Source organism: Actinoallomurus soli (assembly GCF_024055715.1).
In the GTDB taxonomy this organism is placed as follows: domain Bacteria; phylum Actinomycetota; class Actinomycetes; order Streptosporangiales; family Streptosporangiaceae; genus Actinoallomurus; species Actinoallomurus soli.
The window spans coordinates 1-56,342 of record NZ_JAMXMV010000034.1; the positions used below are offsets into that span (position 1 = coordinate 1).

Consider the following 56,342-nt stretch of genomic DNA (forward strand, 5'->3'; position numbering starts at 1 on the left):
CCGCGCGCCCGCTCGCCTCGGCGCCCACCGCCCTGCTCCTTCGACCGGGTCCGGCACTCGATGGACCGGCTCGTCGGGTCGGCCTCGGGTCAGCCGTTCCAGACCTGGAGGCTGGAGATCTGGCCGGCGGGCCAGCCGGTGTTCGCCGTGACGTTGACCCGGATGTACCGCTGGGTGGTCGCGGTGATCGGGATGGTCACCGTGTTGTTGCTCGCGGGGTCGAAGGTGTAGGCGGCGGACGACTTCACGGTGGTGAAGTCACTCCCGTTCGTACTGCCGAGGATGGACAGCGTCTCGGTGCGCGCGCCCCAGGACGCCGGCAGCTGCAGGACGATCCGGCTCGCGGTCTGCGCGGAGCCGAGGTCGACCTGGACCCACTGCGGGAAGGCGTTGTTGGCGCTCTCCCAGTAGGTGCTCTGGTCGCCGTCGGTGACGTTGCCCGACGGGTAGACGTCGTTGTGGCTGGACTCGCTGGTGGGCCTGCCCGCCGCGAGGTCGGTGGACGTCGTGCCCGTGCCCGTGCCGGTCAGTGCGACGGTCGTCGGACTGCCGGCCGCGTCACTGTTGATCGTCAGCGTGCCGGTACGGGTGCCGGACGCCGTCGGCCGGAAGCTCACGTTGGCGGTGCAGGACGCGCCGGCCGACAGCGAGCTGCCGCAGTTGTTCGTCATCGAGTAGTCACCGGTGGCCACGACGGACGACAGCGCGGCCGCCGCCGAGCCGGTGTTGGTGATCGTCACGGCCTTCGCCGCGCTGGTCGTGCCGACCGCCTGGCTGCCGAAGCTCAGCGACGTCGGGCTGGCGCTGAGCGTCGCGGAACCGCCGGACGATCCCCCGCTCGGGTAGACCTCGAACTCGGAGGCCTGCGCGGCGTTCCAGCCGGAGTTGGCGGTGACGTTGATGCGGACGTACCGGGCGTCCGTGGCCGGCACCGGGATGTTCACCACGTTCGTCGGCGAGGTGAAGGTGTACGTCGCGGAGCCGACGGCCGTGCCGAAGCTGGAGCCGTTCGTGCTGGTCTGCACCGACAGCGTCTGCGTGCGGGTGCCCCAGGCGGAGGACGGAGGCAGCTTCAGCGTCACCTTGCCGATGCTGTAGACGGCGCCGAGGTCGACCTGCAGCCACTGCGGCCACGAGCCGTTCGCGCTCTCCCAGTAGGTGTTCGCGTCGCCGTCGGTCGCGGTCGAGGCGGTCTGCGTGCCGTTCACCTCGCTGCTGGCCGTGGCCGTCTTCCCCCGGGCGAGGTTGGTGTCGGTGCCGATGCCGCTGCCGGTCAGGGCGATCGTGGTCGGGCTGTTGTTGGCGTTACTGGTAACGGTGACGTTGCCCGTACGGGTGCCGGACGCGGACGGGGTGAACTTCACGGTCACGGTGCAGGACGCGCCGACCGCCAGGGTCGAGCAGGTGTTGGTCTGGCTGTAGTCGCCGCTCGCGCTGACGCCGGACACGGTCGCCGACGTCGTGCCCGTGTTGGTGACCGTGACGGCCTGCGTCGCCGACGACTGGCCGACGAGCGTGCCGGGGAAGGTCAGGCTCCCCGGGTTCGGGCTGAGGATCGGCCCGGGTGCGACGCCCGTGCCGGACAGCGGGACGGTGTTGGTGATGCCGGACGCGGAGATGCTCAGGTCGCCCGTGCGCGAGCCTGTTGCGGTCGGGCTGAACTTCACGCTGACCGTGCAGGACGCGCCGGCCGCGATCGAGCCGCCGCAGGTGTTGGTCTGGCTGAAGTCGCCGCTCGTGGAGATCGAGCCGACCGGGGCCGCGGCGGTGCCGCTGTTGGAGACGGTGACGTTCTGCGCGGCGCTGGTCGATCCGGTCGCCACGCTGCCGAAGCCGAGCGCGGTCGGGCTGATCGAGATCAGCGATCCGTTGTCCGGCAGGTACGGCGGGAAGGCCGGGTTCGTGATGTTCTGGCACCCCGTCGAGCCGAAGACGCCGGAGTTGCCGCCGCCGTCGGTCAGCGTGAAGCCGACGCCGCAGTTGTAGATCGGCGCGGGCGCCTGCGTCCCGGTGGCGGTGCTGTTGGTGATCTTGGCCGAGCCGCCGACCTGCTCCTGCACGACCCAGGTGCCGGTGTTCTGGATCGTCGCGTTGTTGATGGAGACGTTCGTGATGCTGGACCCCGAGACGAACTGGATCGCCTCGAACGGACTCTGCTGGATGAGGACGTTGTCGACGTTGACCTGCCCGGTCATCGCCGCGTCACGTGCGTCGAACCACAGCGCGCCGACGCCGAAGTTCCAATGCGGGTCGAGGCTGCCCGAGCGGATGATCGTGTTGCGCAGCACGTCGGTACGGCCCAGCGGCGTGGAGGTGAAGCGCTGCGCGACATGGATGCCGCCGCCCTGGGTGAGGCCGGCGTCGATGACCCGGTTGTCGGCGACCGTGTTGTCGTGGCCGCCGTAAATGGCGATGCCGTTGGCGAGAATCGGATATTGGACGGTGTCGTGGTCGAACGAGTCGTTCGCGTCGGCGTTGGTGTCGGACCAGGTCGCCAGGCCGTCGTCACCGGTGTTGCGCACGTCGCTGTTCGTGACCTTCGAGGAGGTGACGCCGTCGTGGAAGTTGACGCCGTCCGCCGTCGTGTCGCGGATCCGCATGCCGTTGAAGACGAGGCCCGTCATGGGCCCGTCCATCCAGGCGCCGACCTTCTCGTGCTCGATCCAGATCCGGTCGACGGTGGAGTTGCTCAGCGCGCCGCCGATGCCGTTGACCTGTGCGCCGTCGTTGCGCTCCTGGACGTCGCCGAAGATGGCGAAGTCGGCGAGGTGGACGTTGGCGGTGCCGTTCGGCGCCCAGCCGCCGTAGAAGCCGGGAGCCGCGCCGACGATCGTCGAGTGCCACATGCCGGCGCCCTTGATCGTGACGTTGTCCAGGACCAGATGCCCCGGGATCTTGAATGTTCCCTCGGGGATCCAGACGGTGCCACCGGCACCGGCCGCGGAGATCGCCGCGTTGAACGCCGCGGTCGAGTCGGCGCTGCCGGTCGGGTCGGCGCCCTTGCTGGTCACCGAGACCGAGCCGGACGGCTGCGACAGGGCGCCCGAGACGTTCTCGAAGTCGGCGAAGTCGATCGTGTAGGAGGAGGCGTTGTCACCCGCGTCGACCTGCAGCCGGAACTTCGTGCCCGCCGGGTAGGTGGTCGAGAAGAGACGGTGGGTCTCGTCGTAGAAGTGGTGCGGGTTGCTCCCCGGCGTGTTGGTGAACGGGTAGTCCCCGTAGTACCAGCTGTAGGCGTTGGTGAGCGTGAAGTCGCTCTGCTTCGTGCCGTTGACGTAGAAGGACAGCGGGGCCGTGTAGACCGAGCCGTTCGAGCTGTCCGGGATGCTGTAGCGGAAGACGATCGAGTTCGTGGCGACCGGGGTGGTGAACTCGACGTACTTGCCGCTGCCCTGCAGGGTCACGGCCTTGCGGTAGGAGGCCTCGGCGGGCAGCGTGTTGTAGGCGGAACTGGGGCCGATGACCGTGCCGTTCGTCGTGGCGTTCTCCGCCTGGACCTCGACGTACGGCAGTGTCGCGCCGACACCGCCGCTCGCCGCCGCGTCGGCGGGCCCGGCCGACAGCAGGACGAGGCCGACGGCGACGAGCAGGCCGCTGAGGAGAGCGCCGAGACGGGTTCGGCGTCTCGCGTACTGATCGGTCATGTACTGCTCACTCTCGGTGAGGCCCCGTGCGGTCACGGACCCCTGGAAGACCCGCTCGCGCGCACGCCGGCGAGCGGGAGGAACCGGATCGAGGGCCGAGACGGGCGGGGCGGGCGGGGGGGTGGAGCGTGTTACAGGGAAGGTAACTCCCCCGACACCCCAGCGCAATATCCGAACAAATCGATGCAACTTCGTATTCGGACTTCTGCAAAATCTCACGATGCCGACGCTGAAAGACCGTGGGTTGACGGCCGTCACCGGTGGTCACGACGATGACCACGTCGCGTGCGCCGGCACCGGTGGGCGGCATCACGCGGCGTCCGCAGAGAGGGGACTTCCGTATGGGGCGGCCAGGGGGCGAGCGGCCGACGCTGGAGAGCGTCGCGGCCCGGGCGGGCGTGTCGCGGGCGACGGTGTCCCGCGTGGTGAACGGCCTGTCCGTGACACGGGCGAGCGAGGAGTCGGTGCGACGGGCCATCGAGGAGCTGGGCTACGTTCCCAACCATGCCGCGCGAACGCTGGTGACCCGGCGCACCGATCTGTTCGCGCTCGTGGTGCCCGAGCCGACGACCCGCGTGTTCTCCGCCGACCGGTTCTTCGCAGGGGTCGTCCAGGGCATCAGCCAGGAGCTGGAGGCCGCCGACAAGCAACTGGTGCTGATGCTGGCCGGATCGGCCGCGAGCCACGACCGGATCGAACGCTCGGTGGCCGCCCGCCACGTCGACGGCGTGATGCTCGCGTCCCTGCACGGCGCCGACCCGCTTCCGGCGGTCCTGGCCCGGATCGGGATCCCCGTCGTGTGCAACGAACGCCCTCTCGGCTCGGTCTCCGTGCCGTGCGTCGGTGTCGACAACCTCGGTGGCGCGGTGGCCGCGGTGCGTCACCTGCTCGGTACGGGGCGGCGCCGGATCGTCACGATCGCCGGCCCGCCGGACATGGTCGCGGGGATCGACCGGCTGGCCGGCTACCGGGAGGCCCTGCGCGCGGAGGGGCTGCGGCCCGTCGTCGAGGTCGGCGACTTCACGCCCGGCTCCGGCGCGGAGGCGATGCGGCGGCTCCTCGCAGCCGAACCGGAGCTCGACGCGGTCTTCGCCGCGTCGGACCTGATGGCCGGCGGCGCGCTCGAGACCCTGCGCCGGGCGGGCCGGCGGGTGCCGGACGACGTCGCGGTCATCGGATTCGACGACGTCGACCTCGCGCGGGACACCGACCCCCCGTTGACGACCATCCGGCAGCCGATCACCGAGATCGGCCGCCGGATGGCGCGCCAGCTGCTCAGCCTGGTGGACGGGGCGGAGATCGATCCGGTCGTCACCCTGCCCACCGAGCTGGTCGTCCGCGAGTCGGCCTAGATTCAGCTGCCGAAGACCTGGAACTCCCAGAGCGAGTAGCCGTACGGAGTCCCCCGCTGGGTTCCGTACATCCGCACATAGCGGCCGGATCCGGAGACGCTCACGTCCTGCACCCCTCCGGTGCCGCTGCCGGTCGAGTACACGGTGGTCCAGTTCGTGCCGTCGCCGGACGTCTGGATCTGGAACGCCTTGCCGTAGGCGGCCTCCCAGTTCAGCACGACGTGGCTGAGCTGGTGCACGGCACCCAGGTCGACCTGGAGCCACTGCGGGTCGCTGAACGCGCTCGACCAGCGCGACGAGGTGTTGCCGTCGGTGGCGTTCGCCGCGGCGGTGCCCGAAGCCTCGGTCGAGGAGGCGGTCGTCGGCCTGCCCTGGGACAGGTTCGTCCCGGTCCCGCCACCACCCGGCGCCTTGTTGTAGACGGCCACGTAGTCGACGTTGAGCTGCCCGCCGGACACGGTCGCGGAGTTCGGACCGCCGCCGAACGCGTCGGGGAAGCCGCCGCCCATCGCGAGGTCGAAGATGATGAAGAACGGGTGGTCGACGGCGTTCGCCCAGGTCGCGGCGTCCACGCGGTTCGCGCTCAGCGTGAAGTAGTTGCTGCCGTCGAGGTACCAGCGGATCTGCTCCGGCGAGACGGACCGGTCGATCTGCACGGCGTAGGTGTGGTACCCGGTCTGGCAGCCGGGGCACGCGTGCTCGCCGCTGCCGATGCCGGTGGACTCGTTGCACGGCCCGCCGGGGTTGGTGCCGCAGTGCAGCGTGCCGAAGACCGAGCTGCGGCCGTTGACGTCCTCCAGGATGTCGACCTCGCCCGACGTCGGCCACGAGGTGCCGGTGCGCAGCGTCGAGCCGAGCATCCAGAAGGCCGGCCAGTACCCGGCACCGTTCGCCGTGGTGACGTTCGGCTGCTGGATCGAGGCCTGCATCATCACGACGCCGCCCGGGGGCGCGCCGAACGTCGCGGCCTGCGTCTCGACCCGGCCGGACGTCCAGCCCGCGCGCGGGTCCGAGCCCGAGTGCAGGGCCTTGAGGACGAGGTGCCCGGCGCCGTCCTGGTAGACGTTCGCCGTGCTGTTGGTCATCGTCTCGATCTCACCGGTGCCGAAGCTGCTGCCCGGCCCGGTGTCGTACTTCCAGGTCCCGGTGTTGAGGCCGGTGCCGCTCGCGCCGGTGAAGTCGTCGCTCCAGGTCGTGGTGAAGCCGGCGGGCGGCGCGGGTACGGCGGCGGGCGCGGCCGTGCCCGCTCCGGCCGGTGCCGCGCTCGCTCCGGCGGGAGCGGCGGCGGCCCCCGGGGTGATCAGGCCGGCGGCGAGGACGAGCGCCCCGGCGGCGGCCCTGAGCCGGCCCTTCCACGAGGCGCGGCCGGTGGCCGGCGGCCGCTCGCGATGGCGTCTCGCGTGCCGTTCGAGATGCATGTGTGCTCCTTCACCGGGGTCGTACGGCGCGGGCCGTACGACCCCGTTGGTGGGCGGGGGTCACCGTGGTGGTGCGGGGAGCGGTTCGGTCACCAGCCGACGGCGACGAGCAGGTACTGCGGGTCGCCGTGGGAGATGAACGAGGACTGGCCGGCGTAGTCGTCGTAGGGGAAGCCGTAGGCCAGGTGGTTGATCGCGTGGTCGTGCCAGAACTTGGCGTAGTAGTTGGCCGGAGCCGCCTTGTAGTACTGCGTCGGGTCGGACCACTGCGACTGCGGCAGCTGCGCGACGTGGCGGTTCAGCGCCGCGCACATGCCGGCGTTGTTCGCCAGTGAGCCCGCGCAGCCGGTGATGTTCGAGGTGCTCTCGTTGACGCCGACCGACTGGGCGTAGCTCGTGAAGTAGTTCGCGTACTGGCCGCCGGCCCGGAACGCGCTGTCACTGCCCGGAGCGGGGATGTAGTACGGAGCCTGGACCGTGGCCAGGTGCTTGAACTCGGTCGGCACCTCGTCCTGGAACCGCTGGAAGGTCGCCGCCCGGTCCTCGGCGAACGTCGCCTGGTCCTCTCCCACCTGCGTGTCGTACCCGTCCTTGGCGTGCAGGCGCATCGCCAGCTTCAGGCCGAATCCGTCGACGCGCGTGGTGTTGCCGTTGAACACCGCCGGGCCGATGGTGAACTCGATGAAGTCGCGGTACTGGCTGGTCGGCGAGCCGAGGTAGAAGTACATCCGGCCGGCGGAGTTCGCGGGCATGTCGATGTACGGCTGCTCGGCGATCGAGTGCGTCTGGCCGTTCCAGCTCCAGTACACCTGGCTGTCGGGGTACTTGCCGTTGGTCCGGTTCAGGATCTTGAACATCAGGACGTTCTGGGCGGCGGGGATGCCGCTGGTGTCGCCCCAGAAGGAGTCCGGCGGCGGGGTCGTGGTGGTCCCGCTGTAGACGGCGAACTCCCACAGCGAGTAGCCGTACTGGGTGCCGCGGGCCGTCCCGTACATCCGGATGTAGCGTCCGGTGCCGTTGACGCTCAGCGTCTGGGTGCCGCCGGTGCCGGTCGTGGTGCTGTAGATCGTGGTCCAGCCGGCGGAGGGGTTGTCGGACACCTGGATCTGGAACGCCTTCCCGTACGCCGCCTCCCAGGTGAGCACCACCTGGCAGATCTGCTGCGACGAGCCGAGGTCGATCTGCAGCCACTGCGGGTCGCTGAACGCGCTGGACCAGCGCGTCCCGGTGCTGCCGTCCACGGCGGCCGAGGCGGGGGTGCCGGAGTTCTCGGTGGAGGAGGCGGTCGTCGGGCGGTTCAGCGCCACGTTGCCGCCGCCGCAGGCGGCCGCCCTGGCCGGCCCGGAGGTGGCGGCGACGAGGCAGCCGACGAGGAGTGCCATCGCGGTGCACACGGTCACCAGGACGTGCAGCGGCGTGCGGCGCGATGCCGCGGAGCGGGGGTCGAAGTGCATGCGGCTCCCTTTCGTGCGGAGGGAGAAGACGCGGGACCGGCGGGGGCGGGCCCGAACGGTGCCGCGACGGGGCGGGGGTCACGGTACGCCGGATGCCGTCGGATACCGGCGGGAAACCTTACTGAGAGCGCTCTCAGAGAGAAGGTGGCCCCGTTTCCCGCGCGAGTCAAGAGAGTCAGGATGTAACATTTCGGTAACATGGTCGCGCCTGGAAGACTCGGCGCGCCGGACGTATGCGCTGGCCAGGGGATTTGTTGTCCGCCCCACCATTGGACCCGGGAAACTTCGGCGAAATCCTCCCGACGCCGAGACGGAACCGAGGGGTGGCCCACCCCGATGTGGCCGAGCGACCGCCGGAACGTGCTCGCCCAGACCATCCGTGTCAGTGGTGAAAGCTCATCGCGTTCTCGCGGCCGTAGATCGGCTCCGCCTGAGCGTCGAGTTCCGGCAGCAGGCCGCGCAGGTCCTCGACCAGCCGGTCGGCCAGGTCGCGGGAGAACCCATTGCGGCAGACGATCCGCAGCACCGCCAGGTCCTCGCGGTTCGCCGGGAACGTGTAGGCGGGAACGAGCCAGCCGAACTCCCGCAGCCGCCGGGACACGTCGAAGACGTTGAAGCGGGTGATGTCGTCGGCGGTCGTGAACGCGAAGACCGGCAATTGGTCTCCGCGGGTCAGCAGCCGGAAACAGCCGAGTCCCTCGATCTGGTCGGCAAGGGACGTCGCCACTTCCCGGGTGGCCCCCTGCACCGCGGCGAAGCCCTCGTGGCCGAGCCGCAGGAAGTTGTAGTACTGCGCGATCACCTGAGAGCCGGGCCGGGAGAAGTTGAGAGTGAATGTCGGCACGTCACCGCCCAGGTAGTTCACCCGCTCGACCAGATCGTCGGGCAACGCCTGCCGATCCCGCCACAACACCCACCCGACGCCCGGATAGACCAGCCCGTACTTGTGTCCCGAGGTGTTGATCGAAGCGACCCGTGACAGCCGGAAGTCCCACTCGAGCTCCGGCTCCAGGAAGGGCGCGATCATGCCGCCGCCCGCCGCGTCAACGTGCACGGGCACCTGCAGGCCGGTGCGCGCCTGCAGCCCGTCGAGCGCCTCGCAGATCTCGGCGACCGGCTCGTAGCTGCCGTCCATCGTCGACCCGAGGATGGTGACGACGCCGATCGTGTTCTCGTCGCACGCCTCGGCGGCCTGCTCCGGGCCGAGGTGGAACCGCTCACCCTCCATGGGCACAAGGCGTGCCTCCACCTCGAAGTAGTTGCAGAACTTCTGCCAGCACACCTGGGCGTTGACGCCCATCACCAGGTTCGGGCGGGTGCCGTGGGAGTAGCGCTCGGCGTTGCGGTGGATCCAGCGGCGCTTGAGCGCCATCGCGCCGAGCATGCACGCCTCGCTGGACCCGATGGTGGAGGTGCCGACGCGAGCGTCGGGATCCGGGGCGTTCCACAGATGGCTCAGTATCGAGACGCACCGCTCTTCCAGCTGGGCGGTCGCGGGGTACTCGTCCCTGTCGATCAGGTTCCGGTCGGCGGTGTCGCCCATGAGGGCGTGCCCCTCCGGCTCCATCCAGGTGGTCACGAAGGTGGCCAGGTTGAGCCGCGGATTCCCGTCGAGCATCAACTCGTCGCGGATCAGCCGAGCCGCCGTCGCCGGCGCCATCGGCCTCTCGGGCAGCCGGTGCCGGGGCAGGACCGCCGTGACACCGGAAACCGGATCGGCCTCCCCGAACAGGGGGTTCACCCATATGGACGCCTGCCGGGTCTTCCCGTCACTCTGTGACGCCACCTTCGCTCCTCCCCCGCACCCACCGCGAGCCAGTCTCGCAGGCGGTCGCCCTAGGCCGGGCAGGCGGCGGCTAAAGGCCACTTATGAACGGTTCCACGACGGGGGAAGCGAGACGTCCGCCCACGTCGCAGCCCTCGCCCGGGTGGGGCCTGGCGTCCGTCGCGATTCCCGGAACCGGGAGAATGGAAAGGCAGCAGGCCGAAATCAGCCCGTGACAGGGCGGGAGGCGACTCCTTCGATGATCATCGAGCTCGCGAACGCCGACACCCGTAAGATCCAGGCCGCGCTCACCACCACCCGGCACAGGATGGGCGGCGTGGCCACCGGCAAGGTCCTGACGTTGGTCATCGTCACGAATGAGGCGGCCCAGTACGACGCGGTGCGCGCGTCGACCCAGGCGGCCCGTGAGAACCCGTGCCGGATCCTGGGTGTCATCCCGCGCGACACCGCGGAGGAGGCCCGGCTCGACGCCGAGGTGCGCCTGGGCGAGACGGGCCCGGGTGAGACCGTACTGCTGCGCTTGTACGGCGAGGTCGCCGAGCACGCCGACTCGGTCGTGCTGCCCTTGCTCGTGCCTGACACGCCGGTCGTCATCTGGTGGCCGGGCACACCGCCCGAGCGGCCGAGCGGCGACCCGCTCGGAGCCATGGCCCAGCGCCGGGTCACCGACGCGGCCAGCGGCCTGGATCCGCTGGACACGCTCAGGCGGCTCGCGGAGGCGTACTCCCCCGGCGACACCGACCTCGCCTGGACGCGCATCACACCGTGGCGGTCGCTGCTGGCGGCGATACTCGACCGGCCGCCCGACACCGACATCACGGCCGCCGAGGTCAAGGCAGAACCCAACAATCCGAGCGCCGAGCTGCTCGGCGGCTGGCTCGCCGCACGCCTGTCCGTGCCCTGCGAGGTGCGCTCGACTTGCGGGCCCGGCATCACCGCCGTACGGCTGTCCACCAGGTTCGGTCAGATCGCGGTGACCCGCCCGGACGGCAGGGTCGCGACCCTGTCCCGGCCCGATCAACCGGACCGCCAGGTCGCGCTGCACCGGCGTCCGACCGCCGAACTGATCGCCGAGGAACTCCGCCATCTCGACCCCGACAACGCGTATAAGGAGGCGGTGACCCGGTGCGCGAAGGGCGAGTGCGGCCCCGATCGCATGACCTTCTGAGGCCGGGCGGTGAGGCCGGGCGGTGAGGCCGGGCGGTGAGGCCGGGCGGTGAGGCCGGGCGGTGAGGCCCGCCGGACCGGCGGACCTCACCTGACGAGACCGGTGTCACCCGAGGGCGAACTTCTGCGCGGCGGAGCCGTTGCAGTCATAGATCTGCAGCCGCGTGCCGTTCGCCGTGGAACCGCTCGGCGAGTCGAGGCAGCGGCCGGACTGCGGATTGCGCAGCGAACCGTCCGCCTGCTGCTGCCAGACCTGACCGCCCACGCCGTTGCAGTCCCACAACTCGACCTGCGTGCCGTTCGCGGTCCCGTTGCCGTTGATGTCGAGGCAGCGGCCGAGGGTGCGCAGAGCACCGTTGGACAGGTGCACCCAGTGCTGGTCCTCGGCGTACGACTGGCAGTCCCAGAGGTTGACCGCCGTGCCGTTGGCGCCCGTGTCGTCGCCGAGGACGTCGGCGCACTTGCCGCCCGGCCCGACGATCGCGCCGCCGCCGTTCACCGCGAACTTCTGCGCCGCGGAGCCGTTGCAGTCATAGATCTGCAGCCGTGTCCCGTTCGCCGTGGAACCGCTCGGCGAGTCGAGGCAGCGCCCGGACTGCGGATTGCGCAGCGAACCGTCCGCCTGCTGCACCCAGACCTGCGCGCCGCCGCCGTTGCAGTCCCACAATTGCACCTGCGTGCCGTTCGCGGTCCCATTGCCGGTGACGTCGAGGCAGCGGCCGAGGGTGCGCAGCGAGTCGTCGGCGAAGTGCTCCCAGTGCTGGTCCTCGGCGTACGACTGGCAGTCCCAGAGGTTGACGCCGGTGCCGTTCGTGCCGGTGTCGTCGCCGATGACGTCGACGCACTTGCCGCCCGGACCGGTGATCGTTCCCTGCGGACCGTTCGGGACGTTCGTCTGGCCGGAGTAACCGACCGAGACGATGTTCGCCTGCACGGCGTTGTCGGCGGCGTCGGTCGGGTAACCGGAGGTCATCACGCCTTCGAAGAAGGTGCCCATGTTCCAGTTGCTGTTGTCCCCGCCCGTGCCCAGGATGATCGAACCCTCCTGGTGCATCGGGATGTAGCCGCCGCGGTTCGGCAGTGCGCCGTTCCACCAGGTGCTCAGGCCGCCGGACTGCGCGTTGCCGCCCTTGAGGGCGTACGTCGTCTGGCCGTTGTTCTTCAGCAGCGCCGTGACGTAGGTGCTGTTGTTGCCGAGGTTCGCGGTGTTGGAGCCGTCGGCGCCCTGGAACATCCCGTTCTCCAGGTCCGCCTCCACCCACGGCCCCGAGCCCGTGCACGGCGCGAAGTAACACGTCGTCGCGATGCTGACGGCGTCCATGTGGCCGTTGCCGGTGTCGGACGGGACCGCTTCGGCGTTGCCGTAGTCGAAGCAGCACGCGGATCCGACGTGCGTGCCGCTGGCCACCATGTACATCCCCTCGGGCTGGCCGTTCTGCGCCACGCCGGACCCGACGGCGTGCCGGTAGCCGTGCTGCGGGGAGATCCAGACGCCGTACACCTTGTGGCCGCCGGCGGTGACCTCGATCTCGCTCGCGTCCGCGGGCGAGTCGGCGCCGGTGCCCGCCGTGCCCGCCGGGGACGGGGTCAGGTCGTTGTGGCGCGACGTCTGGTCGTAGATCTTCGTGATGCTGCAGGTCGTGCCGTTGCAGAACGCGTCGTGATCGGCGGCGTTCGCGTAGCCGCCCGCCGCCAGCACGCCCACGTCGTGCGTGGCGTGGTCGGAGGCGCGGGTGAGCTGGTAGAGGGGGCCCGAGTACCCGGCGAACAGGGCGCGCACGGTGCTGTGCGCGGCGACGCAGGGCGTGCCGGCGGCACCGTAGATGTCGCACGGCAGGGAGGTGGCGGCCTGCGCCGTACCGGTCAGGCCGGCCAGGCCGAAGAGGAGGACGATGATCGCGCCGATGGACCACAGGACGCGCCGACCGAGGGCGGGGCGATGTCTGCGCATAGCGACGGCTCCAGAAGGCGAAGGAGAGCGACTCGTCTGCGGTGCCGGCGCGGCAGACTCACTGGCGGGGACATCTAGATGTTGACGTGACAGTAAGCAGTCTGGTCGATCGCGTCAATACATTGGCGAGCTTGTGGAATTGGCCTGCCGTCATTGTTGGATTTCGTGGAATTCTTGCGCTCCGACGACGCCGCCGGAGGGCTCAGCGGCGGTCTCGCGCACGAGTGCGGCGAAGTTGGCGGCGAGGCGTTTCGCGTTCCGCGCCGACTGCGGCTCGGCCTGCTCGGCCTCGGCGCGGAGCGCCCGCAGGTCCAACCCCGCCTCGGCCAGAGCCGCCTCGTCCCAGCGGTCGAGGCGGTCGGCGCCGGCCTCCGGATGGAACTGCACGCCCCACGCGCACTCCCCCACGCGGAACGCCTGCACCGGGCAGGCCTCGCTCTCGGCGAGGCGTACGACGCCCGGCGGAAGCTCGGTGATCTGGTCCCGGTGGTTCTGGATGAAGCGGAGTTCCCCGGACAACCCGGCGAACAGCGGATCGGTTCCGGCCTCACGGCGCAGCGAGACCGGGCAGGACCCGCGCTCGGGCCGTCCGTGGTTCCCGCGCACCGTGCCGCCGACCGCGGCCGCGAGCACCTGGGCGCCCAGGCAGATGCCCAGCAGCGGAACACCATTGGCCACCGCGCGCCGGGTGAGCTCCCACTCCACCGGCAGCCACGGGGCGCGCCGGTCGTCGTCGGGCAGGAAGCCGCCGCCGAGCAGGACGACCGCGTCGAAGTCCTCCGGCGTGGCGGGGGTCGCGGCGCCGGGGACCACCTCCACCTGAAGGCCCATCTCCTCCCACCATGGCAGCAATCGCCCGATCCCGCTGCCCTCCGAGTTCTGGACGGCGAGGACACGAGGAGCCCGAAGAGACGAAGAAGTCACCGGTGAACGGTATCGATCTCACTGGGACGGCGTCGCACCGCCCGGGATCGGTTCACCCGTGTACGCCACCGACCCGCTTGCCGACGCGCCACGCACCCAATACCATCCGGATCCGTTGCCTACGAGGTCAGCGGGAACCGAATCCGCACGTTCCAGCGTCCTGCCGCACCGAAACAGTAGACGCCGACGCCGACCGCACGGCAGTGGAGGAATCACAGTGAGCCGCTACGGTCAGATGTTCGGTCCCGACATCACCTTCCTCGGCGTGGACCGCTGTGACCTGAACGATCTCCCCGGCGACGCGGACGTGGTCATCCTGGGCGCGCCCTTCGACGGCGGCACCTCGCACCGGCCCGGAGCACGCTTCGGGCCCAATGCCATCCGCCAAGCCTGCTATCTGCCGCACGACGGCTCCCGCCCCAGCCTCGCGATGCGGGTCGACGCCCTGCAGGACCTGCGCGTGCTGGACGCCGGTGACGTCGAGACCTACGCCGGCGACATCGAGGGCAGCCTGCGCGCCATCGAGGACGCCGTCGCCCGCATCGCCGCCTCCGGCGCGATTCCCATCGTGCTCGGCGGCGACCACACCGTGGCGCTGCCGGACGCCACCGGCGTGGCCCGCCACCACGGCTTCGGCCGCGTCTCCATGCTCCACTTCGACGCCCACGCCGACACCGGGCACATCGAGTTCGGCCACCTGTACGGCCACGGGCAGCCCATGCGGCGCCTCATCGAGTCCGGCGCCATCCGGGGCGATCGCTTCCTGCAGATCGGCCTGCGCGGCTACTGGCCGGGTCCGGACATCCTGGACTGGATGGCCGACCGGCGCATGCGCTCGTACGAGATGACCGAGATCGTGACCAGGGGCCTGAACGAGTGCCTCACCGAGGCGTACGGCATCGCCCTCGACGACTGCGACGGCGTCTACCTCTCCGTGGACATCGACGTCTGCGACCCCGGCCACGCCCCCGGCACCGGCACGCCCGAGCCCGGCGGCCTGTCGGCGCGCCAGCTCCTCGACGCGGTCCGCCGCACCTGCTACGAGCTGCCCGTCGTCGGGCTCGAGGTCGTCGAGGTGGCCCCGCCGTACGACCACGCCGACATCACCGCCTACCTCGGCAACCGGGTGGTCCTGGAGGCGCTCTCGGCGATGGCCCGGCGCCGCAGGGACGCCACCGACGGCACCCGCTGGGACCCGGCCGAGCCTCTGCTCGCGAACCGCCGTCCGAGCCGGTCCGCGAACCCCGGCGACGCCACCGAACCGGCGGCCCCGTGATCGTACGGCCGACGAAGAGCCGCTGAACCTTCGGCCGGCCTCGCTCGCATCGCATTCCCGGTCGGACCGCCGTGACCGGGAGAGACGCGAGATCTCGCCAATTCGACTGCGCCAGTTGGGATAATTTTCCACTTTTTCGCGGGCGGCCGCGCAAGTTATCTACTAGGTGGGCACCCCGAGCCCGGAAGGAACGATCCCCGCCCCCCGATCCGCGGTCCCCCCGCCACCGCTACCGACAGCGCGAGCGTCCCCCGCGGAGTACACGGACAGTCCCCAGGCCCCTCCTTGGAGGATCACGTGTCACCATTCAAGCGCTCCCCCCGTACGGCGCGTACGTCGTGTCTCACGGCGCTCTCCGCCGCCGTCGCCCTCTGCGGCGCGCTCTTCACCGGCGCGCAGACGGCCTCCGCCGCCCCGAACCCGATCACCCATCCGGATCGCGACTGGCTGGGTTCCCAGGTCGCCAAGCACGAGCCCGGGTCGGGCCAGGCGATCATCCGGCCCAACGTCGCCCAGACCCCGGGCCTGGACGTCAGCGGGTGGCAGGGCAACGTCAACTGGTCCACCGTCGCCGCCAACGGCGCGAAGTTCGCCTACGTCAAGGCGACCGAGTCGACGAACTACACCAACCCCTACTTCAGCCAGCAGTACACCGGCGCGTACTACGCCGGGATCGTGCACGGCGCCTACCACTTCGCGACGCCGAACACCTCCTCCGGCGCCGCCCAGGCCGACTACTTCGTCGCCCACGGCGGCGGCTGGTCCAGGGACGGCATGACGTTCCCCGGCATGCTCGACATGGAGTGGAACCCCTACGGCGCGGCCTGCTACGGGCTGTCGCCGTCCGGGATGGTCAACTGGATCCTCTCCTTCAGCAACGAGTACCACGCCAAGACCAGCCGCTGGCCGGTCATCTACACGGCGACGAGCTGGTGGAGCCAATGCACCGGCAACACCGGCGACTTCTCCTCCACCAACCCGCTGATGCTCGCCAACTACAACGGGTCCCCGGGCCCGATGCCGTACAACTGGGGCTACCAGACCATCTGGCAGTTCGCCGACAGCGGCACCTTCCCCGGCGACCAGGACTACTTCAACGGCGACATCACGCGCGTCAAGGCACTCGCCAACGGCTGAGCGGGACCGGGCCGGGCGCGTACGCGGACGCACCCGGCCCGGTACCCCGGCGTACGGCCGGATCCTCCCGGCGACCCCTCGGACAGGAAGGAAGGCAGCGCGCCCGGCCGTCACGGCGACTGCCGGGCGCGCGACCCCGAGATGCACGACAACTCCATGACCAGGCGCCGCGCGTTGATCGCCGGAGCCGGGGCGGCCTTCGCCACGGCCGGCCTGACCGGGACCGCACGGGCCGCCGGCCGGACCGTACGCCCCGCGGTGACCCTGACGCCGGAGCAGCAGGCCGGGCAGCGGGTCATCTACTCCTACTCGGGCACGACCGTGCCGCAGTCCCTGCTGGACGCGATCGCGGCGGGCAAGGCCGCGGGCGTCATCTTCTTCGGCGACAACATCTCAAGCCTCAGCCAGATCGCCTCCGTCTGCGCCGACCTCCAGGAGGCGAACCGGTCCAGCCCGGTCACCGCGCCCCTGCTGCTGATGACCGACCAGGAGGGCGGCCAGGTACGCCGGCTGCCGGGCGGCCCGACCATGTCGGAGAAGCAGATCGGCCAGTCCGCCGACCCCGTGGCGGCCGCCACCGACGCCGGAGACCAGGCCGGCCGCCTCCTCGCGAGCGTCGGCATGAACGTCAACCTCGCCCCGGTGCTCGACGTGTACCGCACCGCCGGTGACTTCGACGACCAGTACGGCCGGTCCTACAGCAAGGACCCGGCCGTCTGCGGCCAGTGCGGCAGCGCGTTCATCCGCGCGCAGCAGGCGGTCGGCGTCGCGGCGACCGCCAAGCACTTCCCGGGCCTGGGCCCGGCGAGCAAGACCCAGAACACCGACAACGGGCCGGTCACGCTGAACGTCTCGGCGTCGAACCTGCGGTCCATCGACGAGGCGCCGTACGGTCCGGCGATCGGCGCCGGCGTCAAGCTGGTCATGGTGTCCTGGGCGGTCTACCCGGCGCTGGACGCCAAACTGCCCGCCGGCCTGTCGCCGACCATCGTGCAGAACGAACTGCGCGGCAGGCTCGGCTTCACCGGGGTGACGATCACCGACGCGCTCGTCGCCGGCGCGCTGTCGAACTTCGGCACCACGGCGCAGCGGGCGGTCTCGGCCGCGAAGGCCGGCATGGACCTCCTGCTGGTCTGCGGGGAGGACCCGAGCTACGCCCAGAGCGCGGTCACCGGCCTGGCCGACGCCCTACGGAACGGACAACTCGGCCAGAGCGCGTTCGACGCCGCCCGGGCGCGTGTGACGAACCTGCGGACCGGCCTGGCCTGACGCCGGCGGGCGGGGCGCGCGCGGACCGGCCGCGCGCGCCGCCGCCCGTCGCCGCGCCGGCGCGGTGTGGCCCGGGCGCCGGTCGTGGTCAGCCTTCTTTCGCCTCAGGGAGCAACGGCCGCATGAAGGTCCGTTCGTAGCGGAGCACACACCCGCTCTCGTCCCTGATCCGATCGGCCTCGACGAAGTCGGGGTCGACGCCGAAGAGGCCGCGGTACTCCTCATAGGCGGCGAGGCTGGGGAAGCTGAACAGGGCCAGGGCCTTGTCGCTCGCGCCTTCGGCCGGCAGGAAGTACCCGTGGTGCGTGCCGCCGTGGAGATCGACCAGCTCCATCCAGCGGCGGCCGAAGCGCTCGAACGCGTCGATCTTCGCGGGATCGATGACGTACTCGACGACACAAGTGATCACAGTTGACCCTACATCGCCGATGATCACTTGCGGCCCCGCCGGCGGCGGCCGGTCGCGTCTTCCCCGACATGGGCGCGGGTGCACCGATGAGTCGGGGGCGCGATGAAGGTCGGTACTCCTGAGCAGTTCGCACGGACCGAAGGAGGAACGGCCATGGCGAAGTTCGTGACCATCGGGTATGGCGACCAGGAAGGTTACGACCGCACCGACGCGGCGATCCGCGACCAGGCGCACGCGCATGACACTCGCCTGCTCGCGGCGGGAGCCGACATGGGGGTCGCCGGCTCGCCCGTACAGGTGCGGAACCACGACGGTGCCGGCCTGGCCGTGGAGCACGGATCGTTCATGTCGTCCGCTCTCCCGGTCGCCGGATTCGCGATCATTGAGGCGGCGACGCTGGAGGAAGCCGTCGAGCTCGTGTCACGGACCCCGTGCGCGGTCGCGCACGGGGTCGTCGAGGTGTGGCCGTTGCGGGAAGCGCCGTAGGCCGCCGGCTCGACGCGGAGAGCCGTGCGGCGCGATGATGGCAACGGCCCGGTAGGCCCGCCGGTCCGCGCCGGGTCAGGCGGGCAGCCGGCCGGCGGGGGAACCGGCCGCGCAGCGTCCCGCCCGGGATACGAGGTGCGGGTCCGGGGCGACGGGCATCATCGGCTCATGGCGCCCGATGACGGCTATCTTCTGGACGACCGGCAGGCCGAGGCCGGGACGCGCTTCGACGCCCTGGCGACGTTGGTCGACCCGTGGACGTTCCGTCATATCGATGACCTGGGCATCCGGGAGGGATGGCGCTGCTGGGAGATCGGAGTGGGCGGGGCCTCGGTGCTCCGATGGCCGGCCGACCGGGTGGGCGCCACAGGTCGCGTGCCGGCCACCGACATCGACGTGTCCTGGGCTCGGCGAGCGGCGGGCCGGCGCCGGCCCGTCACGGGCTGATCCCTGGCGATCGCGGCCGTTAGGACGCAGCGATCGCCAGGGGGGAACGACGGGCGGCCGCCGGCGGACGTCACGCCTTCGCCACGTGGGCCAAAGGCTCGCCGCGCAGGTGGCGGGCGACGTCTTCGGCGAGGATGCGGGCGGCGTTCGCGGCGGTCTGGCGGCTGGCGCCGGCCAGGTGGGGCGTCAGCACGACGCCCGGCGTGGTCAGCAGCCGCGACTCCACCGGGATCGGCTCCTCGGGGAAGACGTCGAACGCGGCGCCGAACAGGTGACCGCCCTCGATGGCGTCGCAGACGGCCTCGTAGTCGAGGAGGGCGCCGCGCGCGCAGTTGACGATGACGGCGCCGGGCCGCATCGCGGCGATCTGGGGCGCGCCGATCATCCCCGTGGTCTCCGGGGTGACGCGGGCGTGCAGCGTGACGACGTCCGATCGGGACAGCAGCTCGTCGAGGGAGACCAGCTCGCCGACGGTGGTCTCGGTCAGGTACGGGTCGTGGATGAGCACGTGCGCGCCGAGGGCGGCGAGCATCTGGGCGACCCGGTGGCCGACCGCGCCGCCGCCCACCAGCCCGACCGTGCTGCCGGACAGCTCGATGCCGACCTCGTCGTAGCGGTAGTAGTCGCTGCGCCAGCGGCCGGCGGTGAGCTCGGCGTGGGTCTGCGGGATGCGGCGCGCGGCGGCGAGGATCATGCCGAGGGTGTGCTCGGCGGTGGCGCCGGCGTTGCGGCCGGGCGCATAGCAGACGGTCACGCCGTGCTCGGCCGCCGCCTCCAGGTTCGCGTTGACCGGGCCTCCGCGGCCGATCCCGATCAGCTTGAGCTTCGGGCACGCCTCGATGACGCGGCGGGTCAGCGGCGCCATCTGGGTGAGGCAGATCTCCGCGCCGGCGAGCGCCTCGATCATCTGGTCCTCGGTGCCGGACGCCTCGTCGACCTCGGCGACCCGGCCGAACGGCACGATCGGCCAGTCCAGGGTGATCTCGGCGAACTCCAGTTCACGCGGGGCCCGGGCCCGTACGGCGTCGATGAGGAGCCGGTTGAGGACGAAGTGGTCTCCTGCCGCGAGCAGGCGGGTGGTCATGCGGTCTCCCGGACGGCGTTGAAGCTTTCGATGGGGGTGTTGAACTCCAGCAGGGCGGCCTCCTCGCGGGTGAGGCGGATCTCGGTCAGCGCGCAGTTGCGCACCGACGGGAAGATGCGCCGGTAGTCGCGGAGCGGCGCCCCGATCAGCTCGCACAGCGCGAGCCGGATGGCGGTGGTGTGCGCGACGACGAGGACCCGCTCGCCGGGGTACCGGTCGACGAGGTCGTACAGGCAGCCGGTGAACCGGCGCACCGCCTCGGTGGGGTCCTCGCCGCCGGGGAGGTGGTCGGCGACCGGGTCGGCGCGGAACGCCCGCAGCGCGTCCGGGAACTGCTCGTGCATCTCATCGTGGGTCAGCCCCTCCGCGTGCCCGAAGTCCAGCTCGCGCAGCCGCTCGTCGACGTTCGCGGGCACGCCGAGGACCTCTGCGCAGGCGGTCGCGGTCAGCTGGGCGCGGGTGAGATCGGAGGTCCAGACGGCGGCGAGCCCGGCCGTCTTCGCCCAGGCGGCGAGCTGCTGTGCCTGTTCGAGGCCGCGCGCGGTCAGTGCGACGTCACTGACGCCCGCGTAGCGATTCTCCGCGTGCCACTCGGTCTCTCCGTGGCGGACGAGGACGAGCTGGGTCATCGTGACGTTCCTTCCTGAGTCGGCGCCGCCCGGTCGGACGCCGCGCGTGCGCGTGCGTGGGCGGCCGTGGGCGCGGGCAGCCAGCCGCGCCGTTCCAGCTCGCCCACCAGGCGCAGGTACCCATCGTCGAACCGGTCGGCACGCGGGCCCGGGTCGATCGTTTCGCGGACCGCGACCATCTCGGCGGCGACCTCGGCGACGCGGCGGCCCGGCGAGGCGGCCAGGACGGCGGCGCCGAGCGCGGGTTCGGGGTCGGCCGGGAGGATCACCGGCCGGCCGAGGACGTCGGCGCGGAGCCGGCACCAGTACGCGCTGCGCGCCGCGCCGCCCGTGAGGGTGATGTCGCCGCCGGTGGGCGCGCCGAGCAGGTCGAGGTGGTCGAGGCACAGGCGTTCGATGTACGCGACGCCCTGCAGGACCGCGGCGTAGTCGTCGGCCTCGTCGCCGGTGCCGCCGAGCAGGAAGCCGCGGGCGTCCGGCGCCGCGAACGGGAACCGCTCCCCCTCGGAGACCAGCGGGTACGCGAGGGCGCGCGCGGGCTCGTGCCGCTCCGCCAGCCGGTCCAGCTCGCGCAGGTCACGGCCGGCGAAGTCGCGGGCGAGCACGCCGGCGCCGGTGCTCGACGCGCCGCCGGGCAGCCATTCGCCGTCCGGCGCCCGGTGGGAGTACACCGCGCCGTACGGGTCGTGGACGAGCTCTTCGGTGACGCCCTTCAGCACGAGCGTGGTCCCGAGCACGGAGTTCCACGAGCCGACGGTCAGCCGCCCGGCGCCGAGCTGCGCGGCGCAGCCGTCGGTCATGCCGGCGATGATCGGGGTGCCCCGGGGAATGCCGGTGGCCTCGGTCGCGGCCGCGCACACCGTGCCGATGCGGGTGCCGGGCCGTACGAGGTCCGGCAGGGTGTCGGCGGGTACGCCGAGGGCGTCCATGACGCCGGCCGGCCAGGTCTCCTCGATCAGGTGCGCGCCGGTCTTCAGCGCGTTGCTGAGGTCGGCGGGCACGGCGTGGCCGGCCAGCCGCCGGTTGACGAAGTCGACCTGGTGGGCGAGGCGGGCCGGCCCCTGGTGCCGAGCCAGCAGCCACAGCAGCTTCGGCAGTGCCCACGCGGGCTGCATCCGCCGGTAGCCCAGCTCCGCCCACACCGCGGCGCCGGCCTCGTCGGCCCGGCGGGCCTCTTCGGTGGCGCGCGTGTCGTCGTACATGAGGCCGGGCGTCAGCGGCGTCCCGTCGGCGTCGGTCAGCAGGATCGTCCCGGAGGTGCCGTCGACGGCGACGGCGCGCACCGCGCCGGGGGGTACCTCGCGCAGCGCCCGCCCGCAGGCGGCCGCGGTCGCCCGCCACCAGTCCTCGGGGTCCTGCTCGTGGCGGCCCGCCGCACGCCGTCCGGTCAGCGGCTCGGCACCGGCGCCGGCGATCCGGCCGGAGGCCGTGACGGCGACGACCCGTACGCTCTGGGTGCCCAGGTCGACGCCGAGCCAGACCTCGTCGCCGCTCATTCGGCTCCCCCGCGCAGGCTCGCGAGCGTCGGCCACGCCGCCGCGGTCGCGCCGCGCACCTCGAGGAACGCCTCGTACGTGCGAGCGTAGCGCTCGGCGTTCGCGGGATCCGGTGCGAAGACCTCGCCGGGCCGGACGTAGGCGCCGGCGGCCTCGCGCTCGCCGTCGGCCCGGCCGGTGGCCACCGCGCCGACGATGAACGCGCCGCGCGCGCCCGCCTCGGCATCCGCGCCGCGGACGACGGGGACGCCGGTCACGTCGGCGAGCATCCGCAACCACGCCGTGCTGGCCGATCCGCCGCCGCTGACCCGCAGCTCCACGGGGCGTTCGCCGGAGGCGGTCAGGCAGTCGCGGATCACCAGGCACAGCCCTTCGAGGACGGCGCGGGCCAGGTGTTCCCGGTCGTGATCGATGGACAGCCCGAGGAACGTCCCCCGTGCGCTCGGGTCCAGGAACGGCGCCCGCTCCCCCGCCGGTGACAGGTACGGCAGGAACAGCAGGCCGTCCGCGCCCGGCGGGCACTGCTCGGCCAGCAACGACAGCGCGGCGGGGTCACCGCCGAGGCCCAGCATGCGGCAGGCCCAGTCGATCACCTGGCCCCCGGCGAGCGTCGGGAACGCCCGCAGGTAGCGCCGGTCGAGCGCGACGGTCAGCCCGGACGGATTCGTGTCGAGCAGCGGCTCGTCCAGCACGATCTCGGTGCACAGCGTGGTGCCGAGGATCGTGCAGGCCTGACCGGCCTCGACCGCGCCGACGCCGATCGCGGTGGACGCCACGTCGTACGGGGCGAGGACCACGGGCGTGCCCGCGGGCAGGCCGAGCTCGCGAGCGGCGGACGCGGTCAGCGGGGCGACGCGGCGCCCGTCGCCGCGCAGCTCGGGCAGCAGCGGCCGGGCCCACTCCATCCCGTACAGGGCGAGGAGCTCGTCGGAGTAGGCCCGCTCGCGGATGTCCATGAACGGCGCCGAGCCGTCCGACAGGTCCGCGACGGGTTCGCCGGTCAGCCGCAGGAAGACCCAGCCGCCGCAGGTCAGCGAGGCGGCCGAGCGCGTGAGCCGGTCCGGGTCGCGCTCGCGCAACCAGGTGAGGATGGCGTTCGGCAGGCCGGCGAAGGTCAGCGACCCGTTGCGGCGGAACGCCTCCTCCAGCACGCCCTCGCGCGCCCAGCGCTCGACGATCGGCCCGGCCCGGCCGTCGTTCCACAGGATCGCCGGACCGGTCGGCTCCCCCGCCGCGTCGACCAGCCAGGACCCGTCGCCCTGCGCGGTCAGCGCCAGGTGGCCGACCGGGGTGCCGAGGCGTTCGAGCACCCGCCGCACGCCGCGCACGACGGCCTGCCAGACCTCGGCCGGGTCCTGCTCGGCGTGGCCGGGGGCCGGGTTCCGCACGGTGGTGTTCTGGCGTTCGACCACCAGCTCGGCGCCGTCGTCGCCGTAGCCGACCGCCTTGATCATCGTGGTGCCCGCGTCGACGCAGATGACCGCCATGGCCGTTCCCTTCCTCGTCTCGTTCGGGTCCTCACGCGCGGCCGTGGGAGGCGCGCGAACGCCGGGCCGCCGCGTCCAGTGCCACCGCGAGCAGCAGCACCGCCCCGGTGACCATGTAGCGGAAGGAGGAGTTGAGGTTCAGCAGGGTGAGGCCGCTGGAGATGGACTGGATCACCACGATGCCCAGCAGCGCCGCGAAGGCGTTGCCGCGCCCGCCGAACAGGCTGGTGCCGCCGATCACCGCGGCGGCGATGGCGTTGAGGTTGACGTCGCCGCCGCCGGTGCTCTGGTTCGCGGCGGCGAGGCGGGCCGCGGCCAGCACGCCGCCGACCGCCGCGAGCGAGGTGCACAGGACGAACACCGAGGTGTAGACCGCCTTGACGTTGATGCCGGCCCGGCGGGCCGCCTCGACGTTACCGCCCACCGCGTAGATCGACTTGCCGAACCGCGTCCGCGCCAGCAGGTAGTGGGTGGCCAGCACCAGCGCCAGGAACAGCACGAACATCCAGCCCACACCCCGGGCGCGGCCGAGGTACCACACCGCCACCCCGAGACCGGCCAGCAGCACGGCGCTGCGCAGCACCAGCCCGCGCAGCGACGCCGCGGGCAGCCCGGCGTTCCGCCGCGCCCGGGCCCGCAGATATCCGGCGGCGAACAGCCAGCCCGCCGCGACGACCACGAGGGTGTACGAGAGCCAGGCGGGCAGGAAGTCGAGCTGGGCGAAGGTGACCAGGCCCGAGTCGTACGGCAGGTTGATCGACCCCTTGCTCCCGAGCACCCACAGCTGCACGCCGAGGAAGCCGAGCAGGCCGGCGAGGGTGATGACGAAGCTGGGCACTCCGAGCCGGTTGAACACCAGCGCGTACAGCAGGCCGATGATGGCGGCGGCCGCCACCGAGGCCGGCACGGCGAGCCAGGGCGACAGCCCCTGGTCGACGAACAGGATGGCGGTGAGGGCCGCCGCCAGGCCGCTCAGCGAGCCGACCGACAGGTCGATCTGCCCGACCAGCAGCATCAGCCCGACGCCGAGCGCGATGACGCCGACCGGCGCGCACTCCAGGGTCAGGTTGACCAGGTTCACGCTGGACAGGAAGACCGGGTTGAGGATCTGCATCACGGTCCAGATCACGACCAGACCTGCCACGACCGGGACGACGCCGAGGTCGCCGCCGCGGAAGCGCGCGATGAGCGCCCGCAGCCCGACGGGTTCCTCCGGCTCGTACCGTCCCTGCTCGGCGAGCGGCGGCGCGGTGCTCAGGTCACTCATCGCCGGCCCCTTCCTTCGCGCCCGCCGGCACCGTGCGGCGCGCACGCCTCTTGCGTCGGGTGACCGCGTTGTCCGCCGCCCCGGTGATCGCGGTGACGATCTGCTCGGTGGTGGCCTCGACCGCGTCGAAGACCCCGTTGTTGCGGCCGAGGCGCAGTACGGCGACCGTGTCGGCGACCGACAGCACGTCGTCCATGTTGTGGCTGATCATGATCACTCCGTGGCCGCCTTCGCGCAGCCGGTCGATCAGGTTGAGGACCTCGGCGGTCTGGGCGACGCCGAGTGCCGCCGTGGGCTCGTCGAGGATGACGATCTTCGGGTCGCCGAGCAGCGAACGCGCGATCGCCACGGTCTGCCGCTGGCCGCCCGACAGCGCGGCGACGGGGACCGACAGCTTCGGGATCTTCGCGGACAGCCGCCGGAGCAGCTCGCGCGAGCGGACCTCCATGGCGACGTCGTCCAGGCGCATCCCGCGCAGCTCCCGGCCGAGGAAGAGGTTCTCGATCACGTTGAGGTTCTCGCAGAGCGCCAGGTCCTGGAAGACGGTGGCGATGCCGAGTTGCTGCGCCGCGGCCGGGCTGGGGATGGTGACCGGGCGCGAGTCGAACGTGATGGTTCCCGCGTCGGGCTGGTGGACCCCCGACAGGGTCTTGACGAGGGTGGACTTCCCGGCGCCGTTGTCGCCGACGACGGCGACGACCTCACCGGCCGACACGTCCAGGTCGACGTCGGTGAGGGCGGCGACGGCACCGAAGGTCTTGCTGATGCCCCGCAGCGACAGCAGCGGGCTCGGTTGGGAAGGCGATGGGGACATGCTGATCCTTCGTTCGTACGGCCGAAGCCGCCGGCGCCCCGTCCGCAGGCGCCGGCGGACCGCTACTTGATGCCGAGCTTCGCGCAGGCCGCGGCGTACGTCGGGGTGCAGACGTCGGAGACCTTGAGGGCGCCGCCGGGGCCGAGCAGGACCTTGGCGATGTTCTGCTGCGTGACCACGGTCGGGGTGAACAGCTGGGACGGCGTGTTGAACAGCGTGGTCTGCCCCGCGGGGGGCTTGCCCTGCAGGAACTCGTTCGCCACGTCGGCGGCGGCCTCCGCCACGATCTTGATGGGCTTGGAGATCGTGTTGTACTGGTCGCCCGCGATGATCCGCTGCGCCGCGGCGAGCTCGGCGTCGTTGCCGGTCACCGGGGGTACGGGATCACCGGCCGCCTTGAACGCGGCGATGGCGCCGCCGCCGGTGCCGTCGTTGGCCGCGACGACCCCGGCGATCTGCCCGTTGAACTTGCTGATCTGGCCGCTCACCCAGTCCTGCGCCTTGGCCGGCTCCCACCCGGGCGTGTCGTACTCGGCGAGCAGCTTGAGCCCGCTGTTGTCGACGGCGCTGTGAATGCCCTTCTTGATCAGGCCGGCCGCGGCGTCCGTCGGCGAACCGTTGACCTCGAGGATCCCGCCCTTGGCGTTCGCCTGCTTGAGGTGGTCGACCAATGACTGGGCGATCAGCGCGCCGATCTTCTCATTGTCGAACGACACGTAGTAGTCGGCCTTGATCGCCGGGATCGGCCGGTCGTAGGCGATCACCGCGACCTTCTGCGCCTGCGCGGTCCGTACGATCGAGGCGGCCGCCGCGGAGTCCACCGGGTCGATGACGATGGCCTTGACGCCCTGGGCCAGCACCGAGCCGGCCTGTTGCTGCTGCTTCGAGGCGTCGGCGCCGGCGTTCTGGTACAGCACCGTGCACCCCGGGCACAGCTGCTTCATCTTGGCCTTGAACAGCGGCGCGTCGTACATCTCGTACCGGGTGGAGGCGATGTCCGGCATGAGGAAGGCGACCTTGGCGTTCTTGGCGTCGCCGGAGCCGCCGGCGCCGCCGGAGCCCTTCTGCGAGCAGGCCGCGGCGGCGGTGAGGGCGGTGAGGGCGGCCATCGCCGCGGCGGCCGTTCTGAGACGCGGCATTGTCACGTTCTCCTCCGATGGTTCGGGGGCGAGGAGGCACGGCGGCCAGCGGAAGCCGCCTTCGAGGTGACGAACGAAACACCCGAGAGCGTGAACGTGTCAAGAGTTGCGTCGTTCTTAACGGGTGATTGTGTTATCGAATGTTACGAACGCAGCGGCACGTCGCCTCTCCACCCCGTCGTATCCCGCCACTGCGGCGGTCACCGCGAACGCGGGGTGTATGTTACGTTCCACACCGAATATCACATCCGGGTGCAGGGGGAAGGACCGCAGGTGGCAGAGGACGCGACGGCACCGGCCGCCGGCGAGGGCGCGGGCGCGCGAGAGCGCCGGGAGAAGATCCGTCAGCGCGTCGTGGACGAAGGCTTCGTGCACGTCAAGAGCCTCGCCGAGGCGTTCGACGTGAGCGTGATGACCATCCACCGCGACCTGGACATGCTGCAGAGCAACGGGTGGCTGCGCAAGGTACGCGGCGGTGCCACGGCGCAGCCGTCCGCGATCTACCACGGCGACGTCCGCCACCGCCTGCAGGCGATGGCCGAGGCCAAACGGCAGCTCGCCCAGGCCGCGGCCGAGCTCGTCTCCCCCGGATCGTCGATCATGATCGATGAGAGCACCACCGGCCTGGCCGTCGCCGAGCTGCTGCCGTCGCTGGGACCGCTCACCGTGATCACCAACTTCCTGGCCGCGGTGAACCTCCTGGCCGGCAAGCCCGGCATCGACCTGATCGCGCTCGGCGGCGCGTACTACCCGGCCTACGACGCCTTCCTCGGCCTGCGCACCAGCGAGACCATCCGCTCACTGCACGCGGACGTGCTGTTCATGTCCACGACGGCGATCACGAACGGCCACTGCTACCACCAGTCGCAGGAGACGGTCGCGGTGAAGCGGGCGCTGATGGACTCCGCGGACCGCCGCATCCTGCTCGTCGACCACAGCAAGTTCACCAAGAACGGCCTGCACCAGCTCGCCGCCCTGACCGCCTTCGACCTCGTCATCGTCGACTCCGAGACCCCGCAGGACCAGGTGGCGGCGCTGCGCACGCGCGGCGTCCAGCTGCACGTCGCCGGCTCCGCGGCGCCTCCGCTCTGAGATCCTCTCGGGTTCGGGGGCCCGGCGCCCGCTCGGCCTCGGCGCTCCTCCGGACAGGACTCCGGGGAGCCCGGCGCGTGCGGCCGAGTTGTAACGCGCGCGACATCGTGCGGCCATCGGCCGCTGGCGCGGCGGCCAACCGGGCCGCGGACGATGCCGTCAGACATGAGGCGGCTCATTTCGATGGCGCTGGCGGGGGTCCTGGCGATCGGCGTCGTTATCGCGATCGTCGAGGGACGCGGATCATCGCATGGGACGATCACGATCCGCGGGGTGATCGGCTCGGAGAAGCAGGCGTTCTTCGGCGATCCCCAGGTACGTGAGGCGTTCGCCCGCAAGGGGGTGAGGGTCGAGGTCGATCCGGCCGGATCACGGCAGATCGCCACCTCGATCGATCTCGCGCGGTACGACTTCGCCTTCCCCTCCAGCGCGCCCGCGGCCGACCGGATCCAGCAGGCGCGCCGGATCACCATGAGGTACACCCCGTTCAGCTCCCCGATGGTGATCGCGACGTTTCAGCCGATCGCGGACCTGCTGGCACGGGAGGGCGTCGCCCGGCACGGCGCCACCTGGACCTTCGACATGTCGCGGTACCTCCGGCTGGTCGCACGGAGGACACGGTGGGACCAGGTGCCGAACAACACCGCCTATCCGGTGCGCAAGGACATCCTGGTCTCCACGACCGACCCCCGCAGTTCCAACTCGGCGGCCATGTACCTGGCCATCGCCTCGTACGTCGCCAACGGTGACACGGTCGTGCGCGGCGGCGCCGCGGAGAGGAAGGTGCTGCCGCTGCTGTCCGGGCTGTTCCTCGACCAGGGCTACACCGAGAACACGACGGAGGGCCCGTTCGAGGACTACCTGTCGCTCGGCATGGGCAAGACGCCCCTGGTCTGTGCGTACGAGGCGCAGTTCGTCGACGCCGGCGTCCGAGGCCGGCTACGGCCCGGCATGGTGCTGATGTATCCGTCGCCGACCGTGCAGTCCGCGCACACACTGGTGCCGCTCGACGCGAAGGGCGACCGTGTCGGCCGGCTGCTGACCACCGACCCGGAACTGCAGCGGCTCGCGGCCCAGCACGGATTCCGGACCGCCGACCCCGCGCGCTTCGCGAAGCTCACCGCCGACCACCGGATCCCGGTCGCGACCGACCTGATCGACGTGGTCGACGTCCCCTCCTACGACACCCTCGAGCACCTGCTGGACGGTGTCGCCAAGTCGTACGGCTAAGGAGCCTCGATGGCAGCTGAGGATCTCATCCTCACGCCCCCCGAACCCGTGGCCGCCGTCCCGGCGGACCGCGCGGAGACGCTGATCCCGATGGAGGACGCCCAACGTGACGAGCTGACACGGCGCGCGCGGACGTACGTGGACGATCTCGCGGCGCTCGATCCCCGCAGCCCGGAGTTCATGAGCAGGATCGGTCAGGTGGCCGCGCTCGGCGACGGGGAGATCCGGGCGTCCGCGCAGGCGGCGAACAGGATGCTCGGCCGTTCGGTGGCCGCCCTGTCGGGGGCCAAGGGCGAGTCCGCGGACGCGCAGCAGCGCGTGGCCAAGGGCCTGGTGGAGCTGCGGCGCACGGTCGAGGATCTCGATCCCAAGGACGTCGGCAAGGTCACCGGCCGTCGGTTGCTGTCGAAGCTGCCGTTCGGCAGGTCGCTCCGCGACTTCGTCTCCCGCTACCAGTCGGCGAACGTCAACATCAACAAGATCGTCACCGCGCTGCGTTCCGGCCAGGACGAGCTGCGCCGCGACAATGCCGCCATCCAGAACGAGCGCGCCGCGCTGTGGGCCACGATGGGCAAGCTCCAGGAGTACGCGGTGCTCGCGCAGGCGCTCGACGAGGCCATCGAGCCCGCGATCACGGAGACGGCGGACGAGGAGAAGGCGAACGCGCTGCGCGCCGACGTGCTGTTCCCCGTACGCCAGAAGCGGCAGGACCTCCTCACCCAGCTCGCCGTCTGTGCCCAGGGCTACCTCGCGCTGGACACCGTGCGCCGCACCAACGACGAGCTGGTCAGGGGCGTGGATCGGGCCGCGTCCACGACGGTGTCCGCGCTGCGGATCGCCGTGACCGTCGCGGCCGCGCTGTCGAACCAGAAGCTCGTCATCGAGCAGGTGAACGCCCTGCGGGCCACCACCGAGGACATCATCCGCACCAACGCGGAGCTGCTCGCCGGGCAGAGCGGGGAGATCCAGCGGATCGCCGCCGATCCGGCCGTCGGCGTGCAGACGCTGCGGACGTCGTTCGAGCAGATCTACCGCACGATCGACGCCGTCGACTCGTTCAAGGCCCAGGCCGTGACCAACATGCAGGCCACGGTCGACGCGCTCGGCGCGGAACTGAACCGGGCGTCCGCGTACCTGAGCCGGGCTCACGAGCGGAACGAGCTCGAATCATGACCGGAGGCCGCGCACGGGCATGGCGCGTCGTCGCCCGGCTCACGGCCGCCGCGGTGCTGGCGGTCGTCACGGGCTGCAGCGGCGGCACCGACGACGCCGGCAGACCCGGCACGCTGCGGATCCTCGCGGGCAGCGAGCTGTCCGACCTGGAGCCGATCCTCCGCGCGGCGACGAAGGCCACCGGGGTCGGCGTGAAGCTCGACTACGCCGGGACCCTCGACGGCGTCCAGCAGGTGCTCGGCGGTCAGGCGGACGCGCGGTACGACGCGGTCTGGTTCTCCTCCGATCGCTACCTGGCGGTGCACCCGGACGGCCGGTCCCGGCTGGGCCCCTCCGTGAAGATCATGTCTTCGCCCGTGGTCCTGGGCCTGCGCGCCTCGGTGGCACGCCGTCTCGGCTGGGATCGCACCAGGCCGACCTGGGCCGCGATCGGCGCCGCCGCGTCGGCCGGGAGGTTCACCTATGGCATGACCGACCCCGCGTCGTCGAACTCCGGTTTCTCCGCGCTCGTCGGCGTCGCCGCCGCGCTGTCGGGTACGGGCGCGGCGCTGGACGGGCCGACCATCGACCGGGTCGCACCCCGGTTGAAGGGCTTCTTCACCGCGCAGCGGCTCACGGCGGGCTCCTCCGGCTGGCTGTCGGACACCTACGCGCGGGACCCGTCCCGGGTCGACGGCCTGATCAACTACGAGTCCGTGCTGCTCGGCCTGAACGCCTCCCGGCGGCTCCCGGAGCCGCTCACCATCGTCTACCCGAGCGACGGCGTCGTCACCGCCGACTACCCGCTCACGCTGCTGTCCTCGGCGGCCGGACGGTCGGGGGACGCCTTCCGCAGGCTGACCGGCTACCTGCGGCGCGCCGAGGTCCAGCGCAGGATCATGACGCAGACGCACCGCCGGCCGGCCGACCCCGATGTGCGCCCGGCCGCCGAGTTCGCGGCCCAGCCGCCCGAGCTGCCGTTCCCCGCCCGCGCGGACGCGGTCGACGCCCTCATCGACGCCTACTTCAACCGGCTCCGCCGGCCGGCGCGCACGATCTACGTGCTCGATGTCTCCGGCTCCATGGAGGGCGCGCGGCTGGCGTCCCTGAAGGCCGCGCTGACGGCGCTGACCGGTGCGGACACCACGCTCGCCGGACGCTTCCGGCGGTTCCACGACCGCGAGGAGGTGACGCTGCTGCCCTTCAGCACCCGGCCCGGAACTCCCGCGACCTACGTGCTGCCCGAGAGCCGGCCCGAGGCGGAACTCGCGCGGATCCGCGCGTTCACCCAGGGACTCGCCGCCGGAGGCGGTACCGCGATCTACGACAGCCTGGAGCGGGCGTACTCGATGGCCGAGCAGTCGGCGGCGCGACGGCCCGACCGGTTCACCTCGATCGTCCTGATGTCGGACGGTGAGAGCAACAGGGGCGCGTCGGCCGACTCCTTCCGCGCCTGGTACGAGGGACGGCCTCCGCAGGCACGGCGGATCCCGGTCTTCCCCGTCCTGTTCGGAGAGGCGGCGACCGGGCAGATGACCACGCTGGCGCAGCTCACCCAGGGCAGGACGTTCGACGCCCGGACACAGTCACTGTCCGAGGTGTTCAAGGAGATCCGTGGCTATCAGTGACCGGCTCGTCCGCTACCTCGGGTCCACGAAGAACCTCGTCGGCTCGGCGGGCGGCCTGGCCGGGCTGGGCCTGCACTTCACGGGTCTCGCCGGGCCGTACTGGCCGCTCATCGTGGTCGGTCTGTACGGCGCGGGGGCGCTCGCCGCACCACCGCAGAGGGTCACCCTCGTCATCGACGACACCGTCGCCCGGACCGGACGGCTGCGCGCCGATCTCGACGGGCTGCTCGCCCGCGCGGGTGAGCACCGCCTGCCCGCGGAGGCTCGGGAACGCGTCGACGTCATCGCGTCCGTGCTCCGCGACGTCCTGCTCCGATCCGACGTGCTGAGCGACTCCCCCGACCTGATGTACGAGGTGTCCCGCGCGGTCCGGACCGACCTGCCGACCAGCCTCGAGACCTACCTGAACCTGCCCCGGTGGTACGCCGTCCGCCGTACCGGCCATGGAACGGCGGGCGAGGAGCTCATCGCCCAGCTCGACCTGATCACGGCGTCCGTGATGAGGACCGCCGAAGCCGTCTACGACGCCGACCACCGGCGGATGCGCGACCACACGCGCTACCTGCGCGACCGGGAGCCGGACGACGACCTCGGGTCGCCGCCGCGGGCCGGATGACGGGTCTGCGGGCGAGGGCCGTGAGCCGCCGCGGCCGGGGAACCGGCGGTGACCGAGACCGCGTTCAGGAACCGGTGGGGTGACACTGCACGGCCGGACTTGCTTAACTATGGGCGATCTTGTCATGACCGTCGGACCTCCGGAGTCGGCGGCGAGGTCATCGGAGGTGGCGATGCGGGCCGGACGGTGGATGATCGTCGTCTGGCTGGTCATCGGAGGGCTCGCCGCCGGGCAGCGCCACTACTACGCCCATTTCAACGGGAGCTGCTCCAGCTTCGCCACGATCGGCCTCACGATGATCTCCGGGCCGCTCAACTACATCGGTCTCAACCCGACCGCGTACTGCAAGGTTCCCCAGCCGAGCAAGTGATCTCCGGTCGTCCTTCAGCGCAGGTGTTCATCGGGAGCACGGACCGCGCGGGGGCGATACGTTCGCAGCCTCTTCAGGAGCCGCGACATCGCCTCGGCGCGCCGCTGGCGGCGGTACTCCACCCGGCCGGCGATCCAGAGGAAGAAGGCGGCCAGCGGGAGTTCGCCGAACAGCGCCAGGATCAGCGCGAGCGTCAGCTCGCCGCGGCTGTCGGCGGTCACCACGTCGAACCACGCGTCCACCAGCAGCAACGTGCCCGTGATCGCCGCGCTCAGCTCGATGTGCTCGCGGCCCTTCTGGGCGAGCCAGCCGGTGCGCAGGAGCATCGCGCACAGCCCGAGGTCGAAGCCGACCCACGAGGCGTTGTAGTGGGCCGCCTCGTGGCTGGTGGGCAGGACGAAGCTCAGGCCGGTGATCCACGGCAGCATGGCGACGCCCGCGCCGATGATCAGCCAGCCGGCCCAGCGCGGCACCACCCGTGTCGGCCGGAGCTCACGTGTGAGCGTTCCCTCGAGCTGCTCGGTGCGGGACGTCTCGGGAGGCTCGACGGCCCGGGCCGTCTCCGCGGCGTGCGTCACGGTCAGGTCCGGATCGGGGCCGTCCGTGGAGGAGGTCGGGGTGCGCGCGGCCGGGACGGGGGTGGCGGCCGGGTGGCCTTCGGGGGAACGGGGGTCTTGGGCCATGAGCCCATGATCCGCCGTCCGGGGCGTGCGTGAAGTCTGATTCGCGCATGTCGCCCGAGCTCGCCGGAACGGCGTCGTCCGCGCGGTGGCGCCGAAGTCGCCGACCGGCCCGGTCGAGGGCCACGGTACGGCGATCGATACGCTGAGGCTCATGCGTTGGGTGGTCGCCGCGGTTCTCGACCTGTGCTGTGTCATGGCGTTCGTGCTGCTCGGGCGGGCCGGGCACAGCGAAGGCGAGACCATCGCCGGAATCGCGAGGACGGCCTGGCCGTTCCTGGCGGGCCTGCTGATCGGCTGGGCGGCGACGCGTGCCTGGCGGCGGCCCGCGGCGCTCGCGGGTACCGGTGTCGGCGTCTGGCTGGCGACCGTCGCCGCCGGCATGGTCCTGCGTGTCGTCGCCGGTCAGGGAACGGCGGTCACCTTCATCCTGGTCTCCCTCGTCTTCCTCGGGCTGTTCATGTTCGGCTGGCGTCTCGTGGCCCGCCGGGCATGGCCTGACCCGTCGCGGAAGGCCACGGCCGCGCCGCGTGACGCGGCACGGCCCTGATCCCGGCCCTTCGCGTCATTCGAAGAGGGACGGGTCTCCGGCGCCGACCCGGACGATCTCGGGCTCATCCTGGGAGAAGTCGACCACTGTCGTCGGCACCGCGCCGCACTCACCCGAGTCGACGACGGCGTCCACCATGTGATCGAGTCTCTCCTTGATCTCCCAGCCCTGGGTCATCGCCTCACCCTCCCCCGGCAGGAGAAGGGTGCTCGACAGCAGCGGTTCGCCGAGTTCGGCCAGCAGCGCCTGGGTGACCGTGTGATCGGGGATCCGGACGCCGACGGTCTTCTTCTTGGGGTGCAGCAGCCGCCGCGGCACCTCTTTCGTCGCGGGCAGGATGAAGGTGTAGCGCCCGGGGGTCGCCGCCTTGATCGACCGGAACAGCGCGTTGCTGATCTGGACGAACTGGCCGAGCTGCGCGAAGTCCCGGCAGACGAGGGTGAAGTGATGGCTGCTGTCGAGCTGGCGGATCTCCCTGATCCGGTCGATGCCGTCCTTGTTGCCCAGACGGCACCCGAGCGCGAAGCACGAGTCGGTCGGATAGACGATCAGGCCGTCCGCGCGGAGCAGGTCGACCACCTGACGGAGCGCCCGAGGTTGCGGATTGTCCGGATGCACATCGAAGTACCTGGCCACCGAACACAGCTTAAGAGCAGACCGATCACGAGCGCACGCCCGGCCTGCGACGACGGCGAAGCCGCCCGCCGGTGAGAGCGGGCGGCTTCGCGGCCAGCGCGGCTCAGGACAGGCCGCGCAGGTCGATGCGGCGGAACGTGATGGTCTCGTTGGCACCGGCGGTGCCCGTCTCGTACAGCAGGCCGACGGTGCGGGCATCGACCTGGACGAGGTCGGAGTAGGAGGCAGGCAGCGACGACAGCGTGAGCGCGGATCGCCAGGTGACGCCACCGTCGTGGCTGGTCCGCAGCGTCATCACCGCCCGCTTGGTCGGATCGGCCGGGCCGGAGAAGAGCAGTGGCGCCTTCGGCCCGCGCGCCTGCAGGACGCTGCCCTCCACGACCGGTCCGGCCAGCGCCGGCTGCGGGCTGAACGGCTGCCGCAGCGTCCGGCCGCCGTCCAGGCTGTAGGCGTCGGCCCGGTTTCCGGGCGCGGTGCCGTTCTGATCGCGGGTGTTGAAGTAGACACGCCCGTCCGGCAGTTCCGTGGCGGTCGTCTCGTTGACGTTCACCTGGCCGTCGGGGTTGTCGTCGACGTAGCCGATGTGCCAGGTCCGGCCGTCGTCGTCGCTGTAGAGGTCGTGCCCGCCGTAGTACTTGGCCTCCGACCCCAGGTCGGAGGCACCCGCGGGCGGGGCGATCGAGTGGTTCGCCGGGACGACGAGCCGTCCGCGGTGCGGGCCGTGGGTCAGCCGCGTCGCGTGGCCGGGCCCGGTCGCGTACCAGCGCCAGTTCGGCAGCTTGGCCGCGGCGGTGATCTCCCGGGGTACGGACCAGGTCGTGCCGTCGTCGTCGCTGTACTGCACGAACACCCGCCGGCTGTTCTCGGGCGGCACCTGTCCGCGCAGGATCTGCGCCTCCGTTGCACTGCCGGCGTTGTAGGCGGTCAGCAGCACGACGCGGCCGCTCGCCGTGACGACGGGCGCGGGGTTTCCGGAGGTGTTCGGCCCGCTGTCCTGGACGACCCGCAGCGGTGACCAGGTGCAGCCGCCGTCGGCCGACCGCTTCACGACGGTGTCGATGTTCCCGGCGTCGCCGAGCCCGTCGGAGCGCCCCTCGGCGAACGCGAGCAGGTCACCCGACCGGGTCTCGACGATCGCCGGGATCCGGAACGCGCTGTATCCCTCGGTCCCCGCCGTGTACGGCACGGACACCTCGCACCGGCCCGGTCCGGCCTGGGCCGGTGTGATGCCGGTGGCCACGGCCGCGACCAGAGCTCCGGCGCTGACGGCGAGCACCGTATTCCCGCGCTTCTGCAGACGCATCAACTTCCCCAATCCGGACGTAGGACGTCCTATGTCCGGGAAAGTTATAGCGACCCGCCGAAAGCGTCAAGAGTGCGGCCCCGGCGGCTTCGACACGTCGGCGAGCGGCTCACGGACCACCGCCCCCCTCGTTCACTCGGCCCGCCGTGATCGCGGCGCCGCCGGGTGCCCGCGTTCGGGCACCCGCGTGCCTCTTACGCTGAGCGGGAGGAGGCGAACCATGGCATCCATCCCCACCGGCCCCGAATCGGTGTTCACCTACGGCGCGCCGCAGTTGAAGTTCGGCCCGGGCGCGTCCGCCGAGATCGGATTCGACCTGACCCAGTACGGCGCGCGCCGCGTCCTGCTCGTCACCGATCCGGGCGTCGCGGCCACCGGCGCCCCGCAGCGGATCGCGGACCAGATGAAGGCGTACGGGATCGAGGCGGAGGTGTTCGACGGCGTCCACGTCGAACCCACCGACGCCGCTCTCCGCCGGGCCGTCGAGCGGGCACGCGACTCCGGCCCCTGGGACGCCTACGTCGCGGTCGGCGGCGGATCGAGCATCGACACCGCCAAGGCGATCAACCTGCTCACGACCAACGAGGGCGACCTGGCGGACTATCTCAACCCGCCGGTCGGCGCCGGACGGGCTCCGGCCCGGCCGCTGCTGCCCCTGATCGCCGTTCCCACGACGACCGGTACCGGCGCCGAGAGCACGACGGTCTGCGTGCTCGACGTGCTCTCGCTGAAGGTCAAGACCGGGATCAGCCATCCCCGGCTGCGGCCCACCCTCGCGGTGGTCGACCCGGACCTGACGATGACCCAGCCGGCGGGCGTCACCGCGTCGGCGGGCATGGACATCGTCTGTCACGCCCTGGAGAGCTACACGGCCAAGCCGTACACCTCCTTCGAGCGCAAGTCCCCCGAGCAGCGGGTGCCGTACTGCGGCGCCAATCCGGTCGCCGACATGTGGTCCGAACGCGCGCTGACCCTGATCGCCCGGTCGTTCCGGACCGCCGTACGCGACGGGGACGACGCCGGGGCCCGCGGCGACATGGCGCTGGCCGCCACGTTCGCCGGCCTGGGGTTCGGCAACGCGGGCGTGCACATCCCGCACGCCGACGCGTACCCGATCGCCGGGCGGGTCGGAGAGTTCCGCCCGGCCGGCTATCCGGAGGAGCAGCCGCTGGTCCCGCACGGCATGGCGGTGGCGCTGACGGCGCCGGAGGCGTTCCGGTTCACCTTCGAGGCGTGTCCGGAGCGGCACGTACGGGCCGCACAGTTGCTCGCCCCGGACCTGGAACCGCCCGGCGACGGCGCGGAACACCTCCCACGGGCGTTGCTGAGTCTCATGCGGGACATCGGGATGCCCGACGGGGTCGGCGCGGTCGGTTACACCGGCGCCGACGTTCCCGCCCTCGTCGAGGGGGCCGTCAAACAACGCCGGCTCCTGGACATGTCGCCCCGGCCGGTGACGGAGGAAGACCTCGCACGGATCTTCACCCGCTCCCTGAGTCTGTGGTGACGTCGGCCGGGGCGCCGCCGGCCGCGTCATGGCGGGCCGGCGCGGACCTCCGTGTCGGCGCGGGGGCGGGTCATTCCGACCAGCAGTAGCTGACCCGTACGCGCAGGGGACCGCCCCATTCGATGTTCACCCAGGTCCGGATGCCCCCCTGGTAGGGCTCGACGTTGTGGACGGTCATGCGCGCGTCTCCGATCTTCGGGACGTTCTCGTCGTCCACCTCCACGATCGAGGCGTACACGAGCGTGGACGGGGTGATCCAGCTCGCTCCGACGTCGAGGATCACGTCTCCGTTCGCCGTGAAGTAGCCCCAGCCATTGCCCATGGCCTGGGTGCCATGCTTGACGGCGGGCTCAAGGATGGTGTTGACCGTCTGCAGTGTCATGTTTCTCCCTTTCGGTACCGTATGCGCGCCGGACGTCGTCTCTCGCAGGGCCCACACGCCGGGCGACCTTCCCCATCCGGCCCCATTCCCGCAGGCCCACCACGCCCATCCCGGCGACACGCCCACCCTCGCCATGGCCGCGGCAAAGGTGCGCCGAGACGCGCGCGACCCATATTCGGTCGGCCAATTCACTCATTGACGTGCGACTTTGTGGTGATTACGGTCGAACGGCCACAGATGTGGATCTTGCCGGGCCGAGCGCGAATCCTCCGCTTCGCCGGGGCCGGCATCGAGGAAGGTGCGCCAATGAGATGCAGGGCAGGAACCCGCCGAGGCGGGCGTGTCGTCGGCGTGGTCACCGCCGCCGTGGTCGGGCTCTCCACCGTGGTGTCCGGAGTGAGCACGGCCGGGGCGATCACCGGTGCGTCGGTTCCGTCTCAGCCGTCGCTGGAATTCACGAACCCCAACAGCCAGGCGCTCTTCGGTACCGCGTACGAGGCCGCGTTGAAGAACGTGCTCCAGACCAACACGATCGGCTTCGATCCGGCGGTCTACAACAAGAGCGGCCTGATGGATCCGGGCGTGGGAATCCTGCGCGCGGGAGGCGGCTACCCCCAGCCGTGGACCCGCGACGCCTCGGTGAACAGCTGGAACGCCGCCAGCCTGCTGAGTCCGGCCGTGGCGCGCAACACGCTCTGGTCGGCGGTGGACAAGGACGCGGGCGGCGATCTGCGGGTCCAGCAGGACGATCAGCAGTGGGACCAGGTCATCTGGGTGACGGCCGCGTGGAACCACTACCTGGTCACCGGCGACACGACGTTCCTGCGTGAGGCCTACCAGACCGCCGCCGACACCCTGACGATTCGCGAACACGCCACGACGGCGGGCTACAACTCCACTTACGGCCTGTTCACCGGCGCGTCCTTCTTCAACGACGGGATCGCCGGCTACCCGGCACCCCCCGCCGACGCCACCGAGTCGGTCAGCACCGGGTCCATGCCGTGGCCGGGCGTGGCCACGGGAATGTTCCTGAGCACGAACGAGGTGTACTACGCCGCCTACGTCAACGCGGCGAACATGGCGGCGAAGGTCGGCCGCCCGGCATCCGAGGTCGCGTCCTACCGGTCCAAGGCCGCGCGGCTCAAGACGGCGATCAACAAACGATTCTGGAACCCCAAGACGGGCCTGTACAACTACATGCTGCTGGCGGACGGGACGGCCGGCCCGTACCAGGAGGGAACCGGGCTCGCGTTCGCGCTGATCTTCGGGATCGCGAACAAGTCCCAGGCGAGGTCGATCCTCGCGCACGCGGACGAGATGACCTGGGGCATGCCCGACACCTACCCGAACTGGGCGCGCTACTCCGACGACCAGCCCGGCCGGCACAACGCCATCGTTTGGCCCGTCGTCCAGGGTCTCTGGGCGAAGGCGCTGGCGGGGCAAGGGGCGCAGGAGGCGTTCGCCTCCGAGACCGCGAGGCTGGCCAAGCTCGGCGACGACAACAGCGGGTTCTGGGAGATCTACAACGGCCACACGGGCGTGGTCGACGGTGGCTGGCAGCGCCTGGGCGACACGGTGAAGTTCCACTGGGGCTCGGAGCCCGACCAGACCTGGTCGGCCACGGCCTTCCTCAACATGATCGACTCCGGGCTCTTCGGGCTGAACTTCGACGACCGGAGCCTGTCGGTGACGCCGACCCTCCCGGCCGGCTGGGGCGACGTGACCCTGCGCGGCCTGCACTACCGCGACGCGACCCTGACGATCGCCCTGCACGGAGCGGGCACGAGGATCCGTTCGTTCACGATCGACGGCCGACGCGTGCACGGCGCCAGCGTCCCGGCGTCGCTGACCGGCGCGCACACCATCGACGTCACGCTCGCCGGCGCGGTCGACAAGGACCGAGACGGGGACGGCGTCCCCGACTCACGTGACCGCTGCGCGGACACCGCCGGCGCCAAGGCGCTCGGCGGATGCCCCGACCCCGGGCACATCGAGGCGGAGGACGCCCTCAACACCGGCGGCGTCAAGACGAACGTGAACCACTCCGGGTACAGCGGTCGCGCGTTCCTCGACGGACTCTGGGCCCAGGGAGCCGCGTCGTCGTACACCCTCCACCGTGAAACGGCAAAGCCCGGCCTGGGGAGCATCACGCTGCGCTACGCCAACGCCAACAACGACGCCCGTACGATGACGCTCTCGGTCGACGGCCGGAAGACGCGGCAGGTGACCTTCCCCAAGGTCTCCGACAGCTGGGACGATTGGGGCACCGTGACGGTCGCCGACATCCCCGTCAGCGGCTACGACCCCGTCGTCACCATCGCGTACGAGCCCGGCGACAACGGATCCATCAACCTCGACTGGCTGGAGTTCCACGGCTCGGCGGGCTGAGCCCGCACCGGGGCCGCCGGCACTCCATGCCGGCGGCCCCGTGGCAGGGTCACCCGTTGAAGTCGGAGAAGAACCGGGCCTGGTCGAACCGGCCGGCGGCCAGGTCCGTGTGGGTCATCACGAAGGACACGAGGCAGAGAGGGCTTCCGCCGAAGTCGTGGCCGACGAGGTCGTCGGTCAGGTACAGCTGGGCGAGAAGGCTCTCCTCCGTGGGCGCGTCCACCGGGTTGCCCACGCCGCTGGTGCTCTCGTCGGCGTAGCCGCCGATCACGAGCTGGAGATCGGCGTCGGACCCGAGGCCGATGACGACCTCCGCGATCAGTTCCTCGTCGTGGACGTGCGGACCGAGCTCGATCGCGCTCTCCGAGCGTTCCACCGGAAGGGACCACCCCGCCCTGCCGTGCAGCGGAAGAGGGTCATAGACCGGCGCGTACCTGCCCTCCGGCACGTCGCGTTCGACGACCGGGACACCGGCCGGCACGTGGACGACCGCGCAGTGCTCCGGCACGATCTCCGGCTCGGCGAAGAACACCAGGCTCCCGTCCCGTGGGAGGTCCAGATCGCGGCTCCCCGCGGGAATCGCGGCGAGGTCGACGGTGGCGACACAGGCCGTGCCGGGCGGCCATTCCACTCCCTCCGGCAGCGCCGGCCTGCCACCGAAACGGCCGGCCACCGGGCCGTCTCCCGCGCGGGACAGCTCGAACCGGGGACGCGCCAGGCGCAGCCACCACGTGATCGCCTCGTCCGGCAGCCCCTCCTCAGCCGCCGCCGCACGAAACGCCTGTCGTAGCTCCATGGCGGAGCATTCTGCAGGATGCCGGCGACGGGCACGCGCCTTTCCCGCGAAGCCGGTCGTCCCGTCACGCGGTCCCGCTGATCCCGTCGTCTGCGCTCGGTGAAGAACGGCGTCTCGAACGCGTTCTCAGCGCGGATCGACCAGGAGCTCGAACCCGGTTGGGGTGAGGGTGGCCCGGGCGTCGGTCCGCACTTCACCCTCGATGCGGAACCTCAGCCGTTGCAGAAGAACCGCGATTATTGTGATCATCTCGGTGCGGGCGAAGCGCGCTCCGAGGCACCGTCGTGGGCCGGCACCGAAAGGCACGTACGCGCCCGGCGGCGGCGAGAACTGCTCCCACCTTCGGATATCGAACCGCTCCGGATCGGGATAGCACTCGGCGACCCGGTGCGTGACCCAGAAGGGGATGACAACGCGCGATCCCGGCGGCAACGTCCACGAACCGCAGGCGGCGTCCTCGCTCACCGCCCGTCCCGCGACCCAGCTCGCCGGCCATAGCCGCAGCGTCTCGTCGACGGCCCAGCCAAGCTCCGGTGGCTCCGGTCCGGAGCCGACCCACCGATCCGCTGCGGCTCTCGCCGTCTCCTGCTGATCCCCGTGACGCGCCAACTCGACGAGCACCCACGCCGTCGCCGCCGCCGGGACTCCGTGCGCGGCCAGGAGTATCGAGGTCAGTGCGTCGACCACGGCGGCATCGTCGAGACCACCGCCGTAGAGCACGTCGACGAGCCCGCCCTCGCCGTCGCTCTTCGCCGTTTCCAGCAGCGCGGCGCGCATCTTCCGGGCCCGCCTGCTCGCGCGCCACTCCCGGCGCTGGACCAGCTTTACCCACTCCGGGAAATCATACGGGCTAGCGACGATCGGGAATAGGGCGTCCAGCATCGCCTGTGCCGTCTCCGGAATGGCGGAGGCGGCCCGGGTTCCGAAGCAGAACCGGGCGACCGACGCCGAGGTGACCCCCGCGAGAGTCGCCATCAGATCGTCGATGCGGCCCCGCTGAAGCATTCGCTCGGACAGTTGCCCGGCTGTCCCGGCCAGCCAGCGCGCGTGTTCCTCGATCATCTCGGCGGTCATGCCGACGATGGCCGTCCTTCGAGTGGACATCCACGCGTTGAGCCGCGCGGAACCCGGTGTCGCCGTGGGCTTCTTCCGCCTCAGGTCACGATCCAAGTAGTTCGTTCGGTTCGTGTTCCGGAGTACGGCGTGCACCTCCTCAGGCCCTGTCACCAGAATGGTGCCCGGCCAGAGCCGCACCACCGGCCCGTACCGGCGGGCCACCGCATAGAAGAACCCGAGCCGATCGGCCTTATAAGAATGCACCGCGCTGGCGCGGTCGATGTCTAGGGCGGGTATCTCATCGGTATTCCGCGCGGTCCTGCTGATATCGGCAGTCATTGATCAACCAGTCCCCCAGCGTACCCGTCGTTCACCCGATCGGCGCCTCCCGCTGGGAGCAGGAAAGCGGGAGGCGCCGGACACTCGACCTAAACCCAGGCGTAACTGGCTGGGTGCTCCTTGATGCCCACCGTGCGCGCGATCTTGTGAATCACACGACTGAGCGGGGACGCCTGCTTGGCCACTGCACACCTCCCTCCGCCTGGAGCGGGACACAAATCACGGTAATGCGCAGTCAAATACCCGTCAATCTACGGTCAGCGAAATAGGCATGCCTACATCCGCCGACTCGTACGGCCGGCGTTCGAGGTCGCACACAGAGCATCGTCGACCAGCCTGCTCTCGGCCGCTTCGATGCGGAGGACGTGGTCCGCCGATTCGGCGTTCGCGCCCGACAGGGAAACTGTGACGCCGCGCCGGCCGTCGGCGGTGACGCCGGTGGCGGTGATCCAGCCGGAGTCGCCGCCTTCGTGGCCCCAGTACATGCCGCCGCACGACAGCGGGCGGGAGAAGATCCCCAGCCCGTTGCGGGCGCCCGGCATGAGCGGCTCGAACTTCTCGCCCACGGGAACGGCCTGCTTCATCTGCGCCAGTTGCGCCGGGGGCAGGAGGCGGCCGCCCAGCAGGGCGCGGAAGAACCGGTCGAGATCCGCGGTGGTCGAGACGAGCCCGGCCTCTCCGTTGCCGGCCAGGCCGACCTGCTCGGTGACGTCCACGAGCGGTCCACCGGTCTCGAACCGCTGGTAGGTCTCGGCGTGGGGCCGGGGCAGCGTGGGTGACGCGCCCGGCCAGAACGTGTGACGGAGACCGAGCGGCCGGACGATCCGGTCCCGTACCTCCTCATGCCACGGGTGCCCGGTGACCCGCTGGATGACCATGCCGAGCAGGACGTACCCGGTGTTGGAGTAACTCCAGTCCGTCCCGGGCCGGAAGTCCGGCCGGTGGCGCATCGCCCGCGCGACGATCTGCTCGGCGGTGTAGGTGTCGTACCGGTGCTGGTAGAAGTCCTCCGCCGAGGTGTAGTCGGGATAGTCGTCGTGGATGCCGCTGGTGTGCTGGAGCAGGTTACGGATGGTGATCGCGCGGCCGTCGTTGCCGTTTCCGGACACCACGCCGGGCAGCCATCGCTCGACCGTGTCGTCCGGGGAGAGCCTGCCCTCGCCGGCCAGTTGCAGGATCACGGTGGCGACGAACGTCTTGGTGACGCTGGCGATCCGGAGGTAGCCGTCCGGAGAGACCGGCCGCCGGGTCGTCAGGTCGGCGACGCCGCTGCCGGCGGTCAGGTCCCGGCCGTCAGGGGTGTGCAGGCGGGCCTGCACCCCGGTCACGCCGAGTGCGGTGATCGCGTCGGCGTCGCGCCGGAGCTCGATCCGGTCGCCGTGCTGTGGGGCCGCGCTCGCGCCGGGCATCCAACCGGTGGAGAGGGCTCCGGCCACGATGGCGGCCAGGGCCAGGTTCCGCCGGGCGGATCGGCCGCGCCGCCGCGGTGGGTGAATCGCTGAGCTCGTCATGGGCGTCGACGCTAGGTCTGGCCGGGGGAAGCGGACGATACAGCGCTCCAGTGAGAAAAAGGGGTAGTGGGCTGTAGTGCCCGGCCCGCTCACCGTGGCTCAGACTGTGCGGATGAACTCCCCTGGGGCCGGTCGGCTTCCGGCGATGTGGCGCGGTCTGGCCTATCTGCTGGTGAGCCTGTTCACCGCCGCGGTCGCCCTGCTCGCGTCGCCCGTACTCATCGTCCCGGCGATGGCCCGCGCCTGGGCGTCCTGGCATCGTCGCCGCGCCGACCGGCTGCTGGGCCGTCCGCATTCCGGACCCGTCCGTGCCGGTGCGTGGCGGGTTCTCGGGTGGCTGGGCACGTACATCGTGACGGGTCTGGCGTTCGGGCTCGTCGCGGTGGTGTGCGCGGGCAACGCCGTGGCCACGGCCGTCACGGTGCCCTTGTGGTGGGCGTTGCCGGCCGGCACCCGTGCGGGCGGCTTCGCCGCCGGTGTCCCCCTGACCGGGTGGGGCACGGCACTGACCCTGGGAACCGGGCAGTTCGTCATCTTCGCCGCCCTGACGTACGGGCTTGTTCCACCGCTGGCGCGCCTGCACGCCCGCGTCTGCGTCGCGTTGCTGTCCCCCTCGGCCGCGGACCGGTTGGCGCGGCGGGTGGAGACGCTGACCGAGACGCGGGCCGGCGCCATGAACGCCCACGGCGCGGAACTCCGCCGGATCGAACGCGACCTGCACGACGGCACCCAGGCCCGGCTGGTGGCCATCGCGATGCGGCTGGGCGCGGCCCGTGAGTCGCTCGGCGAGGATCCCGAGCTGGTGGGCAGGTTCCTGCGCGAAGCGCATGAGAACACCGAGGAGGCCATGGCGGAGTTGCGCGAGGTGATCCGGACGATCTACCCGCCGATCCTCGCCGATCGCGGACTCGTCGGGGCGCTGACCGCCCTGGGGGCCCGGTCGGCGATCGACACCACCCTCGACATCGGCGACCTCGGCACGGTCCCCGCCGCGGTCGAGGCCGTGGCCTACTTCACCATCGCCGAGGCGCTCACCAACGCCGCCAAGCACAGCCAGGCCGCCCGGACCACCGTCCGCGCCGTACGCGCCGGCGACCGGCTGTCGATCGGGGTCAGCGACGACGGGATCGGCGGCGCCGACGAGACGCTGGGCACCGGCCTCGCCGGGATCCGCCACCGCGTTCTGGCGCTCGACGGCACCGTGCACGTTCACAGCCCCACCGGCGGCCCGACCGTGATCACCGTGAGCCTGCCGTGCGGATCGTGATCGCCGAGGACAACGTCCTGCTCTCCAGCGGGCTGGAACTCCTGCTGACCGCCAGGGGCTTCGACGTCGCCGCGATCGCCCAGGACGCCCCCGCCTTCATCAGTGCCGTCGCCGAACACCGGCCCGACGTCACCATCGTCGACGTACGGCTGCCGCCGACCTTCCGCGACGAGGGCATCCACGCCGCCCTCCATGCCCGCCGCCGGTACCCCGGCCTGCCGGTGCTCGTCCTCTCCCAGTACGTCGAGCAGCAGTACGCCGGCGAGCTGATCTCCGACAAGCGCGGCGGCGTCGGCTATCTCCTCAAGGACCGGGTGAGCCGGGTGGGCGAGTTCGTCGACGCCCTGCGCCGGGTCGCCGACGGCGGCACGGTCATGGACCCCGAGGTGATCGCGCAGCTCCTCACCCGGCACGCCCACGACCCGATCGCCGACCTCACACCGCGCGAACGCGAAGTGCTCGCCCTGATGGCCGAAGGAAAGGACAACGCCACCATCGCGGCCCGGCTCGTGATCACCGAGAACGCCGTGCACAAGCACATCGGCAACATCTTCGCCAAGCTCGGCCTCTCGCCTGCCGACAGCGGCCACCGCCGCGTCCTCGCCGTCCTCACCTATCTCAGCCGCCAATGAGCCCCGGCACCCGCAGGGAAGCCGACCACAGCGGTCGATCGTCAGGCACACCCCGGATGACAGATTCGGCTTACTCACCTTTTCGCGACAAGGGTTCCCGGGATGACCTATGTAGAACGACAGACTGAAGGATCGCCCGCACATCCCCGGCCCGGAGGAAAGGATCGTACGGCGGGCCGCGCCGGTCGCGACGCGAACCCGCCGGGGCGGTGCCGTTACCGGCGGGCGGACAGGTATTCCGCGAGGTGGTCGATGACCTCGCGGGCGTCGTCCTCGATGCCGTAGATGAAGGTGGACTTGCGCCGTCGCAGCACGGGCAGCCCCAGCGCGTACAGTCCCGGGCTGTCGACCACGCCGCCCTCGTGGCGCAGCCGGCCCTTCTCGTCGAGCACGGGCACGTCGAGCCATCCGTAGTCGGGCCGGAAACCGGTCGCCCACACGATCGTGGCGATCTCGCCCCTCCGCAGGTCGAGCTGCAATCGCGTCGAGGCGGGCACCCGTGTGGGCGGGAGGCGCTCGGGAGGAGCGACGTCGGCGTCGCGCCCGGCCCTGCGCACCCACTCGTCGAACGTGTCCAGCAGGCGTTCCAGTTTGAGGTCCGCGAGCGCGAACACGTTGCGCAGGCCGCCGGAGAACAGCGCGCGGCCGTCGCGTACGGCCGCCCAGCGACCCACCGGTTCGACTCCCATCGCGGTGAGCGCGTTGATGTCGAGCGTCGTCCGCTCGGGAGTTCCGACGAGCTGAGGAGAGGGGAGCCGCCGGGCCCGCTCGAGGTCGTCGACCTCGTCGTACCGCTGATCCCACAGACCGGAGGCGTCCATCCACCACAGCACGTCGCGGCCGCGGTACGTGCGCGGCATCCGTACCTGCTCCCCCACCGCGATGGTCACCGGCCGGCCCGACCGGCGCAGCTCCGCCGCCAGCTGCACGCCGGTCGCCGAGGCCCCCACGACGAGCACGCCGCCGTCGGGCAGTTCGGAGGGGCCGCGGTAGTCGAACGGCGTCAGCTGCCGGACGGACGCCGGCACTGCGGCGGCGAGGTGCGGCACCGCCGGCCGGTTGCAGGCGCCGCTCGCGATGACGACCGTCCGGCAGCGGATCTCGCCACGGCCGGTCGTCACGTCGTACCCGTCGTCGGTGCGCCGCAGCGACGTGACGTTCGCGCCGGTCCGTACGGGAGCGCCGGTGACCTTCGCGAACCGCTCGATGAACTCGGTGACCTCCGCCATCGTCAGGTAGCCGTCGGGGTCCGGGCCCTCGTAGTGGTGGCCCGGCAGGCGGCTCTGCCAGTTGGGCGTGAGGAGCCGCAGAGAGTCCCAGCGTTCGTGCCGCCAGGAGTTCGCGACCTCGCCGCGCTCCAGCACGACGTGGTCGATCGACCTTTCGCCGAGGAAGTGGCTCGCGGCGAGGCCCGCGTGCCCCGCGCCGATGACGACGGTTGTGACGCGTTCGATGGCGGGGCCCCTCAGGCGACGTCGACGGTGACGTCCGTGGGGTTCGTCAGAGCGTCGAACACCGCGGAGCGCTTCTGGGACTGGGCCACCAGCGCTTCGATCTCCTGCCGCGAGGCGTCCGCGTCGATGGTGAACGTCACCTTGACGTCGGTGAAGCCGTTGCGGACGTCGCTGTCGGCGCCGAGGATGCCGCGAATGTCGTGCCTGCCCTCGACCGTCGACTCGACCGAGCGGAGCTGGATGCCGCGGTTCTGCGCGACGGACGCCACGCCCGCCGTCAGGCAGGCCGCCAGGCCGACGAGGAGGTACTCGATCGGCGTGATGCCGTTGTCCTCGGCCGCGAAGACCGCGGGGTGGTCGGCCTCGAACACCGACTCGGTCTTGTGGCTCTGTTCCTGTCCGAGGCCGAAGAAGTCGCGGACCGTCGTGGTGCTGTGGACGCCGTCCTGCCACTTGGAGGAGGCCCGCCAGGTGAACTGCGCAGCCTCGGGAGCTCCCTTCAGCGCGTCGCGCGCCTCGAGCAGCGCCTGCACGTTGACTCCGTTAGCGACCGTGGTCATGTCGGATGATGCCCTCTCGTCGAATTACTCACATTCCCGATGGGTTCGCTTGACAATACACCGACAGTGACGGGCACCATAGCCCCTGTGACGAATTCGGTTTCCGTGCTCGCCGCCGGGTCGGCCGGCACGGTCGAGACGCGGTATCTCGATCTCCCGGAGCCGGTGCGACTCGACTGCGGGCGTGAGCTGCACCCGGTCCGCGTGGCGTACGAGACCTACGGCGTCCTGTCCCCCGAGCGCGACAACGTCATCCTGGTGTGCCACGCGCTCAGCGGTGACGCCCACGCGGCGGGCCTCGCGAAGGCGCCGTCCGAGAAGAGCACACGCGACGGGTTCGGAGCCGAGGATCGCGACGGGCCGGACGTGAAGGGCCTCGGCTGGTGGGACGGGATGATCGGCCCCGGCAAGGCGTTCGACACCGATCGCTTCTTCGTCGTCGCCACGAACCTGCTCGGCGGATGCGGCGGGACGACGGGGCCGTCGTCCGTGGACCCGGCGACGGGCCGGCCGTACGGGCCGGACTTCCCCGTCATCACCGTCGCGGACATGGTGCGCACCCAGCGGGCGTTCCTCGACGCACTCGGCATCGAGCGGCTCGCGGCGGTGGCCGGAGGCTCGCTCGGCGGCATGCAGGCCCTCGAATGGGCGATCCTGTTCCCCGACCAGGTCGACGCCGTCGTGGTGATCGCCAGCACGCACGCGCTGCACCCGCAGGGGGTCGCCTGGAACGCGATCGCGCGTGAGGCGATCATGCGCGACCCGGCCTGGCAGGGCGGCCGGTACCACGGAACGGGCCGCGCGCCCGACGCCGGGATGGGCGTGGCGCGGATGGTCGGCCACGTGACGTACCTGTCCGCACCGGCGCTGGAGGACAAGTTCGGCCGGCGGCTGCAGTACGCCGATGACCTCCGCTACACGATCACGGACGCGGAGTTCGCGGTCGAGAGCTACCTGCGCCACCAGGCCGGCTCGTTCGTCAAGCGCTTCGATGCCAACACCTACCTCTACACCTCGCGCGCGCTGACCTACTTCGACCTCGCGCGCCAGTACGGCGGCGGATCGCTCGAGCGGGCGCTCCAGGGCGTCTCGGCACGGACGCTGCTGATCGCGTTCAGCTCCGACTGGCTGTACCCGCCGTCCGCGTCGAGGGAGATCGAGGAGGCGCTCCTGGCCCTCGGCAAGCCGGTCGAGTGCCACGTGATCGACGCACCGTACGGCCACGACTGCTTCCTGCTGGAAGAGGCGCGGCAGACACCCATCATCCGCCGGTTCCTGAGTGACCCCCGTCCGGCCCACGGCGGGGCCGGATGACGTCGAGGAAGAGACCTTCGTGACCGACAACCCTCCCCCCGCCGAAGAGGCCCGCGCGTTCGGGTTCGAGACACGGCAGCTGCATGCCGGGCAACGGCCCGACCCGAACACGGGCGCGCGTGCGGTGCCGATCTTCCAGACGTCCAGCTACGTGTTCGAGGATCCCGAGTCCGCGGCGGCGTACTTCAACCTGCAGGAGTACGGGAACACCTACTCGCGCATCATGAACCCGACCGTCGCGGTGTTCGAGGAGCGCGTGGCCAACCTCGAAGGCGGCTGCGGCGCGGTGGCGTTCGCCAGCGGCATCGCCGCGCAGGCCGCCGCGCTCTTCACGCTGCTCGAGCCGGGCGACCACGTCGTCTCGTCGTCGGCGCTCTACGGCGGCACGGTGAACCAGCTCAAGCACCTGCTGCGCAAGATGAGCGTGGAGCTGACGTGGGTCGATCCCGACGACCCGGACGCCTGGCGCCAGGCGGTCCGCCCGAACACGAAGGCGTTCTTCGGTGAGACCATCGGCAACCCCGCCGGGAACGTACTCGACATCGCGACCGTGGCGGCGGTCGCGCACGAGCACGACCTGCCGCTCATCGTGGACAACACGTTCGCGACGCCGTACCTGTGCCGCCCGATCGAGTGGGGCGCCGACATCGTGATCCACTCGGCGACCAAGTTCATCGGCGGCCACGGCACGAGCATCGGCGGCGTCGTCGTCGAGGCCGGAACGTTCGACTGGTCCAACGGCCGCTTCCCCGTGGTCGCGGACCCGTCACCGGCCTACCACGGCCTGCGGTTCCACGAGACGTTCGGGACGTACGGCTACCTGATGAAGCTCCGGGCCGAGACGCTGCGCGATCTCGGTGCGGCCCTCTCGCCGTTCAACGCCTTCCTGTTCCTGCAGGGCCTCGAGACGCTGTCGCTGCGGATGGACCGCCACGTCGAGAACGCCCGGGCGGTCGCGGCGTTCCTGGAGTCGCACCCGCTGGCGTCGAACGTGACGTATCCCGGTCTGCCGGCGAGCCGGTACCGGCCGCTCGTGGACAAGTACCTGCCGCGCGGCGCCGGCGCGGTCTTCTCGTTCGACTGCGCCGGCGGCCGAGCCGGCGGGACGGCCCTCATCCGCGCCTTGACCCTCTGGTCCCACCTGGCGAACGTCGGGGACGCCAAGAGCCTGGTCATCCACCCCGCCAGCACGACGCACCGGCAGCTCGGCGACGACGAGTTGCGCGCCGCCGGCGTCGGGCCGGGCACGGTGCGCCTGTCGGTCGGCACCGAGTCCGTCGACGACCTGATCTGGGACCTGGAACAGGGCTTCGCGCATGCCGCCGCGGCGGCGGGAGAGAAGGGGGCGACGGCATGACCGGGCGAAGCGAGGAAACCGACGAGCACGGCATCGATCTCGCGCGGTACCAGGACGCCTCGGCGATCCAGCGCATCCTCCACACGGCCAGGACGATCGCCGTCGTGGGCCTTTCGGGCAACGAGCTGCGGGCCAGCCACTTCGTCGGCTACTACCTCAAGCGACACGGCTACCGTGTGATCCCCGTGAATCCCCGCGAGACGCGGATCCTCGGAGAGACGTGCTACGCGTGCCTGTCCGACGTTCCCGTGCCGGTGGACGTCGTGAACGTCTTCCGCGCGCCGGACGCACTGCCGGCGATCGCGCGGGAGGCCGTGGCGATCGGCGCCGGGGCCCTCTGGTGCCAGTTCGGCGTGGTCAACGAGGAGGGCGCGCGGATCGCCGAGGACGGCGGCGTGACGGTGGTCATGGATCGCTGTCTCAAGATCGAGCATGCGCGCTACGCAGGCCGGATGCACTGGCTCGGCTTCAACACGCAGCGCATCACGTCAGTCCGCGCAGGGCTCCAGTAGTCGAATCGTCAGGGGCGGCAATGTCCGCCCACCCAGTGCAGGATCGTCACATAGCTGGTGCCGTAGCCGGTGAGATCGAAGGGTCTGTGCTGCCGGAGGCTGTTCTCCAGGCCGGCGTACACGGTGGCGACGTCTGAGCTGATGTCGGCCGGGGCCTCGCCGGTCATCCTCTTCCAGATCGCCAATTGCCGGGAGGCCGACAAGGGATTGTCGTCGTTGGAGTCCACGGCCATGGACTTCGCGGCATCGGCGCAGAACGCCGCCACAGACGCACCGCCGGCTCCCGGGCGCACGGAGGAGGTGGACGCCGACGGGCTCGCCGCCGCGGTCGAGGGATCGGCAGCCGTTGTGGATCCAGCACCCGTTCCCGTACTGGTCGATGTGCCGGCGCTGGTCGGTGAGGTGGGTTTTCCCGCCGATCCACCGCACCCGGAAAGTATCGTCATCATGCTGATCATGAAAACCGCCACCACCGACGGCCGAATATCCATGCCGCCCTCCCCTTGCATCGGCCCATCATTTCGCGTCGACCGCCCCGACATTCGTTCGCATGGCACGTCCGAAGCGATCGGGTTCAGGGATCATGGAGTTGTGTTCTGCCACACTGTTACGCGCAGCTTGACCCAGAACGGCTGCGTTGCACTCGCGTCCAGAACCTTGAGGCCGATCATTCTTCCTGTCGCGCTGATACAGAAGGCGGTGCCGGGCGTACTCTTCACTTGATCGGCGAGCCTGTTGGTGGTCCTGCACGCCTGATACGTAGGAGTGCTTCCGCCGGAGAGCTGGAAGAGCCTGTTACCGCTACCGGCTCCGAACCCCTGGCCCTCGGCGCCCTCCCAGAGGTCCCCGCTCTCGCCTTGTACGAGCTGGTCCTGCCCCGGTGCCGCGGGGCCGAGGGGAGCACCGACCCCGGCCGGCATCGTGAAGTCGTAGGCGCCCAGCCGGGCACCGTTCGCCGTCGAGGGAGTGTCGCCGCCATCGGGCTGCTGAGACGGCCTCACTCCGCCGGCCGCCTTCGTCTCGGTCACCGTGACGGTCGGCTGCGGCCCCGCTTTGTCCGCCGTCGCATGACCGGCGAAGAATCCTGCGCCCGTCAGCGCCACCAAAGCGGCACCGATGGCGGATATCCATGCCGGACCGAGTTCGAAGAAGCGCTCTAAGGCGCTTTTCTCCGGCCCTTTGCCACTCGTGCTCATGACCGTCCACGCCCCCGTACTCGCTCTACGCGGCGACATGCCCCGTTGGAACAGTCATGTTCCCAGCCTCATCCGGGGAGCGGTAGCCCTACGGTGTATCTATTCCATTACCGGTCGCGAAGCTGAGCCCGATTCTCATTCCGGACTCACCCGAAACACCGTTCAGCATGGTTCCTCTGATCGCGTATCCGGAAGTCGCGCGGCGCAACCGGCCGCTCGGCGTCCCGGAGCAGGGGGACGGAATGTCGGTGGCGGTCGGTACGTTCGCGGCATGTTCCGACAGGGAGACCTTCTCATCGTGCCCGTGCCCGACGACGCCGTTCCCGCCGAGGCGCAGGCGCTGCCGCCGGCGGAGCGCGACGGCCGCGGGCGGCTGGTCCTCGCGCTCGGCGAGGTGACGGGGCACGCGCACGCGGTCGTCGCGCCCGGCGCGCTGCTGCGCGACCCCGACCCGATGCGCCCGGACTATCTGCACCTGCCGTCCGGGGGCCGACTCGTCCACGAGGAGCATGCGGCGATCGCGCTGCCCAAGGGCTGGTTCCGGGTCGTCCGCCAGCGCGAGTACATACCCGGCGCGGTGCGTCCCGTCGCCGACTGAGCAGGTCAGGAAGGTTCCCATGAACACGCTGGTGACGCGGGACTGGCGGTCGGTGGCCTTCGCCACCGGTCCGGCCGATCGGGAGCGTGCCGAGGCGGGCATCCGCGCGGCGTACGCCGCGGCCGGGCTGACCGGTCCGGAGCGCTTCGTCTGGGCGCCGTCGCCCGCCTTCGGCGCGGTCGCGGCCGTGCTGCTGGACGATCCGGGGCATGCGGAGACATTGCGGCAGGGCGGCCTGGGCGATCAGGTGGATCGGGTCGGTGCCGCGTTGGGCACCGCGGATGCCGGGCGTTCGGTGCGTGACGCCGTGCGCACCCGGCCGTGGGAGGCGGCGCGGACCGCGGCCCGGGCCGGGCTGAGCGCGCAGGAGTGGTCGGCGGCGTGGGCGCGCACCGGCGGTGACCTCTGGCGGCAGGTCGACGGGCTGGTCATCCGGATCCGCCGGGGGCTCGGCGAGCTGGCGACCGGCGAGGCCGAGGCGCTGCTGCGGGAGGCGACCCTCGACGCGGTGCTCGGGCAGCACGACGCGCCGTGGCTGGCGCTGTTCGACGCGGTCGGCGGGCTGGAGGGTCTGGCGGGGCCGGCCGAGGCGGCGCGCGCGGCCGGCTGGTGGTGGCCGTACGAGCGACTCGTGATCGTCTGCGACCGTCCGTCGGAGCTCCATCGGGACGAGCCGGGCCGGCTACACCGCGGCGACGGTCCCGCGCTGAGCTACCCGGACGGTTTCGCGCTGCACGCCTGGCGTGGCATGCCGATCCCCGCCGACTTCATCGGCACCCTCACGGGGCTGACGGCGGAGCGGATCGCGGCGGAGGAGAACGCCGAGCTGCGCCGGGTGATGCTGGAGAACTTCGGGTACGACCGCTACCTCGCGGAGACCGGCGCGCGGCCGCTCCACCGCGACGAGACCGGCGTGCTCTGGCGGATCGACCTGCCCGGCGACGAGCCCGTCGTCATGGTGGAGGTCGTCAACGCGACCCCGGAGCCGGACGGCACGAGCCGGACATACCATCTTCGGGTCCCACCGGGCACCCGCACCGCGCGGGAGGGCGTGGCCTGGACGTTCGGCCTCACCGAGCAGGACTACCGGCCGGTCAGGCAGACGTGAGCGGTGCCGCACCCGTGCGGTGCGGCGCCCACCACGGGCCGGCCGGGATCCGCTCGAGGACACCGCCGGCGAAGACGTCGTCCAGGCCGAGCGGCTCGAGGTGGACGTAGCCGATGTGGCAGTCGCAGACCGCCAGCGGGCAGGGCCGGGGGCGCAACGCGGCGCGGAACGAGCCGTCGTAGAGGTTGCCGAGGACCTCCGGGACGAAGTGGCAGCGGCGCACCGTCCCGTCACCGTCGACGGAGATGACGCTGTCCCCGGTCCGGCAGGGCAGGCCCCGGCTGGCGTGCGGGTGCCGGCTGTAGCCGAACAGCGGGTCGATGGCGGCCCACTCGGCGGCCTCGGCGTCGGAGTAGGCGTGCCCCTCGGCGGCGTTGACCCACAGGTAGGTCTCCGCCGGCAGGTCGGCCCGGAGCCGGCGGGCGTGCGGCAGGTGGTCGGGCAGCCCGACGATGCCCACGCTGTGCCGTACGCCTCGCTCGGTGAGTTCGCGGCATCTGCCGAGGAAGCGCTCGTACCGCACCTGACCGGGATGGTACGTCGCCCACAGCGCGAGCGTGGACGGGTCCGCGTCGGCGGTCCAGTCCAGGCGGGCGCTGAGATTGGTCTGGATCGCGACGCGCTCCACGTGCGGCAGGTGGCTGAGCCCGGTCAGGGCCCGGCGGTACCAGGACCGGACGAGTCCCTCGCCCCAGGGCGTGAACAGGACCGAGACGCCGTGGGACTGCGCCGCCACCCAGGCGGTGAAGCGTTCGAGGGCGGCGCGGTCGGCGCGCAGCTGTTCCGGGGTGTCGCGCCGCTTGGCGAACGGGCAGTACGGGCAGTCGTAGTCGCAGCTCGCGAGGGGGCCGCGGTACAGGATCGTCAGGTGGTCCATCAGCGCGCCTCGTAGGCGTCCATGAGCGTCCGCACCCTCGGCGAGAACAGCGCCGGGCCGATCGCGTCGGAGTAGGCCAGGCCGTCCGGCGTGAGCCGGATGACCTCGGTCCGATCGTCGAGCCAGCCCCGGTCCGCCAGGGCCGTCAGTTCGGCGGCGAAGTCGGCGGCCGGGTCCGTGCCGAACCGCCGCCGGTAGTCCGCCCGCCGCAGACCGGACGCCTGCAGCAGGGACTGGAGGAGGTGACGGCGGCGCCGCTCGTCGTCGTCCAGCACGAAGCCGACGCGCGCGTCTCCGAACTCGCGGGTCCGTACGTACTCGTCGATGATGCCGCGCACGGCGCTCGCCCCGACGGCGTACTCGAAGGAGTAGTGCAGTTCCGTCGTGTAGGACCGGGCGCCGCAGCCCAGGCCGACCATGCCGTCGGTCTGGCAGCAGTACGTGGTGCCGTCGTCGCCCGTGCCGGCGGACGGCCGCCGGAACATGCGCATCGACACCTGCTCGTAGCCGAGCCCGAGCAGGTGGTCGCGGCCGATGCGGTACAGCTCCAGCCGCTGGTCGTCCCAGCTCCTGCCCTGCCGGCCGAGCCCGGTGAGCGGCCGGACGTACAGCGGGTAGAGGTACAGCTCCTCCGGTTCCCAGGACAGCGCCGCGTCGAGCGAGGAGAGCCAGGACTCGGGGGTCTGGCCGTCGATGCCGTAGATCAGGTCGATGTTGAGCGTGTCGAAGCCGGTGGCGCGGATGCGGTCCAGCGCGGACTCGACCTCGGCGCGCTTCTGCGGGCGTACCGCGGCGCGGGCCTCGGCGTCGACGAAGCTCTGCACTCCGATCGAGACGCGGGTGGTCCCGCGTTCGGCGAGGACCGTCAGCCGGTCGGTGGTCGCGGTCGCCGGTGACGTCTCGACGCTGAGCGGGATCCGCGTGAGATCCGCGAAGCGCCCGGCGAGGTCGCAGAGGCGGTCCAGCTCCGCCGCCGTCAGATAGGTGGGCGTGCCGCCGCCGAACGCGGCGGTGGCGAAGGTCGCCTTGCCCAGAGCGTCGCCTACGGCGTCCGCCTGGCGTTCCAGCGCGTCCAGGTAGGCGGTCGTCAGCTCCTCGGGCGCGCCCGTACGGGTGAACAGGTTGCAGAAGCCGCAGCGCATCTCGCAGAACGGCACGTGCAGGTAGAGGAACAGCGCGTCGCGTCGCTCGTCCGCCCAGACGTCGGACAGCCGGGGACGCGGGGTGAGCGGCCGGTAAGCCGTCTTGTGCGGATACGCGTAGACGTATCCCTGGTACGGGCGGGTCAGGTCCGGGGGCGCGGATGTGGTCGGCGAGGTCATGACAACAGGAACTCCGCGTATGGCACGGTCCACACGATCTCATGGCCGAAACGGTGGCCCGTATGGCCGTCCTCGCCGTACGCGGTGCCGTGGTCGGAGCAGATGATGACGAAGCAGGGACGGCGCATCAGGTCGAAGAGGGCGCCGATGTGCCGGTCGACGTATTCGAGCGCCGCCGCGTGGGTGGCCCGCGAGTCCTGCCCGCGCTCGGCGCCGGCCGCGTAGAACCAGTTCGGCTGGTGCAGCGAGGACACGTTGACCAGCATGAAGAGC

At 71.2% G+C, this 56,342-nt stretch carries 51 protein-coding genes (1 of these 51 running past the window's edge); 24 read left to right on the plus strand and 27 right to left on the minus strand.

All coding sequences use genetic code 11. The annotated features are described in order from the left end of the window. Positions 1-89 precede the first annotated feature (89 nt). Entirely contained in the window at positions 90-3,644 is a 3,555-nt protein-coding gene (locus tag NDW01_RS39900) for a choice-of-anchor D domain-containing protein (protein WP_252829734.1), read from the minus strand. 341 nt (positions 3,645-3,985) lie between these two features. Here NDW01_RS39900 and NDW01_RS39905 point away from each other — a divergent pair, with 341 nt between their 5' ends. Continuing rightward, positions 3,986-4,996, plus strand: a complete 1,011-nt coding sequence (locus tag NDW01_RS39905) for a LacI family DNA-binding transcriptional regulator (protein WP_252829735.1) — start codon at positions 3,986-3,988, stop codon at positions 4,994-4,996. Between the two features lie 2 nt (positions 4,997-4,998). Here NDW01_RS39905 and NDW01_RS39910 read toward each other — a convergent pair whose 3' ends face one another. The 3 genes from NDW01_RS39910 to NDW01_RS39920 form a co-directional block, all read right to left on the minus strand. Then, positions 4,999-6,414: a discoidin domain-containing protein gene (locus tag NDW01_RS39910; protein ID WP_252829736.1), complete on the minus strand. Its 1,416-nt coding sequence runs from the start codon at positions 6,412-6,414 to the stop codon at positions 4,999-5,001. An 89-nt stretch (positions 6,415-6,503) separates the two neighbouring features. Next, positions 6,504-7,868: a beta-1,3-glucanase family protein gene (locus tag NDW01_RS39915; RefSeq protein ID WP_252829737.1), complete on the minus strand. Its 1,365-nt coding sequence runs from the start codon at positions 7,866-7,868 to the stop codon at positions 6,504-6,506. Positions 7,869-8,250: 382 nt separating this feature from the next. Next, on the minus strand, positions 8,251-9,654 hold the full coding sequence (locus tag NDW01_RS39920) for a glutamate decarboxylase (RefSeq protein ID WP_252829738.1): 1,404 nt from the start codon (positions 9,652-9,654) through the stop codon (positions 8,251-8,253). A 238-nt stretch (positions 9,655-9,892) separates the two neighbouring features. On the opposite strand from NDW01_RS39920, the gene NDW01_RS39925 reads away from it, so the two are divergent. Beyond that, the gene (locus NDW01_RS39925) at positions 9,893-10,822 is read left to right on the plus strand and encodes a glucose-6-phosphate dehydrogenase assembly protein OpcA (RefSeq protein WP_252829739.1); all 930 of its coding nucleotides are present in this window, start codon (positions 9,893-9,895) and stop codon (positions 10,820-10,822) included. Between the two features lie 105 nt (positions 10,823-10,927). Here the strand turns inward: NDW01_RS39925 and NDW01_RS39930 are convergent, their stop codons facing one another. Beyond that, a complete protein-coding gene (locus tag NDW01_RS39930) occupies positions 10,928-12,772 on the minus strand; it encodes an arabinofuranosidase catalytic domain-containing protein (protein WP_252829740.1) in 1,845 nt (614 codons plus the stop codon). A 150-nt stretch (positions 12,773-12,922) separates the two neighbouring features. Then, positions 12,923-13,696 carry a type 1 glutamine amidotransferase gene (locus NDW01_RS39935; protein ID WP_252829741.1) on the minus strand — a complete coding sequence of 258 codons (774 nt, stop codon included), beginning with the start codon at positions 13,694-13,696 and terminating at the stop codon, positions 12,923-12,925. A 217-nt stretch (positions 13,697-13,913) separates the two neighbouring features. On the opposite strand from NDW01_RS39935, the gene speB reads away from it, so the two are divergent. The 3 genes from speB to NDW01_RS39950 all read left to right on the plus strand — a co-directional run bounded on the left by speB (position 13,914) and on the right by NDW01_RS39950 (position 17,378). Then, the gene (speB, locus tag NDW01_RS39940) at positions 13,914-14,972 is read left to right on the plus strand and encodes an agmatinase (protein WP_252829742.1); all 1,059 of its coding nucleotides are present in this window, start codon (positions 13,914-13,916) and stop codon (positions 14,970-14,972) included. 297 nt (positions 14,973-15,269) lie between these two features. Further along, the gene (locus NDW01_RS39945; RefSeq protein ID WP_252829743.1) at positions 15,270-16,109 is read left to right on the plus strand and encodes a lysozyme; all 840 of its coding nucleotides are present in this window, start codon (positions 15,270-15,272) and stop codon (positions 16,107-16,109) included. A gap of 156 nt (positions 16,110-16,265) precedes the next feature. Beyond that, positions 16,266-17,378, plus strand: coding sequence for a glycoside hydrolase family 3 N-terminal domain-containing protein (locus NDW01_RS39950; RefSeq protein WP_252829744.1), 1,113 nt, complete (start codon positions 16,266-16,268; stop codon positions 17,376-17,378). A gap of 88 nt (positions 17,379-17,466) precedes the next feature. On the opposite strand, the gene NDW01_RS44135 is transcribed toward NDW01_RS39950, so the two are convergent. Further along, positions 17,467-17,787 (minus strand): NIPSNAP family protein, encoded by a 321-nt coding sequence (locus NDW01_RS44135; protein WP_252829745.1) that lies wholly within the window; start codon positions 17,785-17,787, stop codon positions 17,467-17,469. A gap of 153 nt (positions 17,788-17,940) precedes the next feature. Here NDW01_RS44135 and NDW01_RS39960 point away from each other — a divergent pair, with 153 nt between their 5' ends. Next, positions 17,941-18,273 carry a YciI family protein gene (locus tag NDW01_RS39960; RefSeq protein ID WP_252829746.1) on the plus strand — a complete coding sequence of 111 codons (333 nt, stop codon included), beginning with the start codon at positions 17,941-17,943 and terminating at the stop codon, positions 18,271-18,273. A gap of 168 nt (positions 18,274-18,441) precedes the next feature. After that, entirely contained in the window at positions 18,442-18,720 is a 279-nt protein-coding gene (locus NDW01_RS39965; protein WP_252829747.1) for a hypothetical protein, read from the plus strand. Between the two features lie 70 nt (positions 18,721-18,790). Here NDW01_RS39965 and NDW01_RS39970 read toward each other — a convergent pair whose 3' ends face one another. The 7 genes from NDW01_RS39970 to NDW01_RS40000 form a co-directional block, all read right to left on the minus strand. After that, positions 18,791-19,804 (minus strand): 2-hydroxyacid dehydrogenase, encoded by a 1,014-nt coding sequence (locus NDW01_RS39970; protein WP_252829748.1) that lies wholly within the window; start codon positions 19,802-19,804, stop codon positions 18,791-18,793. Further along, positions 19,801-20,433, minus strand: coding sequence for a histidine phosphatase family protein (locus tag NDW01_RS39975; RefSeq protein WP_252829749.1), 633 nt, complete (start codon positions 20,431-20,433; stop codon positions 19,801-19,803). The genes NDW01_RS39970 and NDW01_RS39975 overlap by 4 nt, the downstream gene beginning before the upstream one ends. Beyond that, positions 20,430-21,929, minus strand: a complete 1,500-nt coding sequence (locus NDW01_RS39980) for an FGGY-family carbohydrate kinase (RefSeq protein ID WP_252829750.1) — start codon at positions 21,927-21,929, stop codon at positions 20,430-20,432. Before NDW01_RS39980 ends, NDW01_RS39975 begins: the two co-directional genes overlap by 4 nt. Continuing rightward, positions 21,926-23,416, minus strand: a complete 1,491-nt coding sequence (locus tag NDW01_RS39985; protein WP_252829751.1) for an FGGY-family carbohydrate kinase — start codon at positions 23,414-23,416, stop codon at positions 21,926-21,928. The genes NDW01_RS39980 and NDW01_RS39985 overlap by 4 nt, the downstream gene beginning before the upstream one ends. Positions 23,417-23,447: 31 nt before the next feature. Further along, positions 23,448-24,683, minus strand: coding sequence for a sugar ABC transporter permease (locus tag NDW01_RS39990; RefSeq protein ID WP_252829752.1), 1,236 nt, complete (start codon positions 24,681-24,683; stop codon positions 23,448-23,450). Further along, on the minus strand, positions 24,676-25,497 hold the full coding sequence (locus NDW01_RS39995) for an ATP-binding cassette domain-containing protein (protein WP_252829753.1): 822 nt from the start codon (positions 25,495-25,497) through the stop codon (positions 24,676-24,678). Before NDW01_RS39995 ends, NDW01_RS39990 begins: the two co-directional genes overlap by 8 nt. A 62-nt stretch (positions 25,498-25,559) precedes the next feature. After that, positions 25,560-26,636, minus strand: coding sequence for an ABC transporter substrate-binding protein (locus NDW01_RS40000; RefSeq protein WP_252829754.1), 1,077 nt, complete (start codon positions 26,634-26,636; stop codon positions 25,560-25,562). Positions 26,637-26,909: 273 nt separating this feature from the next. Between NDW01_RS40000 and NDW01_RS40005 the strand changes: the two genes are divergently transcribed. From NDW01_RS40005 to NDW01_RS40030, 6 genes are all read left to right on the plus strand, one after another. Continuing rightward, positions 26,910-27,728 (plus strand): DeoR/GlpR family DNA-binding transcription regulator, encoded by an 819-nt coding sequence (locus tag NDW01_RS40005; protein ID WP_252829755.1) that lies wholly within the window; start codon positions 26,910-26,912, stop codon positions 27,726-27,728. Between the two features lie 165 nt (positions 27,729-27,893). Then, complete coding sequence (locus NDW01_RS40010) at positions 27,894-28,958, plus strand: substrate-binding domain-containing protein (RefSeq protein ID WP_252829756.1); 1,065 nt, start codon at positions 27,894-27,896, stop codon at positions 28,956-28,958. A gap of 9 nt (positions 28,959-28,967) precedes the next feature. Continuing rightward, positions 28,968-30,131 (plus strand): toxic anion resistance protein, encoded by a 1,164-nt coding sequence (locus NDW01_RS40015; RefSeq protein WP_252829757.1) that lies wholly within the window; start codon positions 28,968-28,970, stop codon positions 30,129-30,131. Next, the gene (locus NDW01_RS40020; protein WP_252829758.1) at positions 30,128-31,738 is read left to right on the plus strand and encodes a vWA domain-containing protein; all 1,611 of its coding nucleotides are present in this window, start codon (positions 30,128-30,130) and stop codon (positions 31,736-31,738) included. The genes NDW01_RS40015 and NDW01_RS40020 overlap by 4 nt, the downstream gene beginning before the upstream one ends. Further along, entirely contained in the window at positions 31,725-32,354 is a 630-nt protein-coding gene (locus NDW01_RS40025; protein WP_252829759.1) for a hypothetical protein, read from the plus strand. The genes NDW01_RS40020 and NDW01_RS40025 overlap by 14 nt, the downstream gene beginning before the upstream one ends. 124 nt (positions 32,355-32,478) lie before the next feature. Next, on the plus strand, positions 32,479-32,724 hold the full coding sequence (locus tag NDW01_RS40030; RefSeq protein ID WP_252785642.1) for a hypothetical protein: 246 nt from the start codon (positions 32,479-32,481) through the stop codon (positions 32,722-32,724). A gap of 14 nt (positions 32,725-32,738) precedes the next feature. Here the strand turns inward: NDW01_RS40030 and NDW01_RS40035 are convergent, their stop codons facing one another. Then, positions 32,739-33,407, minus strand: a complete 669-nt coding sequence (locus tag NDW01_RS40035) for a hypothetical protein (RefSeq protein ID WP_252829760.1) — start codon at positions 33,405-33,407, stop codon at positions 32,739-32,741. 151 nt (positions 33,408-33,558) lie between these two features. Between NDW01_RS40035 and NDW01_RS40040 the strand changes: the two genes are divergently transcribed. Beyond that, positions 33,559-33,954 (plus strand): DUF3054 domain-containing protein, encoded by a 396-nt coding sequence (locus NDW01_RS40040; RefSeq protein ID WP_252829761.1) that lies wholly within the window; start codon positions 33,559-33,561, stop codon positions 33,952-33,954. Positions 33,955-33,969: 15 nt separating this feature from the next. Here NDW01_RS40040 and NDW01_RS40045 read toward each other — a convergent pair whose 3' ends face one another. Beyond that, a complete protein-coding gene (locus NDW01_RS40045; protein ID WP_252829762.1) occupies positions 33,970-34,590 on the minus strand; it encodes an L-threonylcarbamoyladenylate synthase in 621 nt (206 codons plus the stop codon). Positions 34,591-34,693: 103 nt separating this feature from the next. Then, complete coding sequence (locus NDW01_RS40050; protein ID WP_252829763.1) at positions 34,694-35,893, minus strand: sialidase family protein; 1,200 nt, start codon at positions 35,891-35,893, stop codon at positions 34,694-34,696. Positions 35,894-36,113: 220 nt separating this feature from the next. On the opposite strand from NDW01_RS40050, the gene NDW01_RS40055 reads away from it, so the two are divergent. Further along, positions 36,114-37,400, plus strand: a complete 1,287-nt coding sequence (locus tag NDW01_RS40055) for a hydroxyacid-oxoacid transhydrogenase (protein WP_252829764.1) — start codon at positions 36,114-36,116, stop codon at positions 37,398-37,400. 70 nt (positions 37,401-37,470) lie between these two features. Here NDW01_RS40055 and NDW01_RS40060 read toward each other — a convergent pair whose 3' ends face one another. Continuing rightward, the gene (locus NDW01_RS40060; RefSeq protein WP_252829765.1) at positions 37,471-37,782 is read right to left on the minus strand and encodes a hypothetical protein; all 312 of its coding nucleotides are present in this window, start codon (positions 37,780-37,782) and stop codon (positions 37,471-37,473) included. Between the two features lie 306 nt (positions 37,783-38,088). On the opposite strand from NDW01_RS40060, the gene NDW01_RS40065 reads away from it, so the two are divergent. Beyond that, complete coding sequence (locus NDW01_RS40065; RefSeq protein ID WP_252829766.1) at positions 38,089-40,170, plus strand: MGH1-like glycoside hydrolase domain-containing protein; 2,082 nt, start codon at positions 38,089-38,091, stop codon at positions 40,168-40,170. 49 nt (positions 40,171-40,219) lie between these two features. On the opposite strand, the gene NDW01_RS40070 is transcribed toward NDW01_RS40065, so the two are convergent. From NDW01_RS40070 to NDW01_RS40080, 3 genes are all read right to left on the minus strand, one after another. Then, the gene (locus NDW01_RS40070) at positions 40,220-40,966 is read right to left on the minus strand and encodes a DUF1963 domain-containing protein (protein ID WP_252829767.1); all 747 of its coding nucleotides are present in this window, start codon (positions 40,964-40,966) and stop codon (positions 40,220-40,222) included. Positions 40,967-41,092: 126 nt separating this feature from the next. Further along, positions 41,093-42,361 carry a cytochrome P450 gene (locus tag NDW01_RS40075; RefSeq protein ID WP_252829768.1) on the minus strand — a complete coding sequence of 423 codons (1,269 nt, stop codon included), beginning with the start codon at positions 42,359-42,361 and terminating at the stop codon, positions 41,093-41,095. Positions 42,362-42,636: 275 nt separating this feature from the next. Beyond that, the gene (locus tag NDW01_RS40080) at positions 42,637-43,872 is read right to left on the minus strand and encodes a serine hydrolase domain-containing protein (protein WP_252829769.1); all 1,236 of its coding nucleotides are present in this window, start codon (positions 43,870-43,872) and stop codon (positions 42,637-42,639) included. 112 nt (positions 43,873-43,984) lie between these two features. Between NDW01_RS40080 and NDW01_RS40085 the strand changes: the two genes are divergently transcribed. Both NDW01_RS40085 and NDW01_RS40090 read left to right on the plus strand, forming a co-directional pair. Continuing rightward, the gene (locus tag NDW01_RS40085) at positions 43,985-45,139 is read left to right on the plus strand and encodes a sensor histidine kinase (protein ID WP_252829770.1); all 1,155 of its coding nucleotides are present in this window, start codon (positions 43,985-43,987) and stop codon (positions 45,137-45,139) included. After that, positions 45,127-45,771, plus strand: coding sequence for a LuxR C-terminal-related transcriptional regulator (locus tag NDW01_RS40090; RefSeq protein WP_252829771.1), 645 nt, complete (start codon positions 45,127-45,129; stop codon positions 45,769-45,771). The genes NDW01_RS40085 and NDW01_RS40090 overlap by 13 nt, the downstream gene beginning before the upstream one ends. Positions 45,772-45,986: 215 nt before the next feature. Here the strand turns inward: NDW01_RS40090 and NDW01_RS40095 are convergent, their stop codons facing one another. Both NDW01_RS40095 and NDW01_RS40100 read right to left on the minus strand, forming a co-directional pair. Further along, entirely contained in the window at positions 45,987-47,240 is a 1,254-nt protein-coding gene (locus tag NDW01_RS40095; RefSeq protein WP_252829794.1) for an NAD(P)-binding domain-containing protein, read from the minus strand. Continuing rightward, positions 47,237-47,785 (minus strand): OsmC family protein, encoded by a 549-nt coding sequence (locus NDW01_RS40100; RefSeq protein ID WP_252785655.1) that lies wholly within the window; start codon positions 47,783-47,785, stop codon positions 47,237-47,239. Before NDW01_RS40100 ends, NDW01_RS40095 begins: the two co-directional genes overlap by 4 nt. Before the next feature lie 87 nt (positions 47,786-47,872). Between NDW01_RS40100 and metX the strand changes: the two genes are divergently transcribed. The 3 genes from metX to NDW01_RS40115 are packed head-to-tail and all read left to right on the plus strand — an operon-like array spanning position 47,873 to position 50,968. Beyond that, positions 47,873-49,099, plus strand: coding sequence for a homoserine O-acetyltransferase MetX (metX, locus tag NDW01_RS40105; protein WP_252829772.1), 1,227 nt, complete (start codon positions 47,873-47,875; stop codon positions 49,097-49,099). Positions 49,100-49,118: 19 nt separating this feature from the next. Further along, on the plus strand, positions 49,119-50,456 hold the full coding sequence (locus NDW01_RS40110) for an O-acetylhomoserine aminocarboxypropyltransferase/cysteine synthase family protein (protein ID WP_252829773.1): 1,338 nt from the start codon (positions 49,119-49,121) through the stop codon (positions 50,454-50,456). Then, complete coding sequence (locus NDW01_RS40115; RefSeq protein ID WP_252829774.1) at positions 50,453-50,968, plus strand: CoA-binding protein; 516 nt, start codon at positions 50,453-50,455, stop codon at positions 50,966-50,968. The genes NDW01_RS40110 and NDW01_RS40115 overlap by 4 nt, the downstream gene beginning before the upstream one ends. A gap of 8 nt (positions 50,969-50,976) precedes the next feature. On the opposite strand, the gene NDW01_RS40120 is transcribed toward NDW01_RS40115, so the two are convergent. Then, complete coding sequence (locus tag NDW01_RS40120) at positions 50,977-51,195, minus strand: hypothetical protein (RefSeq protein ID WP_252829775.1); 219 nt, start codon at positions 51,193-51,195, stop codon at positions 50,977-50,979. Positions 51,196-51,199: 4 nt separating this feature from the next. On the opposite strand from NDW01_RS40120, the gene NDW01_RS40125 reads away from it, so the two are divergent. From NDW01_RS40125 to NDW01_RS40135, 3 genes are all read left to right on the plus strand, one after another. Further along, positions 51,200-51,691 carry a hypothetical protein gene (locus tag NDW01_RS40125; RefSeq protein ID WP_252829776.1) on the plus strand — a complete coding sequence of 164 codons (492 nt, stop codon included), beginning with the start codon at positions 51,200-51,202 and terminating at the stop codon, positions 51,689-51,691. Positions 51,692-52,435: 744 nt separating this feature from the next. Then, entirely contained in the window at positions 52,436-52,762 is a 327-nt protein-coding gene (locus tag NDW01_RS40130; RefSeq protein ID WP_252829777.1) for a hypothetical protein, read from the plus strand. A gap of 19 nt (positions 52,763-52,781) precedes the next feature. Then, positions 52,782-53,870 carry a DUF6745 domain-containing protein gene (locus tag NDW01_RS40135; protein WP_252829778.1) on the plus strand — a complete coding sequence of 363 codons (1,089 nt, stop codon included), beginning with the start codon at positions 52,782-52,784 and terminating at the stop codon, positions 53,868-53,870. Here NDW01_RS40135 and NDW01_RS40140 read toward each other — a convergent pair. The 3 genes in view from NDW01_RS40140 to NDW01_RS40150 are tightly spaced (each overlapping or abutting the next) and all read right to left on the minus strand, a layout consistent with a single transcriptional unit that may run on beyond the window. Then, a complete protein-coding gene (locus NDW01_RS40140) occupies positions 53,857-54,747 on the minus strand; it encodes an STM4011 family radical SAM protein (RefSeq protein ID WP_252829779.1) in 891 nt (296 codons plus the stop codon). The genes NDW01_RS40135 and NDW01_RS40140 overlap by 14 nt on opposite strands. Continuing rightward, positions 54,747-56,069: an STM4012 family radical SAM protein gene (locus NDW01_RS40145; RefSeq protein WP_252829780.1), complete on the minus strand. Its 1,323-nt coding sequence runs from the start codon at positions 56,067-56,069 to the stop codon at positions 54,747-54,749. The genes NDW01_RS40140 and NDW01_RS40145 overlap by 1 nt, the downstream gene beginning before the upstream one ends. Beyond that, positions 56,066-56,342, minus strand: the end of a protein-coding gene (locus tag NDW01_RS40150; protein ID WP_252829781.1) for an STM4013/SEN3800 family hydrolase. Its footprint extends 521 nt past the window's final position; 277 of the gene's 798 nt are visible here — the last part of the coding sequence; the start codon falls outside the window, past its right edge; it ends in the stop codon at positions 56,066-56,068. The genes NDW01_RS40145 and NDW01_RS40150 overlap by 4 nt, the downstream gene beginning before the upstream one ends.

What these genes read in the sequence shown, in the direction of transcription:
- NDW01_RS39905 (WP_252829735.1), top strand. Translation starts at nt 3,986, where the DNA reads ATGGGGCGGCCAGGGGGCGAGCGGCCGACGCTGGAGAGCGTCGCGGCC.
- NDW01_RS39970 (WP_252829748.1), bottom strand. Translation starts at nt 19,804, where the DNA reads ATGACCACCCGCCTGCTCGCGGCAGGAGACCACTTCGTCCTCAACCGG.
- NDW01_RS39950 (WP_252829744.1), top strand. Translation starts at nt 16,266, where the DNA reads ATGACCAGGCGCCGCGCGTTGATCGCCGGAGCCGGGGCGGCCTTCGCC.
- NDW01_RS40085 (WP_252829770.1), top strand. Translation starts at nt 43,985, where the DNA reads ATGAACTCCCCTGGGGCCGGTCGGCTTCCGGCGATGTGGCGCGGTCTG.
- NDW01_RS40050 (WP_252829763.1), bottom strand. Translation starts at nt 35,893, where the DNA reads ATGCGTCTGCAGAAGCGCGGGAATACGGTGCTCGCCGTCAGCGCCGGA.
- NDW01_RS39985 (WP_252829751.1), bottom strand. Translation starts at nt 23,416, where the DNA reads ATGGCGGTCATCTGCGTCGACGCGGGCACCACGATGATCAAGGCGGTC.
- NDW01_RS40035 (WP_252829760.1), bottom strand. Translation starts at nt 33,407, where the DNA reads ATGGCCCAAGACCCCCGTTCCCCCGAAGGCCACCCGGCCGCCACCCCC.
- NDW01_RS40135 (WP_252829778.1), top strand. Translation starts at nt 52,782, where the DNA reads ATGAACACGCTGGTGACGCGGGACTGGCGGTCGGTGGCCTTCGCCACC.
- NDW01_RS40145 (WP_252829780.1), bottom strand. Translation starts at nt 56,069, where the DNA reads ATGACCTCGCCGACCACATCCGCGCCCCCGGACCTGACCCGCCCGTAC.
- NDW01_RS40125 (WP_252829776.1), top strand. Translation starts at nt 51,200, where the DNA reads ATGGACTTCGCGGCATCGGCGCAGAACGCCGCCACAGACGCACCGCCG.
- NDW01_RS39975 (WP_252829749.1), bottom strand. Translation starts at nt 20,433, where the DNA reads ATGACCCAGCTCGTCCTCGTCCGCCACGGAGAGACCGAGTGGCACGCG.
- NDW01_RS39910 (WP_252829736.1), bottom strand. Translation starts at nt 6,414, where the DNA reads ATGCATCTCGAACGGCACGCGAGACGCCATCGCGAGCGGCCGCCGGCC.
- NDW01_RS39980 (WP_252829750.1), bottom strand. Translation starts at nt 21,929, where the DNA reads ATGAGCGGCGACGAGGTCTGGCTCGGCGTCGACCTGGGCACCCAGAGC.
- NDW01_RS40040 (WP_252829761.1), top strand. Translation starts at nt 33,559, where the DNA reads ATGCGTTGGGTGGTCGCCGCGGTTCTCGACCTGTGCTGTGTCATGGCG.
- NDW01_RS40030 (WP_252785642.1), top strand. Translation starts at nt 32,479, where the DNA reads ATGACCGTCGGACCTCCGGAGTCGGCGGCGAGGTCATCGGAGGTGGCG.
- NDW01_RS39965 (WP_252829747.1), top strand. Translation starts at nt 18,442, where the DNA reads ATGGCGCCCGATGACGGCTATCTTCTGGACGACCGGCAGGCCGAGGCC.
- NDW01_RS40080 (WP_252829769.1), bottom strand. Translation starts at nt 43,872, where the DNA reads ATGACGAGCTCAGCGATTCACCCACCGCGGCGGCGCGGCCGATCCGCC.
- NDW01_RS39900 (WP_252829734.1), bottom strand. Translation starts at nt 3,644, where the DNA reads ATGACCGATCAGTACGCGAGACGCCGAACCCGTCTCGGCGCTCTCCTC.
- NDW01_RS39925 (WP_252829739.1), top strand. Translation starts at nt 9,893, where the DNA reads ATGATCATCGAGCTCGCGAACGCCGACACCCGTAAGATCCAGGCCGCG.
- NDW01_RS39960 (WP_252829746.1), top strand. Translation starts at nt 17,941, where the DNA reads ATGGCGAAGTTCGTGACCATCGGGTATGGCGACCAGGAAGGTTACGAC.
- NDW01_RS39930 (WP_252829740.1), bottom strand. Translation starts at nt 12,772, where the DNA reads ATGCGCAGACATCGCCCCGCCCTCGGTCGGCGCGTCCTGTGGTCCATC.
- NDW01_RS40065 (WP_252829766.1), top strand. Translation starts at nt 38,089, where the DNA reads ATGAGATGCAGGGCAGGAACCCGCCGAGGCGGGCGTGTCGTCGGCGTG.
- NDW01_RS40015 (WP_252829757.1), top strand. Translation starts at nt 28,968, where the DNA reads ATGGCAGCTGAGGATCTCATCCTCACGCCCCCCGAACCCGTGGCCGCC.
- NDW01_RS40060 (WP_252829765.1), bottom strand. Translation starts at nt 37,782, where the DNA reads ATGACACTGCAGACGGTCAACACCATCCTTGAGCCCGCCGTCAAGCAT.
- NDW01_RS39915 (WP_252829737.1), bottom strand. Translation starts at nt 7,868, where the DNA reads ATGCACTTCGACCCCCGCTCCGCGGCATCGCGCCGCACGCCGCTGCAC.
- NDW01_RS40010 (WP_252829756.1), top strand. Translation starts at nt 27,894, where the DNA reads ATGAGGCGGCTCATTTCGATGGCGCTGGCGGGGGTCCTGGCGATCGGC.
- NDW01_RS40115 (WP_252829774.1), top strand. Translation starts at nt 50,453, where the DNA reads ATGACCGGGCGAAGCGAGGAAACCGACGAGCACGGCATCGATCTCGCG.
- NDW01_RS40100 (WP_252785655.1), bottom strand. Translation starts at nt 47,785, where the DNA reads ATGACCACGGTCGCTAACGGAGTCAACGTGCAGGCGCTGCTCGAGGCG.
- NDW01_RS40020 (WP_252829758.1), top strand. Translation starts at nt 30,128, where the DNA reads ATGACCGGAGGCCGCGCACGGGCATGGCGCGTCGTCGCCCGGCTCACG.
- NDW01_RS40075 (WP_252829768.1), bottom strand. Translation starts at nt 42,361, where the DNA reads ATGACTGCCGATATCAGCAGGACCGCGCGGAATACCGATGAGATACCC.
- NDW01_RS40130 (WP_252829777.1), top strand. Translation starts at nt 52,436, where the DNA reads ATGTTCCGACAGGGAGACCTTCTCATCGTGCCCGTGCCCGACGACGCC.
- NDW01_RS40000 (WP_252829754.1), bottom strand. Translation starts at nt 26,636, where the DNA reads ATGCCGCGTCTCAGAACGGCCGCCGCGGCGATGGCCGCCCTCACCGCC.
- NDW01_RS40055 (WP_252829764.1), top strand. Translation starts at nt 36,114, where the DNA reads ATGGCATCCATCCCCACCGGCCCCGAATCGGTGTTCACCTACGGCGCG.
- NDW01_RS39990 (WP_252829752.1), bottom strand. Translation starts at nt 24,683, where the DNA reads ATGAGTGACCTGAGCACCGCGCCGCCGCTCGCCGAGCAGGGACGGTAC.
- NDW01_RS40140 (WP_252829779.1), bottom strand. Translation starts at nt 54,747, where the DNA reads ATGGACCACCTGACGATCCTGTACCGCGGCCCCCTCGCGAGCTGCGAC.
- NDW01_RS40070 (WP_252829767.1), bottom strand. Translation starts at nt 40,966, where the DNA reads ATGGAGCTACGACAGGCGTTTCGTGCGGCGGCGGCTGAGGAGGGGCTG.
- NDW01_RS39995 (WP_252829753.1), bottom strand. Translation starts at nt 25,497, where the DNA reads ATGTCCCCATCGCCTTCCCAACCGAGCCCGCTGCTGTCGCTGCGGGGC.